Annotated in this window: 65 protein-coding genes, 4 tRNA genes and 1 pseudogene; 35 read left to right on the top strand and 35 right to left on the bottom strand. The window is 55.6% G+C overall.

Annotated features, from left to right (window positions below; genetic code table 11):
• From C9411_RS26085 to C9411_RS20025, 17 genes and pseudogenes are all read right to left on the bottom strand, one after another.
• Positions 1 to 182, bottom strand: a pseudogene (locus tag C9411_RS26085) (RNA polymerase subunit sigma-70); the annotation flags it as partial.
• A gap of 355 nt (positions 183 to 537) precedes the next feature.
• Positions 538 to 1,182 (bottom strand): hypothetical protein, encoded by a 645-nt coding sequence (locus C9411_RS20095; protein WP_107227782.1) that lies wholly within the window; start codon positions 1,180 to 1,182, stop codon positions 538 to 540.
• A gap of 63 nt (positions 1,183 to 1,245) precedes the next feature.
• Positions 1,246 to 1,476: a hypothetical protein gene (locus C9411_RS20090; protein WP_107227781.1), complete on the bottom strand. Its 231-nt coding sequence runs from the start codon at positions 1,474 to 1,476 to the stop codon at positions 1,246 to 1,248.
• Positions 1,477 to 1,594: 118 nt separating this feature from the next.
• Positions 1,595 to 2,011: a hypothetical protein gene (locus tag C9411_RS20085; protein ID WP_107227780.1), complete on the bottom strand. Its 417-nt coding sequence runs from the start codon at positions 2,009 to 2,011 to the stop codon at positions 1,595 to 1,597.
• A complete protein-coding gene (locus tag C9411_RS20080; protein ID WP_107227779.1) occupies positions 2,008 to 2,538 on the bottom strand; it encodes a hypothetical protein in 531 nt (176 codons plus the stop codon). The genes C9411_RS20085 and C9411_RS20080 overlap by 4 nt, the downstream gene beginning before the upstream one ends.
• The gene (locus tag C9411_RS20075) at positions 2,535 to 3,146 is read right to left on the bottom strand and encodes a glycoside hydrolase family 19 protein (protein ID WP_107227778.1); all 612 of its coding nucleotides are present in this window, start codon (positions 3,144 to 3,146) and stop codon (positions 2,535 to 2,537) included. The genes C9411_RS20080 and C9411_RS20075 overlap by 4 nt, the downstream gene beginning before the upstream one ends.
• On the bottom strand, positions 3,143 to 3,475 hold the full coding sequence (locus C9411_RS20070; RefSeq protein ID WP_230116436.1) for a phage holin family protein: 333 nt from the start codon (positions 3,473 to 3,475) through the stop codon (positions 3,143 to 3,145). The genes C9411_RS20075 and C9411_RS20070 overlap by 4 nt, the downstream gene beginning before the upstream one ends.
• On the bottom strand, positions 3,465 to 3,842 hold the full coding sequence (locus C9411_RS20065; protein ID WP_049202652.1) for a putative holin: 378 nt from the start codon (positions 3,840 to 3,842) through the stop codon (positions 3,465 to 3,467). The genes C9411_RS20070 and C9411_RS20065 overlap by 11 nt, the downstream gene beginning before the upstream one ends.
• A gap of 221 nt (positions 3,843 to 4,063) precedes the next feature.
• Positions 4,064 to 4,492, bottom strand: a complete 429-nt coding sequence (locus tag C9411_RS20060; RefSeq protein ID WP_107227777.1) for an antiterminator Q family protein — start codon at positions 4,490 to 4,492, stop codon at positions 4,064 to 4,066.
• A gap of 52 nt (positions 4,493 to 4,544) precedes the next feature.
• Positions 4,545 to 5,540, bottom strand: a complete 996-nt coding sequence (locus C9411_RS20055; protein WP_107227776.1) for a DUF968 domain-containing protein — start codon at positions 5,538 to 5,540, stop codon at positions 4,545 to 4,547.
• Positions 5,525 to 5,908, bottom strand: a complete 384-nt coding sequence (locus tag C9411_RS20050) for a RusA family crossover junction endodeoxyribonuclease (protein ID WP_107227775.1) — start codon at positions 5,906 to 5,908, stop codon at positions 5,525 to 5,527. Before C9411_RS20050 ends, C9411_RS20055 begins: the two co-directional genes overlap by 16 nt.
• Positions 5,905 to 6,450, bottom strand: coding sequence for a phage N-6-adenine-methyltransferase (locus tag C9411_RS20045; RefSeq protein WP_107227774.1), 546 nt, complete (start codon positions 6,448 to 6,450; stop codon positions 5,905 to 5,907). The genes C9411_RS20050 and C9411_RS20045 overlap by 4 nt, the downstream gene beginning before the upstream one ends.
• The gene (locus tag C9411_RS25640; protein WP_158263886.1) at positions 6,447 to 6,674 is read right to left on the bottom strand and encodes a hypothetical protein; all 228 of its coding nucleotides are present in this window, start codon (positions 6,672 to 6,674) and stop codon (positions 6,447 to 6,449) included. Before C9411_RS25640 ends, C9411_RS20045 begins: the two co-directional genes overlap by 4 nt.
• Positions 6,671 to 7,393 carry a replication protein P gene (locus tag C9411_RS20040; protein WP_107227773.1) on the bottom strand — a complete coding sequence of 241 codons (723 nt, stop codon included), beginning with the start codon at positions 7,391 to 7,393 and terminating at the stop codon, positions 6,671 to 6,673. The genes C9411_RS25640 and C9411_RS20040 overlap by 4 nt, the downstream gene beginning before the upstream one ends.
• A complete protein-coding gene (locus C9411_RS26080; protein WP_107227772.1) occupies positions 7,390 to 8,343 on the bottom strand; it encodes a hypothetical protein in 954 nt (317 codons plus the stop codon). The genes C9411_RS20040 and C9411_RS26080 overlap by 4 nt, the downstream gene beginning before the upstream one ends.
• 198 nt (positions 8,344 to 8,541) lie before the next feature.
• On the bottom strand, positions 8,542 to 9,075 hold the full coding sequence (locus C9411_RS20030) for a YmfL family putative regulatory protein (RefSeq protein ID WP_107227771.1): 534 nt from the start codon (positions 9,073 to 9,075) through the stop codon (positions 8,542 to 8,544).
• A gap of 27 nt (positions 9,076 to 9,102) precedes the next feature.
• Complete coding sequence (locus tag C9411_RS20025) at positions 9,103 to 9,300, bottom strand: Cro/CI family transcriptional regulator (protein ID WP_107227770.1); 198 nt, start codon at positions 9,298 to 9,300, stop codon at positions 9,103 to 9,105.
• A 99-nt stretch (positions 9,301 to 9,399) separates the two neighbouring features.
• Here C9411_RS20025 and C9411_RS20020 point away from each other — a divergent pair, with 99 nt between their 5' ends.
• The 18 genes from C9411_RS20020 (at position 9,400) to C9411_RS19940 (ending at position 18,752) form a co-directional block, all read left to right on the top strand.
• Positions 9,400 to 10,050 carry a S24 family peptidase gene (locus C9411_RS20020; RefSeq protein WP_107227788.1) on the top strand — a complete coding sequence of 217 codons (651 nt, stop codon included), beginning with the start codon at positions 9,400 to 9,402 and terminating at the stop codon, positions 10,048 to 10,050.
• An 82-nt stretch (positions 10,051 to 10,132) separates the two neighbouring features.
• Positions 10,133 to 10,468 carry a hypothetical protein gene (locus tag C9411_RS20015; protein ID WP_107227769.1) on the top strand — a complete coding sequence of 112 codons (336 nt, stop codon included), beginning with the start codon at positions 10,133 to 10,135 and terminating at the stop codon, positions 10,466 to 10,468.
• Positions 10,469 to 10,510: 42 nt separating this feature from the next.
• Entirely contained in the window at positions 10,511 to 11,164 is a 654-nt protein-coding gene (locus tag C9411_RS26075; RefSeq protein ID WP_233221932.1) for a DUF1640 domain-containing protein, read from the top strand.
• 1,342 nt (positions 11,165 to 12,506) lie between these two features.
• The gene (locus tag C9411_RS20000; RefSeq protein ID WP_107227767.1) at positions 12,507 to 13,292 is read left to right on the top strand and encodes a hypothetical protein; all 786 of its coding nucleotides are present in this window, start codon (positions 12,507 to 12,509) and stop codon (positions 13,290 to 13,292) included.
• Entirely contained in the window at positions 13,289 to 13,795 is a 507-nt protein-coding gene (locus C9411_RS19995) for a hypothetical protein (protein WP_107227766.1), read from the top strand. Before C9411_RS20000 ends, C9411_RS19995 begins: the two co-directional genes overlap by 4 nt.
• The gene (locus tag C9411_RS19990) at positions 13,792 to 14,298 is read left to right on the top strand and encodes a hypothetical protein (RefSeq protein ID WP_107227765.1); all 507 of its coding nucleotides are present in this window, start codon (positions 13,792 to 13,794) and stop codon (positions 14,296 to 14,298) included. The genes C9411_RS19995 and C9411_RS19990 overlap by 4 nt, the downstream gene beginning before the upstream one ends.
• The gene (locus tag C9411_RS19985) at positions 14,295 to 14,666 is read left to right on the top strand and encodes a DUF5448 family protein (RefSeq protein ID WP_107227764.1); all 372 of its coding nucleotides are present in this window, start codon (positions 14,295 to 14,297) and stop codon (positions 14,664 to 14,666) included. Before C9411_RS19990 ends, C9411_RS19985 begins: the two co-directional genes overlap by 4 nt.
• Positions 14,653 to 14,958, top strand: coding sequence for a hypothetical protein (locus C9411_RS19980; protein ID WP_107227763.1), 306 nt, complete (start codon positions 14,653 to 14,655; stop codon positions 14,956 to 14,958). Before C9411_RS19985 ends, C9411_RS19980 begins: the two co-directional genes overlap by 14 nt.
• 1 nt (position 14,959) lies before the next feature.
• The gene (locus C9411_RS25755; RefSeq protein WP_158263885.1) at positions 14,960 to 15,127 is read left to right on the top strand and encodes a hypothetical protein; all 168 of its coding nucleotides are present in this window, start codon (positions 14,960 to 14,962) and stop codon (positions 15,125 to 15,127) included.
• A complete protein-coding gene (locus C9411_RS19975; RefSeq protein ID WP_107227762.1) occupies positions 15,120 to 15,374 on the top strand; it encodes a hypothetical protein in 255 nt (84 codons plus the stop codon). The genes C9411_RS25755 and C9411_RS19975 overlap by 8 nt, the downstream gene beginning before the upstream one ends.
• Positions 15,371 to 15,661, top strand: a complete 291-nt coding sequence (locus C9411_RS19970; RefSeq protein ID WP_233221931.1) for a hypothetical protein — start codon at positions 15,371 to 15,373, stop codon at positions 15,659 to 15,661. Before C9411_RS19975 ends, C9411_RS19970 begins: the two co-directional genes overlap by 4 nt.
• On the top strand, positions 15,651 to 16,112 hold the full coding sequence (locus C9411_RS25875; RefSeq protein ID WP_199200142.1) for a hypothetical protein: 462 nt from the start codon (positions 15,651 to 15,653) through the stop codon (positions 16,110 to 16,112). Before C9411_RS19970 ends, C9411_RS25875 begins: the two co-directional genes overlap by 11 nt.
• Positions 16,109 to 16,252 (top strand): hypothetical protein, encoded by a 144-nt coding sequence (locus tag C9411_RS25870; protein ID WP_199200141.1) that lies wholly within the window; start codon positions 16,109 to 16,111, stop codon positions 16,250 to 16,252. The genes C9411_RS25875 and C9411_RS25870 overlap by 4 nt, the downstream gene beginning before the upstream one ends.
• Positions 16,253 to 16,507, top strand: coding sequence for a hypothetical protein (locus tag C9411_RS19960; RefSeq protein ID WP_107227761.1), 255 nt, complete (start codon positions 16,253 to 16,255; stop codon positions 16,505 to 16,507).
• A 9-nt stretch (positions 16,508 to 16,516) separates the two neighbouring features.
• The gene (locus tag C9411_RS19955) at positions 16,517 to 17,122 is read left to right on the top strand and encodes a hypothetical protein (protein WP_107227760.1); all 606 of its coding nucleotides are present in this window, start codon (positions 16,517 to 16,519) and stop codon (positions 17,120 to 17,122) included.
• Positions 17,115 to 17,453 (top strand): hypothetical protein, encoded by a 339-nt coding sequence (locus C9411_RS19950; protein WP_107227759.1) that lies wholly within the window; start codon positions 17,115 to 17,117, stop codon positions 17,451 to 17,453. Before C9411_RS19955 ends, C9411_RS19950 begins: the two co-directional genes overlap by 8 nt.
• 55 nt (positions 17,454 to 17,508) lie before the next feature.
• A complete protein-coding gene (locus C9411_RS19945) occupies positions 17,509 to 17,742 on the top strand; it encodes a DUF4224 domain-containing protein (protein WP_107227758.1) in 234 nt (77 codons plus the stop codon).
• The gene (locus C9411_RS19940) at positions 17,742 to 18,752 is read left to right on the top strand and encodes a tyrosine-type recombinase/integrase (protein WP_107227757.1); all 1,011 of its coding nucleotides are present in this window, start codon (positions 17,742 to 17,744) and stop codon (positions 18,750 to 18,752) included. The genes C9411_RS19945 and C9411_RS19940 overlap by 1 nt, the downstream gene beginning before the upstream one ends.
• Before the next feature lie 119 nt (positions 18,753 to 18,871).
• Here C9411_RS19940 and C9411_RS19935 read toward each other — a convergent pair.
• From C9411_RS19935 to uvrY, 6 genes are all read right to left on the bottom strand, one after another.
• Positions 18,872 to 18,957 (bottom strand) — tRNA-Leu (locus C9411_RS19935).
• A 10-nt stretch (positions 18,958 to 18,967) separates the two neighbouring features.
• A tRNA-Cys gene (locus C9411_RS19930) sits at positions 18,968 to 19,041 on the bottom strand.
• 849 nt (positions 19,042 to 19,890) lie between these two features.
• Positions 19,891 to 19,966: transfer RNA gene (locus tag C9411_RS19925), tRNA-Gly, on the bottom strand.
• A 144-nt stretch (positions 19,967 to 20,110) separates the two neighbouring features.
• The gene (gene pgsA, locus C9411_RS19920) at positions 20,111 to 20,659 is read right to left on the bottom strand and encodes a CDP-diacylglycerol--glycerol-3-phosphate 3-phosphatidyltransferase (RefSeq protein ID WP_004927937.1); all 549 of its coding nucleotides are present in this window, start codon (positions 20,657 to 20,659) and stop codon (positions 20,111 to 20,113) included.
• A 58-nt stretch (positions 20,660 to 20,717) separates the two neighbouring features.
• Positions 20,718 to 22,550 (bottom strand): excinuclease ABC subunit UvrC, encoded by a 1,833-nt coding sequence (uvrC, locus tag C9411_RS19915; protein ID WP_063989492.1) that lies wholly within the window; start codon positions 22,548 to 22,550, stop codon positions 20,718 to 20,720.
• Positions 22,543 to 23,199: a UvrY/SirA/GacA family response regulator transcription factor gene (gene uvrY, locus C9411_RS19910; protein WP_004927947.1), complete on the bottom strand. Its 657-nt coding sequence runs from the start codon at positions 23,197 to 23,199 to the stop codon at positions 22,543 to 22,545. Before uvrY ends, uvrC begins: the two co-directional genes overlap by 8 nt.
• 708 nt (positions 23,200 to 23,907) lie before the next feature.
• On the opposite strand from uvrY, the gene C9411_RS19905 reads away from it, so the two are divergent.
• Both C9411_RS19905 and C9411_RS19900 read left to right on the top strand, forming a co-directional pair.
• A complete protein-coding gene (locus C9411_RS19905; protein ID WP_004927950.1) occupies positions 23,908 to 24,132 on the top strand; it encodes a DUF2594 family protein in 225 nt (74 codons plus the stop codon).
• A 121-nt stretch (positions 24,133 to 24,253) separates the two neighbouring features.
• Positions 24,254 to 24,595, top strand: a complete 342-nt coding sequence (locus tag C9411_RS19900; protein ID WP_038875376.1) for a GlpM family protein — start codon at positions 24,254 to 24,256, stop codon at positions 24,593 to 24,595.
• A gap of 18 nt (positions 24,596 to 24,613) precedes the next feature.
• On the opposite strand, the gene C9411_RS19895 is transcribed toward C9411_RS19900, so the two are convergent.
• Both C9411_RS19895 and C9411_RS25635 read right to left on the bottom strand, forming a co-directional pair.
• Positions 24,614 to 25,045, bottom strand: a complete 432-nt coding sequence (locus tag C9411_RS19895) for a hypothetical protein (RefSeq protein WP_063989491.1) — start codon at positions 25,043 to 25,045, stop codon at positions 24,614 to 24,616.
• Between the two features lie 169 nt (positions 25,046 to 25,214).
• Positions 25,215 to 25,529, bottom strand: a complete 315-nt coding sequence (locus tag C9411_RS25635) for a hypothetical protein (RefSeq protein WP_127146676.1) — start codon at positions 25,527 to 25,529, stop codon at positions 25,215 to 25,217.
• 541 nt (positions 25,530 to 26,070) lie between these two features.
• On the opposite strand from C9411_RS25635, the gene C9411_RS19890 reads away from it, so the two are divergent.
• Complete coding sequence (locus C9411_RS19890) at positions 26,071 to 26,430, top strand: hypothetical protein (RefSeq protein WP_063989490.1); 360 nt, start codon at positions 26,071 to 26,073, stop codon at positions 26,428 to 26,430.
• 41 nt (positions 26,431 to 26,471) lie between these two features.
• Here the strand turns inward: C9411_RS19890 and C9411_RS19885 are convergent, their stop codons facing one another.
• Genes C9411_RS19885 through C9411_RS19870 form a run of 4 tightly spaced genes read right to left on the bottom strand, consistent with a single transcriptional unit; the run spans position 26,472 to position 30,061 of the window.
• Positions 26,472 to 27,740, bottom strand: coding sequence for an FAD/NAD(P)-binding oxidoreductase (locus C9411_RS19885; RefSeq protein ID WP_107227756.1), 1,269 nt, complete (start codon positions 27,738 to 27,740; stop codon positions 26,472 to 26,474).
• Positions 27,733 to 27,993, bottom strand: a complete 261-nt coding sequence (locus C9411_RS19880; protein WP_074181190.1) for a (2Fe-2S)-binding protein — start codon at positions 27,991 to 27,993, stop codon at positions 27,733 to 27,735. Before C9411_RS19880 ends, C9411_RS19885 begins: the two co-directional genes overlap by 8 nt.
• Positions 27,990 to 29,114: an FAD-binding oxidoreductase gene (locus C9411_RS19875; RefSeq protein ID WP_107227755.1), complete on the bottom strand. Its 1,125-nt coding sequence runs from the start codon at positions 29,112 to 29,114 to the stop codon at positions 27,990 to 27,992. The genes C9411_RS19880 and C9411_RS19875 overlap by 4 nt, the downstream gene beginning before the upstream one ends.
• Positions 29,114 to 30,061 carry a 4-hydroxyproline epimerase gene (locus tag C9411_RS19870; protein ID WP_107227754.1) on the bottom strand — a complete coding sequence of 316 codons (948 nt, stop codon included), beginning with the start codon at positions 30,059 to 30,061 and terminating at the stop codon, positions 29,114 to 29,116. The genes C9411_RS19875 and C9411_RS19870 overlap by 1 nt, the downstream gene beginning before the upstream one ends.
• A gap of 389 nt (positions 30,062 to 30,450) precedes the next feature.
• Here C9411_RS19870 and C9411_RS19865 point away from each other — a divergent pair, with 389 nt between their 5' ends.
• The 5 genes from C9411_RS19865 to C9411_RS19845 all read left to right on the top strand — a co-directional run bounded on the left by C9411_RS19865 (position 30,451) and on the right by C9411_RS19845 (position 36,749).
• The gene (locus tag C9411_RS19865) at positions 30,451 to 31,305 is read left to right on the top strand and encodes an AraC family transcriptional regulator (protein ID WP_063989486.1); all 855 of its coding nucleotides are present in this window, start codon (positions 30,451 to 30,453) and stop codon (positions 31,303 to 31,305) included.
• 209 nt (positions 31,306 to 31,514) lie between these two features.
• Complete coding sequence (locus C9411_RS19860; RefSeq protein WP_107227753.1) at positions 31,515 to 32,435, top strand: dihydrodipicolinate synthase family protein; 921 nt, start codon at positions 31,515 to 31,517, stop codon at positions 32,433 to 32,435.
• Between the two features lie 54 nt (positions 32,436 to 32,489).
• A complete protein-coding gene (locus C9411_RS19855) occupies positions 32,490 to 34,106 on the top strand; it encodes an aldehyde dehydrogenase (NADP(+)) (protein WP_107227752.1) in 1,617 nt (538 codons plus the stop codon).
• A 44-nt stretch (positions 34,107 to 34,150) separates the two neighbouring features.
• Positions 34,151 to 35,716: an APC family permease gene (locus C9411_RS19850; RefSeq protein ID WP_107227751.1), complete on the top strand. Its 1,566-nt coding sequence runs from the start codon at positions 34,151 to 34,153 to the stop codon at positions 35,714 to 35,716.
• A 19-nt stretch (positions 35,717 to 35,735) separates the two neighbouring features.
• Positions 35,736 to 36,749, top strand: a complete 1,014-nt coding sequence (locus C9411_RS19845) for an Ldh family oxidoreductase (protein WP_107227750.1) — start codon at positions 35,736 to 35,738, stop codon at positions 36,747 to 36,749.
• Positions 36,750 to 36,795: 46 nt separating this feature from the next.
• On the opposite strand, the gene C9411_RS19840 is transcribed toward C9411_RS19845, so the two are convergent.
• From C9411_RS19840 to C9411_RS19830, 3 genes are all read right to left on the bottom strand, one after another.
• The gene (locus tag C9411_RS19840; protein WP_107227749.1) at positions 36,796 to 37,476 is read right to left on the bottom strand and encodes a hypothetical protein; all 681 of its coding nucleotides are present in this window, start codon (positions 37,474 to 37,476) and stop codon (positions 36,796 to 36,798) included.
• Between the two features lie 177 nt (positions 37,477 to 37,653).
• Positions 37,654 to 38,082 carry a universal stress protein gene (locus C9411_RS19835; RefSeq protein WP_063989481.1) on the bottom strand — a complete coding sequence of 143 codons (429 nt, stop codon included), beginning with the start codon at positions 38,080 to 38,082 and terminating at the stop codon, positions 37,654 to 37,656.
• Positions 38,083 to 38,261: 179 nt separating this feature from the next.
• Positions 38,262 to 38,978 carry an autoinducer binding domain-containing protein gene (locus tag C9411_RS19830; RefSeq protein ID WP_107227748.1) on the bottom strand — a complete coding sequence of 239 codons (717 nt, stop codon included), beginning with the start codon at positions 38,976 to 38,978 and terminating at the stop codon, positions 38,262 to 38,264.
• A 339-nt stretch (positions 38,979 to 39,317) separates the two neighbouring features.
• Between C9411_RS19830 and C9411_RS19825 the strand changes: the two genes are divergently transcribed.
• From C9411_RS19825 to C9411_RS19815, 3 genes are all read left to right on the top strand, one after another.
• Positions 39,318 to 40,490, top strand: coding sequence for an MFS transporter (locus C9411_RS19825; RefSeq protein WP_107227747.1), 1,173 nt, complete (start codon positions 39,318 to 39,320; stop codon positions 40,488 to 40,490).
• Positions 40,491 to 40,597: 107 nt separating this feature from the next.
• Positions 40,598 to 41,164 (top strand): GNAT family N-acetyltransferase, encoded by a 567-nt coding sequence (locus C9411_RS19820; RefSeq protein ID WP_063989478.1) that lies wholly within the window; start codon positions 40,598 to 40,600, stop codon positions 41,162 to 41,164.
• The gene (locus C9411_RS19815) at positions 41,148 to 41,708 is read left to right on the top strand and encodes a hypothetical protein (protein WP_063989477.1); all 561 of its coding nucleotides are present in this window, start codon (positions 41,148 to 41,150) and stop codon (positions 41,706 to 41,708) included. Before C9411_RS19820 ends, C9411_RS19815 begins: the two co-directional genes overlap by 17 nt.
• 110 nt (positions 41,709 to 41,818) lie before the next feature.
• On the opposite strand, the gene C9411_RS19810 is transcribed toward C9411_RS19815, so the two are convergent.
• On the bottom strand, positions 41,819 to 42,121 hold the full coding sequence (locus C9411_RS19810) for a putative quinol monooxygenase (protein WP_107227787.1): 303 nt from the start codon (positions 42,119 to 42,121) through the stop codon (positions 41,819 to 41,821).
• A 384-nt stretch (positions 42,122 to 42,505) separates the two neighbouring features.
• Between C9411_RS19810 and C9411_RS19805 the strand changes: the two genes are divergently transcribed.
• Complete coding sequence (locus tag C9411_RS19805) at positions 42,506 to 43,819, top strand: MFS transporter (RefSeq protein WP_107227746.1); 1,314 nt, start codon at positions 42,506 to 42,508, stop codon at positions 43,817 to 43,819.
• Between the two features lie 74 nt (positions 43,820 to 43,893).
• Positions 43,894 to 44,397, top strand: a complete 504-nt coding sequence (locus tag C9411_RS19800; protein ID WP_107227745.1) for a DedA family protein — start codon at positions 43,894 to 43,896, stop codon at positions 44,395 to 44,397.
• Positions 44,398 to 44,617: 220 nt separating this feature from the next.
• Here the strand turns inward: C9411_RS19800 and C9411_RS19795 are convergent.
• Positions 44,618 to 44,693: transfer RNA gene (locus C9411_RS19795), tRNA-Lys, on the bottom strand.
• Positions 44,694 to 45,042: 349 nt separating this feature from the next.
• Between C9411_RS19795 and cycA the strand changes: the two genes are divergently transcribed.
• Positions 45,043 to 46,443 carry a D-serine/D-alanine/glycine transporter gene (gene cycA / locus C9411_RS19790; protein ID WP_107227744.1) on the top strand — a complete coding sequence of 467 codons (1,401 nt, stop codon included), beginning with the start codon at positions 45,043 to 45,045 and terminating at the stop codon, positions 46,441 to 46,443.
• Between the two features lie 51 nt (positions 46,444 to 46,494).
• On the opposite strand, the gene C9411_RS19785 is transcribed toward cycA, so the two are convergent.
• Positions 46,495 to 47,418, bottom strand: a complete 924-nt coding sequence (locus C9411_RS19785) for a DMT family transporter (RefSeq protein ID WP_063989473.1) — start codon at positions 47,416 to 47,418, stop codon at positions 46,495 to 46,497.
• Between the two features lie 67 nt (positions 47,419 to 47,485).
• Between C9411_RS19785 and C9411_RS19780 the strand changes: the two genes are divergently transcribed.
• The 3 genes from C9411_RS19780 to wrbA all read left to right on the top strand — a co-directional run bounded on the left by C9411_RS19780 (position 47,486) and on the right by wrbA (position 49,335).
• Entirely contained in the window at positions 47,486 to 48,061 is a 576-nt protein-coding gene (locus C9411_RS19780; RefSeq protein ID WP_063989472.1) for a helix-turn-helix domain-containing protein, read from the top strand.
• Positions 48,062 to 48,178: 117 nt separating this feature from the next.
• Positions 48,179 to 48,649, top strand: coding sequence for a helix-turn-helix domain-containing protein (locus tag C9411_RS19775; protein WP_107227743.1), 471 nt, complete (start codon positions 48,179 to 48,181; stop codon positions 48,647 to 48,649).
• A gap of 86 nt (positions 48,650 to 48,735) precedes the next feature.
• Positions 48,736 to 49,335 (top strand): NAD(P)H:quinone oxidoreductase, encoded by a 600-nt coding sequence (gene wrbA, locus C9411_RS19770; protein ID WP_063989470.1) that lies wholly within the window; start codon positions 48,736 to 48,738, stop codon positions 49,333 to 49,335.
• The last annotated feature ends 14 nt before the right edge of the window (positions 49,336 to 49,349 follow it).

Genomic DNA, 49,349 nt, shown 5'->3' with positions numbered 1-49,349 from the left:
TGCTTGTTACCTGCCGGTTTTTTCTCTGGTCGGGTAACAGTTTTTCGGAAGCGCTCGATGTTCGCATTCGACGCTTCAACGTCAATGTCGTCTCCGGCCAGAACCAGCCAGCCGCGGGCCTTCCAGGCCGTTACCGTCTTTCGGCTAACGCTGTGAAGTTTGGCAAAATCTGACTGGTTCATCTGTTACCTCAGGTGTTACCTGTTACCCAAATTTCAAAAGTTGATAGCTAGACGCAGAACGCGGCGCGCAATGCCCGTGAGATAAAAAAGTGCCAGGAAGGACCCATTTTTTTCTGGAGCCCCCAGGGAGGTGCGCGGTTCAAATTTTTTTGAACCTCACCACGTAGGTCGCCACGTCGCCGGGAAGAATTAGATCATGACAGTGATAATGTGCCGTGGTCTGCTCTTGGCTTGGTGTCGGAAGGCTTGCTGCGAATGCCTTCGGCGGAGGAGGTGGTGCTGGTCGCACAACTACATCACCCGGCTTATAAGGTGGCGGGGTTGGTGCCCTCATGCCCATGATGGTCCTCCCTTATCATCTTGCTGTTCGCATCACCTCTGCCATAGCCCTGCTCAGCTCAGTCGGCATCAAGGCGTTGGCCATAGCCTGCGCACGGTCGAAATAGCCCAGCGTCGGTTTCACTGGCAGAGCATCACCGAACTGGATCAACAACTTCGGCGCCGGCATCTTCATGCGTGGCTGACGTGTACCGTTCGCAGAGCGTTTGCGCCGTTTTTTGCCCTTCTTCCCTTTCTTGGCTTTACGCCGCTGCCAGACGCCGTTGGTGCCGTCGATTTCACCAATGAACACGTCATCCTTAGCCTTCAGCTGCGCCATCTTATTGCGCGTCAGGTTGCCGTATTTGTTCAGCTTGATGTTCTTGGGGTTCAGCAGCGCTTGGCTATTCAGCTTATGCTGGCCGCCGAATTCGAATGGCTCCAGATAGCTCGCGGCAGTGTCCATCACGAACACCTTGGCCTTCAGGTTACTTTTCCGGGCGCCGAACGATTTAACCGAGTTGACCGTAAACGGCGTGGGGTTCTCCAGATGCCGCTTAAACGCGGTTTTCTCCGCTGCCTCTATCTTTCTGGCGACGCTTGTCAGTGCCTGCGCCGTAGCAAACGGGATTTGCTTACGTACGCTCTGGAGTTGAGCCGACAGCTCTTTTAAACCAGCCATCCTCACTCCCCAAAAAAAACCCGCAAAATAGCGGGCTTAATTTAGAATCACTTGATATAGCTATTACTCTTCATCGTCTTCTTCAAGTGCTGCTTGGATTGCATCAGCTAAGTTAGCAACCTCTTTTGCAACATTGCTTAAGTCATCGTCAGCTCTGGAGTACACAGCTTGATGCGCATTGCCAACGGAATTCTTAGCAATTTCCAAAGCGGCTTGAACAGCCAATAAACGCTTACGATTTTTAGCAACCTTAACGCCGGTGTCGCCATCCAGATCAAAATAGCCGTCTAACATATCAATCTCCATTTGCTAAACCCACAACGTTTGCGGGTAACTATCTGTAAATGGGGTTTGTTCTGATAATAACAAGGGCATTATCGATGGCCCTCGCAAAGACCACCTGTAGTGCTAATTACGACGTGACTTCCTTCACGTTGTCTCGGGCTATAGAGAGCAAAAACTTTACAATTAACGCAGACAGCGCATAGCTCACCGCAGTAAACACCCATCCGGAGTAAGCCAGCAGTAAGGTGATAGCGATAAAAAAAATCCAACTAATACCGCGAAGTATTGGGTTTCTCTTCTTCACTGCTTCTTGAACAATTGTTATCAGTTTTTGTTTCTTTTGCTCGTCCTTTTCGCCAGGTATCACGTAGCTGAAAATAGATATCAATACGCCGACGAGCAAGCCAAGGACAATGATTACCCAATATACGGCGGCGGCCACTCCAACCAACGACGTTATGCCAGCAAGTGAACCGTAAGCCAGAAGCGCCAGAACTACATACGAGGTTGAGGCTATGAGTGCCTTAATCAGAAATTTCTTCACGGAGCTTTCCTTTCTTTTTCAAGCAGGCGTATCGCCAGCAGTTGGTTGTTCGCTTTGTCCAGCGCCGCCAGCAGAGGATCAATCCATAGCACCGCCTGACAGTATGTCAGGGTGCCGGAGGCAGTGGCGCCAGCACCGGTTGCGTCAGCGTCGCCGGTATCGGCTGACATTGCGCGGGAACGTAGACGGTGCGTGTAGTCGAGCAACCCACCAGCAATAGCAGCAGGAACAGCAAGATCGCACGTCGGCTGATTCTTGAGGATCGTCCGGTATTCAATTTCTTTCCCCTGGGTGGCCGCATCGGTGTTGATGCCGTACTGATTCGCCGCGTTGCTGATTTCGTTGACGCGCTGAAAGTGAAGCGCCTGAGTGGCGATCGTCGCCGTCTGTAGGTTGTTATCGCTCTGCAGTTGCTTGACCGTGCCCTCCAGCCCCTCCGACTTTCCCTGGTAATAGCTGGCTATCCAGCAGGCGACCATTACGACCACCAACAGCACACCTGCAATTATCGCGGTCGCTCGGTTCATAGCAGCACCTTACGCGCCATGTCGTACCGTGCCTGGCGATCAGATAATCCGTTGATGCCACCATTGATACGTTGGGTTACCCATTCGATATCGTTAGCATTGCGGCCACAATCGCGTGATTTCCAGAACCAGCCGGCAGAACGCATCGCGTTACCGTCGCTTTCCAGCAATTGAGGATTGCCAACCAGGTCGAGTTTCAGCGCAATACCGCACGCTCGGTAGTTGTCCTGGCCGGTAACCTGAATCAGCCCACGCCCACGATATTTCCATCCATCACCGCGTGATTTATTGCCCAGGCGATCGGCGTATACCAGGTTTGCAATCGCCGCCTGGTTTGCCAGGTGTGCCGTTGTACGTCCAAGCATGTCAGCCTGATAGGGAGTGATGCGTTTCCCAAAGGTTGAAAGCAATCCCTGTGGCGTGTAGTTCAGGCTCTCTACCGTGCGAGTAAAGCCAGCTGATTCATGCCCTACCTGAGCAATAAACATTGCCTGTGCCGCTGGCTTCTCGATTGAGAACTCAGCAAAGGTGGCGATCAGATGCGGATACCAGCGCGCAGCTAACCCGGCGCTAATACCAGCCGCCCGTTGAAATTCGTTTTGTGTCATTGTGGCCTCAAGGGGTGTAGCAGTTTCGCGATGTTCCCCTTAACCCGGTACAGCGCGATGCAGATGATGAGATTCGCCGCGATTACGCCCCAGTGTGTTTCCTGGTACTGCTGAGCAATGAAGCGAAACGGGATCCATGAATAGGCGCAGATAACCAACCATGCCAGCCAGGCTATCCATGCTCGGTGCCGGTAACCTGTTTTTCTGAAGCAAGCAAGGCGGCAGACAATCGCCGAGCAAAGCAACACATTCAGCACCACAAGTGGATCACTGGTCGTTACTGTGTGAATGAGGTTTAACCACATCACAGAGATATCGTTACTTGCCATTCGCGCCTCCCCGGAATCTGGAAAACAGCGATGTCGGATCCTCCATCTTCTCACTGACGAAGGTAAGCAGTTTGACCGCGACGGCAGAGATGATCAGCGCACCTAACGGCTCTAGCGGGGTATCGTTGTAATTCAGCCATGCTGAAAGCTTGGCGCCGGCAACACTCGCACCGAGCACACCAGTTCCAAATGAGACAACGAACGAGAAAGCCTGTCTGATTCGCGGAATGTCTTTGGCCTGGGTGACGTAGAACATCGCACCGATGAACGCGCCAAAGATAACCCCGTAATCAATGCCAACTGCAGGCGCCGCAATCGTGGCCGACACCAGCGCAGTGGTGCCAGTCGCAGTTAATGGATCGGACATCGTTACTCCTCATTGCTGTAATTGTCCTCTCCATACCGAGGGCATAAAAAAACCGCAGTCTATGCCACGGCTAATAGGGTTCAGCCACCAGCCGTAAACGATTTGGCGATACGGGGTGTGCCAGGTGTGTGTCGTATGTTGGCTGGGGCTGAAAACAAGAAAACCCCGCCGAAGCGAGGTTTTGAAAGTTGATAAGCTACGTCACTGCGTAACCACTCTTATCAGACTAAAACACAATTTGCGGACCGCGTTAGCGTTTTATCATAAATATTTTCACGTTCTGTTTCCGGGTCCATCTCCAAACGGATATCCAACATCGACAAGCACCCTTCTATGAAGTTTTCCCCCATCTGCAACCCTATCCTGATCAGCTTCTCGTCCTTTTTAAATGCCCTGGCTATAGCGCGCTTTTGCATGTTGAAGATGTAGTGCAGGACCACCAACTGATATTCATCCGGGCGCCGGCGTTTCAACTGAGCCATGCATCCTTCAATGACCAGTCCGTCATCATCGCAACACGACAGCCGTGATTTCCCTGTCTGTGGCAATAACCCCTTGAAACCTGCAGCTATAGGTGAGTAATCCACCCCGCTGTTATCACCAGATGCCCAACCACCCCAACGCTCTAACACTGCCTGAATATCTCTCATGCTTTTTCTCCAGGCGTCTGGCCCGCATGCCAGCTCGCCTATTACTCCACACTTATGAAATGGCGCCGATCGATAACGAGTGGTCGATGAATCTGAACCACAGTTCGATCTGAGTACCGTGCTCTTCCTCCCACCGTGACATGTCACGATGCAATTCATCGTGATGTTTTCGACATAGTGGAAGAGTAAAAAAATCGTGCGCCTTGGTTCCCATGCCACCCTGTCCGTGGCCAATGATGTGATGGGGGTCGTCCGAGGGTGCTCCGCAGCATGCGCACGGCTGAGACTTGACCCAGCGAGTAAACTTCTCACTGGTCCAGCGCTCACGCTTTGGAATCTTGAATAACGCCTTTGGTGGCGCAGGATCGATAACTAACGTTTTGGCCGCTTTTTTGGCTTTCTCGGCAACGATTTGCTTTGCCGCCGGCGTATGCTCGATATCTGATTCTTTCTTAACCCCTGCAGGTACGCTGTACGGCGCCACACGCAGTGATGCAGCGGCCACCTCTTCAGGGATCAGATCGATAACCTCTTTGACCCAAGCCCACCAGCAAAGCTCAGGCAACGTCAGCTGGTGGGATTCGTCAAACATGAAGTGCGCGCGGGCGCGGTAAACGACAAAATCAGCCACGTTCTGCTCTGCCAGCTTATTCAGCATTGGGCTCGTCTGCTCACGGTATTTGTGCTGGTGGTGCCAACACATCCTGATGCTGTGGTCGCCGTATTCCATCACGCTGATGTTCTTGTCGTGATACCCGTCTGCGCTGGCACACTGGCATTCAAAACCACGGCCTAACCAATCGCGCATAGCGGCGGGGCCACCAGCAGCCCCCAATACTCGCTCATGCGTGAAGAACGAACGGAAACGTGGATCAGTTGCCAATTGCTGTTCTACTGTCGGCAGTGCACCAGATGGCATCTTGCGAAACTCAGGCGGCACTCTGGTCACCATGACCCGATCACTAAACAACGACATCAGATCAGCTCCTGGTTTCAATATCACCTGGCCGAGCTCGCTGATGATGATAGGTTTCAACAGGCAGCGCATGGCATCACCTCGCTGATCTTCAACTCAACCTTTCCACCCTTCGTGACCGGTCCCCACTCCGCCTCGATGCGCTTAATCTGGCTATCATCCAGCCATACGCCTGCCTGCGTCATCGCATCGAACAATGCCTTGAAGTAGTTATCCAGATCACGGCGTGCTCTGTTCGGTGGGCAAAATACAACATGAACCGAGATATTGGCGCTGTTCGGCTTCGGCCGGCGGCGCAGTTGCTCGATTACCTGCGCGATAGCCTCAGCCTGGAAAGCTCTACCTCGTTCACTGACCAAAGTGCGCCCACGTGACGATCCCTTGTTTGGCGAGCGCCAATAGCCGTTGACGCTTGGTGGGAATGGCAACGTCAATTTCATGCAGCCACCTCGCGCAATGTCTCGGCGCCAATACTGATTAGCTCATCGCGGCTTACAGTCGTGAATTGGCAACGTGGTTTGATGAATGGGCGCCAGATCAACAGCATGCTTCCCTTGTTATTGCCGTTCACTTGCTTACCCGTGCCGGCGTTAATGAACGATATGCGGCCATCGGTGATCAACCTGACTTCATCAACCGACTTCAGCGCCAATGCGAACCAGCTTACCGAGGTGTCCGCAGGTATCAGCATGACGATCGGCTGATTCTGCACACGGCATTGTTGCGTGGCTTTTTCAACCCAAGGCTTAATCGCGCTATATGGCGGATTGCACCAGATGGCGCCGTAGCTCTCCCAATCGACTGCCAACGCGTTATCCTGCTCTGTCAGGTAACGAGCGCACAGTGCGTTGTTTTTGTCTGCTGCAGCATCCAGGTAAAACCCAAACTCAACATCAAGCGCGCTGAATATCTCGATCGGTGTTTGCCACCGGTCTTTATGCTCTGGTGGCGTATGGCTGACGCCAAGATAATCTGACTTCATGCAAAACTCCCCTCTGCCTTACGAACCAGATAGCGCACTACGCAATAATCAGTGCTGAACCGCTGGCGTTGCCATTCAATTAACCAGCCCTGACGCTGGGCATACTTTCGAAAATCACCGCGTTCTTGCCATATACGGCGTGCTTCTCTGAGCATCCACCAGCGCCACACGCGATGAGCAATTACCAGCAGGGGCATAACCTCAATTCCAGATACGCACTTCATGATGGTTTCCCCTCTCGCTTCGAGCGGATGCGTGCCAGCAGCTCTTCACCTTTACGCTGAAATTTGCCGTCTTTGTCGATTAGCTCTGACGGCGCCAGAATGTGTTGCTTGTGGGCGATTTGTGGTGCGGGGGTTGGCACTCTTTCGCCCTTGGCCAGCCGTTTAGCCCATCTGTTGAGGTGCTGCTGAATTGATTTGCGGATCTCGCTTTCGGTGTAGTTGTGCTGAAGCATCAGATGACGAACGTCGATCACAATCCAGTACATGACCGGCGCCGACCAATTGAAATCTTCAGGCCGGGCATGCTGACCGCGATTCGCGCTGTAGCGCTTGAACTCCGCTTCAACGTCATCAACAGATGGCAGGCCCGCATTCTCAGCGGCGCCAGCCTTACACCAGCCAATGAACTTTCCACAGCTCGGCCAGAAGTCGCTTTCTTGCTGACGCGCCATGCGCATGCCGGCCTGCAGTTGCTCAACGGAGGTGATCCCATTCTCCGCGAATGCCAGGATCCACTGGCGTTTTGCGGCTGAGACTTCTGCTGGCGTGCTCAGCGCTGTTTGCTTAGCGGCGGGAAAGACTTGCATGAGGTTGACGAACAACAGATCAACCAGTTTTTCAGCGTTTCCATTGACCACTCGCGCCTGCGGTTCTGCGGGCATCATCCGCGCCAGTGCGTTACCATCGCGATTTTGGACAGCACTCATGAATTTATTCATAGGGTGTTCTCCCATGCTTCAGCAGTGTTCCAATGGCCGCCGGCCGGTGATGCAGGGCTAACGCTAAGCTTCAGCGTCAGGTCGTCCCACTTCTCACGCAGCTTCGACGGGCTCAGGATGTTCTTGCACCAGAATGGATCCCGGTTTGCTTTCGCGAACAGTTCGCAGATCTGCTTGTGCGTGCGGCCGTCCTGAGAACACATCAGGCGGATTTCGTTTGCCCAGTCTGCCCAGTTAGGTTCCTTCGGTCGGGCTACCTCCCCATCGCTTTCGGCAGCTTGCTCGTACAGCTTCACAATGCGAGAACGGATCCACTCTGCGCACTTCAGGTCTTCAGCACTTCCCCAGATTTTTTTCTTGGCACTGAAAACGACAGCTTCTGGGTGCCGGGATAAAAACACCTCATCAGAGGGAGCGTCTGGTTGCGCAGCGACCTGACTAGAGGGTTTTATATTTGATGTACTCTCTGTAGTAATCTCTGTATGAACATTGGTGCAATTTGACCCGATGGGAGCGGCTCTCTTTGAACCTTTGCAACGTTTCACGCTGACCTTATGCATTGGTTCAATTTGAACTGATGGAATGGTGCAATTTGAGCCAATGGAGCTATCGAATAAACCGTCACTGCTCAAAGCTGGATGTTGATAGTTAATCGCGTAGAAATTGGTCATATCCCGCTTGTCCTCGCTGAGCTGCTCGACGTAAATACACCCCTGTCGTTCCAGATCGGAGAATGTCCGCTTAACGGTAGATAGAGACCAGAATGGGAATTGTTTGGCCCATTCTTCCATCGTGTTGTAAACCCAGCGCCTACCGTTGTATTCAACGCCTGATGCCGTGTCAGCAAGCCAATAATGTATTTGCTGTAGCGCAATAGCTTGATTCAAACCAATGCGCGCAGCTAACTCTGGCAGAACAACCAGAGGGCGCGAAGGTAAGATCAAACTCATGGGCGCTCCCATGGCGCCGGCAGTGCCAAATACTTGAAACGATCCACAACTTCCTGCAACGCTCTGTGGGTGACAGGCATCCAGCCGCCAGGTATTCTCATCACATAACGCAACGGCAGGGGCGGTTTGGCACAGCTTGAAGCCACACACCGAAATTGCCCACGCAGCCGACTATCTGCTAATCTGTTCATGCGTTAATTACTCCACACGTTTAATTGATGCACTCGACGCCCGGGACCGCATATCCTGGGCGTCACCCTCTCCAAACATCATCACTGTCACCGCGTAAATCTCAGCCACCAGCGATTGGATCCGGTAACCCTTCGCTTTCAGTTTTTTGCTCTCGTCTCTGTCCAATACCCCATCAGCCGTAAATTCGTTATGTGCCTTGGCAAACAGTCCCAGCGCCGACATCAGTTCGTTGAACTTCACCAGCAACTCTTCGTTATCCACCTGTTCAATCTCCGGTAGCTTTACGAAAACACCACCAGCACGTTTACACATCGCCTCGGTGATATCGCTGCGGCCTGAGATTGCTTCCATTTCAGCTGCCATCCCCAGCGGAACGACTTGACCAGACACCTGGCGAACGCGGTTGCGCAATGCGTTTTCGGTACCAGAAACCGGGTCCAGCTGCTGAGCCATCGCGCTGTATTTACCTGGGAACAACGTGATCAGCTTGTGTATCGCTTCGCTAATGTCGTCCTGGGTCAGAAAGTCTTTGTTGTCCACAAGGTTTCTCCGCTTCTGTGGTTTTGGTTAAGCCGCTGGCGAGGTAGACTTTTTGTAAAGAGAGAGATCAACTTTCAGTTCACCACCAGTAATAACCTGGATCTCGAATGCTCGACCTTTGGGAATAATCTCCCCCCAACCCGATACGGAGGCATGCGACAGCCCTAATGCCTTGGCTGTTTTGCCCACCCCATCGAAGTACGAAATAACATCATCTTTTTTCATGGCTCACTCTTTGGTAAGGGAATGGAACACTTGGATAGTAGGATATCTTACATTAAAGAGTCAAGGAATCCTACATTGCTAAATGGTAGGATTGCCTACATGGAAATGAATGACCGAATTCGATCAAGACGCAAAGAGTTAAAGCTAACTCAGGACACCTTAGCCAAGCGCATAGGGGTCAATCGTGTCACCGTCACTGGCTGGGAGTCAGGCGACTATAAACCTGGTGGTGAGAACCTCCAGGCTCTAGCCGCTGCCCTAAGCTGCAATCCAAACTGGCTTCTTGAAGGTGGCGATATTGACGAAAACATCACATATGTAGGCAAGGTTCGACCAGGGCTTGTCCCTGTTGTTGGTGATGCCGTTTTAGGGGTTGATGGCATGATCGACATGGTCGAGTACCGTGGTGGATGGCTGAAGATTTATAGCGATGATCCGAATGCATACGGGCTTCGCGTTCGGGGCGATAGCATGTGGCCACGCATTCAGTCTGGTGAGTTCGTTCTCATCGAACCAGGTACCTCAGTACATCCTGGCGATGAAGTGTTTGTACGCACCAAAGATGGGCACAACATGATCAAGGTGCTCAACTACACTCGTGAAGGGGAGTACCAGTTCACAAGTATCAACCAGGATCACAGGCCAGTTACTATGAACTATGATAGTATTCAAAAAGTTGAATACGTTGCAGGCATACTCAAAGCCTCGAGGTATGTAGACAGTGATGGAGTTAACGACACTTCACTATAATCTATACTCCACTTAACTTTACGTTAGTTTTTTATTTAATTTCATGAAGTTATAATCAAAACATCTTAGCAAGGAGAAAAGGATGTCAGTTAAATTAAGTAAAATTAAGAAAATAGAAAATTATGCCGAATACAGAGCCGACTTCGTTGGTTTTGCACCTGTAGCTACAACCAATGAGACAACAGTTGATGTGCACTTCATTAGCACTAGGGCGGTCCCAGCAATCATTAATGAAGGTAATGAATCAGACAGCCACAATGAAGACGAGCATATCGTGAAGGAAAAAACGTTACAAATTGGCTCAACAAACGAACTAGTTCACTCTTGTACAGTAACAATGCCGCTAGTACAGTTGAAAGGCCTAAGAGAAGCTATTGACTCTCTCCTCCTACAGCTAGAACAACAAAAACAAAAATAATCTTACATCATGGATAAATCACACAGCATGTCATGTGGAACCATGAACATTTCTTATGAGATGCCTGGAGAGTCCACACCCTACACTATAAAAGTTGACGGTTTACCACATAATAGCTTTATGACATTTGTGAAAACTGGCACAAATGCTGTAAAACAGTATAATTCAAAACAACCCAATAGTATTGTCATCACTGAGCAAACTGAGCGTGAGATACTGCCTAGGACTTCGGAAGGTAATCTAAACATACGATTAGATTCACCAAGTGAGGATCCAGAAGCTATGGATAGTAAACCAAGCGTGGAAAATGACATGTCTGATTTGAGCAGAAACGAGATTCAAGCGCTGCTTAAGGCCAACAAAGCTGAAGTGGATGCTGTTGCATCCAGTATGCAAGCTGACATGGCCAAATGGCGTGAGCTTATGTCCTCCGACTTAAAGGAGATCAAAAGCCTTGTTTCGTCACAACATGCAAGTATTAACAGTAGGCTTGATCTTCAATCAGTGCGTATCGAAACTGCTTTAGAGTCTCATTCCAAGAAAATTGATGCGGCTCTGTCCATACAAGAAGCAAAACTCGAAGGTAAGCTTAGTGATGTAAAACTTGAAATTATCAAATGGGCGCTTGGCTTACCTGCATTAGCGTTTGCGCTTTATAAAATTTACGGGGTAATGTCTGGAAATCCAACCCCATAGCTATACTCAAAAACCGACTGTACAGTCGGTTTTTTTATGCCCTCTCCCTGCCTCCCCCCCTACTGCGTTCCCCTTGATTCCACCAGCCCAACATTCACCCAAATCTAAATGTCAGATTCCCTACAATTTGATATTGACTTAAAATGTCAGATATCCTACATTTGATTCATCAGCAGCGAACAGGCAGGACGCCCACGAAGTAGCCGCCCGAGGCACACGAAGATCGGGATGATTCGCTGAACCAGGCTTACAGCAGAGGGTCGTTCGATGAGTAAGCGAGGATGGCGGTCTTTGGTTTATTGCGTTGTTGGTTGTGCTGTTTTCTGGCTGTTCTGTTTTGTGGTTGTCGCCGGGTAACCGGCGCACATCGGAATGCTCACTCAGCCGATTCCCTAAATTCTGGGAGCGGTGAAGGATCTTGAACCATGAGTGAGCAGCCCAATGTGAAGCGTCTTTTCTCCCCTGCTGCTATCAGCTTCGGCTATGACGGCTTCAGAGGGAACATGAGAGCCGGGAGCCTGACCCAGCAACGTGAACAGGCCGACAACTGGAGGAATGGATTATGTAACAGATAAGCGGCTAATGGTCTAGAAGGCCAGCCACGCGACGGCGGTGTTACAGGTCGGGTTCCCACGGCGACGCAGTGAGGGAAAGGCAGCGTAAAGCATCACTCAGTTCCGGTTGGCGCCCGGTTAACGCATCAGTCAGCCTAAAAATGAAGAGTGCCATTCGGGGTTATGCGGCGGCATCCGAAATGACGAATCCGCCGAGTGGGTACGTCAGCGGTTAGCTTGCTATCCCCACCATGTTGGCTGGAAGGTCAGCACCACAATCAAAGAGCGCGGGTAGAGAAAAACATCAAACACCATGGCAACGGTTGGCTGAATCCCGGAGAAGGTTGTCAGAAACGGTGAGTACCGCTCTTTTTGATTGTGGTTCAAGGCTGGAAACTTCGGGGCGTTGTTTACCAGCCACCACACCAAATGCGCCGGGCCGGCGGCACTGCAGCGAAAGCGAGCGCAGATATCCGGCAAAAATGCGATTGCTGTGTGTAGTCTTTGGCGGCCACGCCGAACTTCAACCAACAAGGGGTGAAGATAATATTCATAGGCTGGCCGCTACTTTTTCACATATCTGGTGGCGTACTGTGTCGGTTCCTCATTTATATCTACACAGTATAAATACCCGTATCGGTGCGCCACCTGATGTGTGAGTAATTAACCGGGAGCCAGCGCTATGCGGGCGTCTGGGCTCCCTTCTTAAAAACCGATTTTCTATCTGCGGAAGATTGCCAGTTTCTGGCAGGGATTCGCTTTGCCGAAAATCAGTGTGGGGTAATTAAATGGCCAAGAACTCTACCGAAGCCTACGGGGCCAGCGGAAAAACCAACGTACTCAATTTTGAGCCCGAACGGCTGCATCTGGTAACCGACACAGCACACCCGCTCTACGATGAGCGCATTCACTTGCCGCTGGATGAGTCGATGATCTTGAACATCATGGATCAGGGCGTCCTGGAGCCAATCATAGTTTGGAAAGACCCTGAAACCGGCCTGTCCTGCGTGGTAGATGGCCGCCAGCGTGTTCGACACACCGTAGAAGCTAACAAGCGATTGGCAGCTGCAGGTAAGGATCTGCTGTTCGTTCCTGCCGTAACAAAACGCGGCTCTGCTATTCGCATGGCCCAAGCAATGATCAGTGCCAACGAAATTCGGCGTGCCGATACCCCGCTTGGGCGTGCCAAGAAGATGGCCGATGCGTTGGAACGCGGCCACGATGAAGAAGATTTGTCACTGATGTTTGGCGTTGGTGTGCAGACGATCCGCGCCACACTCGCCCTACTCGATGCCACTCAGGCCGTTAAAGATGCGGTCGAATCAGGCACCGTCACTGTCAGCCAGGCGCGCCAGCTGGCGAACCTCACACCCGACGAACAGCGCGAAAAAGTGAAAGAGGTTGAAGCGGCAACCGCCGGCACCAAAGGCCACGAAAAGGCACGCCGGCAGCGCCAGGTGATCGGCGATGCCAAACCCCGCCTGAAGTCACGAAAAGAAATAACGAAAGCCCTGGAAGGTGCGAGCGGTGATTACGCTCACGCGCTCCGCTGGGTGCTGGGAGAAGACGAATGACAACCATCAAGCGGTTTACCCCTGACTATAAAATGCACGCAGTTCGTTTTGAGGCTTTCGCCCGTGAAGCGGAGCACGGCGAGCTTGTTCGGTTTGATGCCCACCAGCAAGTAGTGAGCGCCGTAGAGGCTGAGCGCGATGCGCAGCAGAAACGAGCCGATGCGCTGGCTGTGCGTAACGAACGACTCACCGCATTTCTGACTGAGGGTTTCAATATCGCAGGTAAAGGCGGTTCGTGGTGTGGCGGCGATATTCAGGAGCTAGGTGAAAAACTTGGGCTGTTTGCCCGAGAGACTTACCAGCCGGCTCTGCACGGATACCACTGCGGGCATGAGCCAGGTGAAGATAGCGTTTATGTAATCACCAATTCAGCCACTGACGCAGCACTTGCAGCTATCCGTGATGAGGCTACCGCGCGAGCCCTCAAGCATCTGTGTGACTGCCAGCTTATCAGCGCTACTGTCGCGGAACTTAAAGCTGACGAGCTGCGGGAGGCCAAATGAGCTTCTATAAAATCAGTACACCGGAAGCACTCGCGGCTTGGGATGCAATGCACCAGGCAGATGCAGAACTTCGCAGGCAAGGCGTAGCGTTCGCTGAATTGTTCGGTGCTCGCCCAGTCTTTAAAAATGACGTTACCAGCACGTCCTTCCACGGCATTCGTTTTCACGGCACTACGTATGTTTCCGAGTCTCTATGGACTCAACCCACCAACAACAACGGTTACTGCAGTTGGCCTAAAGCTAAAGCTCCGCGTGGCATGTCAGCGTCGCACAAAGCACTAATGGCGCTTTGGAACAGCGGCCGCCCTAAGAAATCAGTTGATGTATCGGCTTTCTACCCTGCTATCGGGCTTGATTGGGGGATCCTGTTTATGACTGGTTTCGCCATGTTCCGCCACGACGATACGATCTACATCGAGACAGGCGCAAAGCCAAAGGCTGATGCTGGCGCGGTAGAAATACTCGGTAGCGAGTACAACGCGGCAAAGCAGGAGGCCAAATGAAAGAGCGCGACATCGAAAAGCTTAACGACCACCAGCTGGTAGACCTGAAAAACGATATCGAAAGAGAGCAGAAGCGTCGGGCAGATGGCCCAAAGGTGACCACATATTACGTCGTTACCTGCATCACTGAAGCTGAGCACTTTGCCGATATGGATTGCGCAATGCGCTGTTTACAGCTCAGAACGAAAGAGCTTCAGGAATGGATGGCTGAAGACCAGGAAAACCGTGATTACGTAAACAAATGCACCGGCATTGTTAGCGTGAAATTGCAGGTTAAAGAAATGAACCTCGAACATTTCAACATGCGCGCGGCAGAAAACTACTTCGATGACATCTGCTATCCGGAGGTGCGTGATGCCAGCAAATGAACTGAAGCCGTGCCCGTTCTGCGCGGCAGGTGAAACATGCATCGTGCCTAACCAGAACTGGACTGGCATGCGCTACGCAATTCACTCGTATACGTTGCGCCACATCTGCGCCGATCGAACTGTAATCACTATGACTCGCAACACTGAGGCGCTGCTTATTGCCGCATGGAACCGCAGGCCGAGAGAGGATCGCATTCAGCGACGAATGGAGCGCATCGATTCAATGTTAACCGAATCTGTCGAAGCTCTCAAAGCAGCCGAGGCAGAAATACAACTTTTGAAGGATAAATAAAATGTCAAATCAAAAAGATGCAGCTGTTTCCGTAATGCAAGAATTCTTCCCAAATGGCGGCCGTGATTTCGATGAGGTCTGCGCTCTGTTTGACGCGATTGTTGCTGGAAAGGTGCCAGGCATTGTGTTCACTCCCGGTGACAGCGCTAGGGAGGTGGAGCATGGCTAAGTGTAAGAGCAACCCAACGGACGACGAAATTCTGGCAGCGATGACGATATGGGGTAGCAGCAACAGCATGACCTATTTCATTGCCAACATATTGCGCAGCGAGGGGTTCAGGGAGTTGAAAACAGCATTTGTGCTGCGCCGACTGAAGAAACTAGAGGCGCTAGGACAGGTTAAAAGAGTCAAATCCGTCTACGCAACGCAACTTTGCTGGACTAAAGCTGCCGAGGCCCAGGAGAAAGCACAATGAGCATCGTCGATGATTCACACCTGACTGATGAGTTAATTAACAAGGCATTTGAAGGGACTAACTTCGGGCGCACGGACTTCCGAACAATTCTTGCTGAAACAGTCATGAAACGCGCTGCTGGCTATCACTCAGGCTGGACAGCAACAACAATTTGCACTCGCTTGGGGTTGCTTGGTGGGCAGGAAAGGCCAACAAAGCTTGGCCTGACATTCTCATTCCATCACTACTACAAGCCAAGTGTGCGCCAAGTGTTAATGCCAAAACAGGAGCTGGCAGATGGACAATAAGCTGAGCGAACTTAGCAAGCCGGTGGCGCAGATTTACTACGATGAGCATGATTCGTCAGTAATGCGTATCGGTTGGTTTCGTAGCGATGAGCCAAAAAACCCGGAGCCTCTCTACTCGCAAGAGTACGTCTCCGCCCTGCTGGCAGAGCTGAAAGCGAAGGATAAGCGCATCGCCGAACTGGAATCCGGGCACCAAGAGGCAGCCAAACAAATAGCCTCATGGCGACGGATTGCCAAGCAGAATATCGAAGAAAGAGAAAAAGACCTGGCAGCGCTTGATGCCGAGCGCCAGAAAATTATCGGAATGGAAGCCAAGCTGGCTACGCCGGTGCGGTTGCCTGATATCAGATTCATCAACGTTGGCGAAACGGCTGTGGCTGTTATGCACGCTACAAGCGTAAAAGAGCAGATTCAGCGCGCTGGCTTCACCGTAGAGGGGGATGAACAGTGACGCTAAAACTTACTGATTATCAGGCCCGCCTGCTCTATTCACACCTGTGCGCATTGACTGACGCTGGGGCCGAGACGCTCACCGAGAAAGAGCTGGCCGCGCTTGAGGAACTCATCAGCAAATTACGTGAGGGACAGTAAATGGCAAAGCTGAACAAGAAAGAGCGCGCCTGGCTTGACGAGCTGCAAGAGGTTCTGAACCGCTGCCCGTCGAAAAACCTCGGCTTCTATACCGTCGGCGATCCTATGTTACACGTCTATGACCGTAGGAAAGAGCGGCAGCTTGATGACTATATGGACCGACACGGGCTTGATTTCTGCAAGTGCGCCAGGGCGTTGGATGCTGGTTTCTGCGACCTGTATTTCCCGGCCGCAATTCACTCTACAGCAGGTTAAGGGGGATGCATGACACTAACGACTGAGCAGCTGAACGATTTCGCAGGTGTGTTTCGCAAGGATGCAGCGCGTTGGGTTGAAAGTGGAGAGCCAGAAATAGCGCTTGAGTTACACGCCCTTGCTGATGAACTCGATGCACTGGCGGCTAACCGAGAGGCGCAGCCGGTGGAATGGGGAGCGCCAAAAACGGTCGGGCAAATGATAGGGCAACTTAAGACGCTCGATCCTGCGATGGAAACCACTGCTTTACTGCGTATGCCGCCAGATATTCTGGACGGTAACGCAGTAAGACAAGTTCCAATTAGCATTTCGTTCGAAAAGCTTAATGGACAATGGCTTGCACCTTACAAGGGTGAAGGCCGTAAAGTCCTGGCATTTTGGGCGAAGGCAGATCATCGAGAAGAGACGGAAAGAGGTGAATTGTTCACCGCCCCGCCAGCACCAGCAACGCCGGATGGGTTCAAGCTTGTGCCAACAGTACCAACTCCAGAAATGATCGCCGCTGCCATGAACTGCGACGACGTAACCTTCAACGCCGACGAAACTTTCTGCGTTAACTTCGGCAACATCTACGCAGCAATGCTGGCAGCAGCGCCGGAGGGTGGTAATGGCTAAGACAGCAGCAGAACGTAAAGCGGCCCAGCGAGCGCGCCAGCGTAAAGGCGGGATCGTTATTCGTGAGTTGCAACTGGAGCCAGAAGAAGAACAGATGGCGCAGGATCTTTTAACAGGCCTGCGCCCTGGCCGCGAGCCTTACGACTTCAACGAAGTTGTGGGCCTGCTTATCCGGCGATGTCATGCTGAATATCAGCAGAAACTGAGCCACCAGCAGCAGCGATCTTGTAAAAAATGCGGCGATAAACTGCCGGTAAAAGAATGTCCGTGCGTAGGCGATGCATCGTGCTGGCTTACCCTGGGATGGCACGAAACAAAATTAACAGTGTGACATGTCACGATTGAGTTAATGCCCGTATGCGGCGGGCTACCCGTGTGGAGGATTTATGCAGGATAACAAAGAGAACGACATCATTTCTGATACTGATATTGAACGGATAACCGGTTACAAAAGTGCATCAAAGCAGTGTGAAGCACTCAGAACTGCCGGCATCTTCTTTATCACTCGCAGAGATGGGCGCCCCAGCACTACATGGGGCCACTTTAATTACCCAGTATCGCTGAGAAATCAACCTCCGGCCGAGGCTGGCATTCAACCTAATTTTGGGGCTTTAGATTAATGGGAAGAAAACGCAGTAACCCTGCTGACAATTGGATGCCCCCTCGCACATGCCGGGGGAGATCCGCATATGAGTTTAAGCCGAAACTAGGCGGCACAATTCGTTTATGTGGCTTCGAATCAACGCCGGCACAGGTATGGGCAGCGTATGAGGAACTGATCAACGATCAGCAGAAGAAAAATGATTTTTCATTTCTTGTTCAACAATTCTTCCAATCAGCCGACTTCATGGAGTTGGCTTTGGAAACGCAGAAAGACTACCGAAAATACTCTCTGAAGGTCTTAGCTGTGTTCGGGGCGCTTGCCCCTGATGCAATCAAGCCTGAGCACATCAGGAAATACATGGACAAGCGAGGATTGAAGAGTCGCACTCAAGCAAATAGAGAGAAGGCCTTTACTTCCAGAGTGTTCAGATGGGGATATGAGCGGGGGCTTGTGAAGGGGAACCCATGCAAGGGCGTTAAGCAATTTAAGGAAAAGACGCGAACCAGATATGTCACGGACACAGAATATAACGCCATTTTCTCTGTGGCGCCGGCGGTAGTTCAGATTGCTATGGAAATCGCCTTTCTTTGTTGCTCTAGACAGGCTGACATTTTGACCATGAGGAAGAGCCAACTGGGTGAAGAAGGGATCCTAATTCAGCAAAGCAAGACTGGCGTTGCTCAGATTAAGGCATGGGGAAAGCGCCTGGAGGCAGCTATCTCTGCTGCCAAAGCATTGCCATTAAAACCGGGCATGAGCAGCATCTATGTAATCCACCAACCATCAGGGGCAAAATACACCCGCGATGGATTTAACAGCCGATGGATGAAAGCAAAGCAGGAGGCTAAAGAGCGATTCCCTGAACTGGAGTTCGATTTTACCTTCCATGACCTGAAGGCTAAAGGTGTTTCAGATCTTGAAGGAAACCTGTATGACCGCCAGGCGATAACCGGCCATAAGAATGTGGAACAGACCGCGAAGTATGTGAGGAAGATTGCCGTAGTGCCTACCGTTGGAGAGCAGTAGAAGGCCTGAAAGTATTATGAAGTGATATTATGAAGCGTGGGGCGGAAACAAAAAAACCGCCTCTCGGCGGTCTACGACATTACTACTTATTGCTTTGATTATTCGGTATTTTTATTCCCTGGTACCCGGGGCGGGACTTGAACCCGCACAGCCATAAGCCGAGGGATTTTAAATCCCTTGTGTCTACCGATTTCACCACCCGGGCTCGGGAAAGTTGGAGGCGCGTTCCGGAGTCGAACCGGACTGGACGGATTTGCAATCCGCTACATAACCGCTTTGTTAACGCGCCTTTATTCTGTTTGCCTTTTCAGGCCAAAGCCGGTGATTCACCCACTTCGTTTTGTTCTTTTGATCCGCGATGTTGAAATCGCTTATCTTAATCATCTGATTCTTAAGTAATTTATTTCGTTACCGCCGAATCGATGGACTGCATTATGGACTAAACCCCCCACCTTGGCAACCCCCCGAAATAGCAAAAAGTTCTCTAACGCTTTCAACTGCTTATTTTGTGGGCGCACTGTTCACAATGCCAACGGAAAGGCAAGCGGAATGTTGATTTTATATGCATCGGCTCAGGGATTCACGGGCGAATCGGATCTTTTTTCTTGGCAGGAATCACTTACCCGCGCCCTCTGCGGGTTTCATTTGCTTATGATGATGGGGTACCGTGCAAAACATCATTATGGGTGACATCGCGCAATCTCCGCGCCGCTAGCTGACCACGCACGTATAACAGCAGAAACCACCGTAATCGGCGAATGCCAGGAAGAGCGATTTCGACGATAGCTCCCACCAAACATACCGGCAGAAAACCGAGCACCGTTCCGAAAGTGGGATATCACTCCCCCCAACCCAACGTCGCCGCCCTGAATAGCCAACGGAACTGCAGAGGTAGAGACTGATGTCAGGCCGTACACCGCACGGGAGCACCGGCACAATATCCAATCAAATGTGCCTGATTACACCATGCAACGGATGCATCCTGCGGTATGAAAACGACAGGATATACAGAGGCAATAATCGATGTATCACGTTGAAGAAAGGTTTCGCCGGACGGCAAAGGATTAGAAAACGAAAAAGGGGCCGAAGCCCCTTTTCGTTTACCTGCCGAATCACGGGGATCCAACAGGCCAATGTTTGGAGCGGGAAACGAGGCTCGAACTCGCGACCTCAACCTTGGCAAGGTTGCGCTCTACCAACTGAGCTATTCCCGCATTACCAGAACTGACTGATTTATTTGCTATCTTTTGGCAATTCATCGTTGTCGTCTGATGCGATGCATTCTACTTACCTGACGTGATGAGTCAATAAAATTGTTGGCTCATCACGATCGTTTGCCGATTTTTGCAGCGTATCGATCACGGTTCCAGCAGATCGTTGCGTGCCGCGTTCAAATATTGGAACATCGACCAGAAAGTCAGCACCGCTGCGATATACAGCAAGCCAATCGCCACATACTCTACGGAGCGATCCGGGCGCCACAGCAAGCCCACCAGCGACATCATCTGCGCCATGGTTTTCACTTTGCCGATCCAGGACACCGCCACGCTGCTGCGTTTGCCAATTTCCGCCATCCACTCGCGCAGCGACGAAATGATGATTTCACGGGCGATCATGGTGGCCGCCGGCAGCGTGATCCACCAGCTGTGGTAGTGCTCCGCCACCAACACCAGCGCCACCGCCACCATCACTTTGTCCGCAACCGGATCCAAAAACGCCCCGAAGCGCGTCGTTTGTTTCCAGCGGCGTGCCAGGAAACCGTCAAACCAGTCGGTGACGGCGGCGAACACAAAGATAACGGCGCAAACCATCGGAGCCCAGTTGAACGGCAGATAAAACGCCAGCACAAAGAATGGGATCAGAACTACGCGAAACAGGGTAAGCCAAGTCGGTATATTCAATTGCATAATGCTACGGTAACTATCTGGCTAGAGTGGAAATTAAGAGTATGTTGCTACATTGCCCTCAGTGTTTCAATGCATTGTAGATCTTTTCTGCCAATGCTTGTGAAATACCCGGCACTTTTGCAATTTCCTCCACGCTGGCGTTCAACAAAGGTTGCAGTCCGCCCATATACTTCAACAGCACCTGGCGCCGTTTCGGCCCTACGCCTTCAATCAACTCCAATGCGCTGGTATTTCTGACTTTCGCCCTTCTCTGCCGGTGGCCGGTAATCGCATGATTGTGTGAATCGTCACGGATGTGTTGGATCACATGCAGCGCCGGCGAATCCGGCGGCAACGAAATCCCCTCGCCTTCCGGCACGAAGAACAACGTTTCTAACCCGGCCTTGCGATCGGCGCCTTTGGCGATGCCAATCAGCAGCGGCTTATTCTTGTCCCAGGTAACGTTCAACGATTTGAATACGTCGATCGCCATGCCGAGCTGCCCTTTACCGCCGTCGATGAAAATGACATCCGGGATCTTTTTCTCTTCCAGCGCCTTGCCGTAACGGCGCTTCAGCACCTGCGTCATCGCCGCGTAGTCATCGCCTGGAGTGATGCCGCTGATATTGTAGCGCCGATACTCCGCGCGCACCGGGCCGTTACCGTCGAACACCACGCACGAAGCCACGGTCTGCTCGCCCATGGTATGGCTGATATCGAAGCACTCCATACGGTTGATTTCCGTCAGGTTCAGCACTTTGGCCAATTCCGCCAGCCGCTGATGAATAGTCGACTGTTGCGAAAGCTTGGTGGTCAACGCCGTTGCCGCGTTGGTGCGCGCCAGCTTCAGATAACGGGCGCGGTCGCCACGCGGTTTGCTTTGAATTTGGATCTTGCGCCCCGCCAACCCGGAGAGCGATTCTGCGAGCAGGTCTTTTTCCGGCAGGCTAAAATCCAGCAGGATCTCGCCGGGCAATGTGCGCGCCTGGCTGCCCTGCAGATAGAACTGGCCGACAAAGGTCTGCACCACTTCGCCCATATCCGTGCCGCCCGGTACTTTAGGGAAATAGCTGCGGCTGCCCAGCACCTTGCCCTGACGGATGAACAGCACGTGCAGGCACGCCATACCGGCATCGAACGCTACGCCGATCACGTCCAGATCGTCGCTGTCGCCCGACACAAACTGCCGCTCGGTGACGCGACGCACGGCCTGAATTTGATCGCGAATGCGCGCCGCCTCTTCGAAATTGAGCAGTTTGCTGGCTTCTTCCATACGCGCAATCAGCTGGTGCAATACCTGCTGATCTTTACCAGAAAGGAACAGCCGCACGTAGTCCACCTGCTGCTGGTACTCTTCTTCGCTCACCAGGCCGGCAACACAAGGCCCCAGACAGCGGCCGATCTGATACTGCAGGCACGGACGAGAACGGTTGCGATATACGCTGTTTTCGCACTGACGAATCGGGAACAGCTTCTGCAGCAGCGCCAGCGTTTCGCGTACGGCATAAGAGTTGGGAAAAGGCCCGAAATATTCGCCCTTGGCGTGTTTGGCGCCGCGATGTACCGCCAAACGGGGATGGGTATCCGCACTGAGAAAAATCAGTGGGTAAGATTTATCGTCTCGCAAAAGAACATTATACCGCGGTTGGTACAATTTAATGTAGTTATGTTCCAACAGCAGCGCTTCTGTTTCGGTGTGGGTAACCGTTACGTCTATTTGCGCGATATTTTTAACCAGTGTCTCGGTTTTACGGCTGCTGACCTGCTGCCTAAAATAGCTGGCGAGACGCTTTTTCAGGTCTTTGGCTTTACCGACGTAGATCACCGTGCCCGTGGCGTCGTACATGCGGTAGACGCCGGGCTGGCTGGTGACGGTACTCAGGAAGGCTTTGGCATCAAAACGGTCATTCACTGCTTAACAATGTCTCCGCATTGAACAATCCATGTCGGATGGCCAGGTGAGTCAATTCGACGTCGCCGCTGATATTCAGTTTGCTGAACATGCGGTAACGGTAGCTGTTCACCGTTTTCGGGCTGAGACTCAGTTGCTCCGAGATCTCATTCACTTTTTTGCCTTTGGTGATCATCAACATGATCTGTAACTCGCGTTCAGACAGGCAGCTGAACGGCGTTTCGGCCTGCGGTTCCAGCTGACTCAGGGCCATCTGCTGGGCGATATCAGACGCGATATAACGCTGCCCCGCATGCACGGAACGCAAGGCATTAATCACTTCCTGCGGCGCGGCGCCCTTGCTCAGGTAACCGGCGGCACCCGCCTGCATCACCTTCGCGGGCAAAGGATTTTCAGTATGGATGGTCAACATGATGACTTTGACGTCGGGTGCATAACGCACAATCTTGCGCGTGGCTTCCAGCCCGCCAATGCCCGGCATATTCATGTCCATCAGCACGATATCGACAGCGTTGCCACGGCACCATTTTACGGCGTCTTCACCGCACTGAGCCTCACCGACAACTTTTATACCTTTGATATCTTCAAGAATGCGTCGTATCCCTGCGCGCACCAGTTCGTGGTCATCAACAAGAAGAACGCTAATCAAGGAAAAATCTCCAAAAAAAGGGAGTAACGCAATCGGCCTCTGTTTTCGCCAGAGATATTACTTGTTTTTCAGACAAGAATGAACACAGATTAATACATACTTCCGAATAACTTTGCGGAGCAGAGCTGATTTTTCAATTTTAGCCGTCTATGCCGCCGATAAATCGTCACGACGGAAAAGATCGGACGCCGAAAATAATTCCGCGGCGCTGTACCAGACACAGGATAGCGCGATAATCATGCTACGAGAGAGAAATCTGTGTAAGCAATCACGACATGAATAATATTAACACGACCGTTGGCTGTTTGTAATCATTTGATATTTAAAGGCGTAACAAAATCCGCTGCCAACCTGTGTCTGGCAACCCGCGGTCGAAACTATTATTCCCGGCAAACGCCGGTAAAATCGGTGCCCCCCACCCCAAATAATTATAATAACCCCCATTGTTCAACAATAACGTGCCGGACAAATACTTGTTAACCACCTCGAAATAACTTGCCGCGAGTAGATGATTCAGACAAGCAATGAGCGAACGTTGCCCACCCGCGTGACCTGAGCAAGCCCGGTGCAGATGACAGGCGCATGCTATGCTATACTCCGCGCCCAGTTAAATTCGCCGCCGCGCGCGGGGCAACCTTTTAGTAGCCCGCGTGCGGTGCGCCAAAGCAGCTTGTATCAGGCTACGGCCTCAAAAAATCAGGAGAGAAAATGAGCAACGTTGATTTCACTACGTCTGCAAACCCGGAAATCTTGGCGACCGAGGTTGCCTGCCTCAAAGCTACGCTGACGCTGATCTTGAAATCGATCGGCCAGGCCGACGCCGGGAAAGTTATCATCAACATGGAACGTTTCATCGCTCAGATTGAAGATCCCACCCAGGCGGAAATCTTCAAGAACAGCATTCAGCAAATCAAGCACGCTTACCGTCAGTAAGCGTTGCATCCCAGACCCGCACTTATTGTGGGTCTGCTTTTCACCGCGCTACACCACACCCCATTGATCTTGCACGTGCTTTCGGGCAGTGTGTTGACTTTCCCCCACACCCGAGACCGTTATGGGCATCCTTGTCAAAGCGCTGATCGGCGCGCTGGTCGTGGTTCTGATCGGCCTGTTGGCCAAAACGCGCAACTATTATATCGCCGGTTTAGTCCCGCTCTTTCCCACTTTCGCCCTGATTGCGCATTACATTGTCGGCAACGAGCGTTCCATCGCGGCGCTGAAAACTACGCTGATTTTCGGCATGTGGGCGGTGTTGCCCTACCTGGTGTATTTGATCTCGCTTTATTTCCTGATCAACAGTTTGCGGCTGTCGTTGGCTCTGGGGGCGGCGGTATTGTGCTGGATTGCGGCAGCGTGGCTACTCATTACGCTGTGGGGATGGTGGCAAGGGCGTTAACGCCCTTGCCAGGGCAGATTAAGGTCGCCCCGCCTGCAAAACGAAACCACGCTGCCGATCACCGGCGATACGCAGATAGCGGCTTTCACCGGCGCGCAGCGTCATCGGTATACTGCCGCCGGTCTCACGCCAAATACACAGGTTATTCTCGATCATATCTTGCCCGATACTGACCGTAATATTGCCTGGCGGTACGCGAAATTCTGCTTTCTCTTTCGACGCCAGTGAAGCGGCGAACTCCCCATTCACATAGACGCCGGTGCGGCAACTGCCCGCCAGCATTCCGCTATCGCGCACCACCACCACCGTGGCGTAAGGCGTATCCGGGATATTCTGATAAAGCATCAGACGGCTTGGGGGCGGCAATTCAGCCTGTTGCGGCGGTACGGCTTGAGTCGCACACCCCGTCAACAGTGCAGAGGCAAATAATAGCGCGGCGTAATGCTTCATCCTTAGCTCCTGAAGAAAATAATGCTTATCGTAACAAGAGATAGCTGTCTCCAGTAGCATTCATACCGCAGAGATGAAAAAATCGGATAACTTCCCACTCCCCCACAAACCTGCAGAAATAAGAAGATTCTGCATTAAAGCCCTTGAAATAAAGGCGATTCTTGCAGATTTAAAACTTGACCATGCCACGTTGGATATCTGCCGCAAAAGCACCACTGACGTAACTGAAACCATCCTGCGTGACGTAAACCCGGGTATGACCGGTCTCTGATAACACCGCCACCATATATCCCAGGCTGATCATTTCATGTGACGGAACGTTCATCGGGGTTAGAAATCCGCGCCCACGGCACCACTGATAAAAGCGAGTTCGCCCATATCCCAACACGGCACCCACATCGGAGAGGTGCTTAAAAGTATCATAATCCTCTGATGGTGAAGGTAAACCGTCATGACTTTCAGGCGTTTTCTTTATCCCAGACAAAATAAACTCCTTTTTGACTCTGCCGCATACGGTTATCCTTTCTCTAAAATGAATTTAAAAAATCCAAATTTAAAATGCAAATGAATTCCCTGTAACAAAAAATACTTTCACGGAAAAATCTCAAAATAAAACCCCAATAAAAAAACAGAAATAAAAAAATAGGGTATTAATACCGAGTATTAAATCCTTGGCATGGGTAAATATCCTAAATAAAAATAATAGTCAGACCAGATAAGAATATACTTAGCTTGCGTATTATTTACCTCATCAAAACGATGCAATTGCGATCGGATCATTGCGGCATAAAGAGAACGAATAAAACCAGCGCCACATCGCCCCCTTTCCTCGTGAGGCCGCAGATCCCTACAGACTTCCCTCAATGTGCCACATCCTCTCTCAGCGCGGTACTTCCTCAATCATACCTAAACAATAACTATTATCATTTCCAATTGTTCCGCCAGTTTATTACACTTTCCTACCTCGCCAGTTAGGAAAATTCCTAGGCTGCGAGCCTCAGGATAGAGAAAGAGTTAGGGACACTATGAAGAATTGCCGTTGTTTGATTGTTTTGCCGTTATTGATGTTGACCGCCTGCACTCAATGGGAAAGGCCCGGCGCGGTTGAGAGTACCCGGGATGCCGAATATGCCGAATGCCGTAGCCGCGGATACGATCGTTTTCCGCCGGACGTAGTGCGGGACGTGGAGTTCAGCTACGAAAACAAATACATGCCTTGCGAGAAGAATAAGAAAGATTGTCCATCGGGATACCGCTACGACAAGGAGCCGTCGATTAAAACAGTGCAGACCGATCGCAATCAGTCCGCCCGGGACGCCATCATCGAAGCCTGTATGTACGGCAAAGGCTGGCGAGAGAAAACCTACTATTGGCCGCAATGGTGATGTGGCGGCATTTGCCTGGGGGCGAAATGCCGCTAACCCATTCAACCGTCGTCATCACATCGGTTCAGCCCCAGTGCAACCAGCGTTTCTGTCCTGACCGGCGTTAAAGGCACACGCGGCGACGGTAAAGGCCAGCCCAAAAGCTGCCTCGCCGCCGTCGCGCAGATTTTTCCCTGGCATGCTCCCATACCACATCGGCTGCTCAGTTTAGCCGAGTTCCAATCCGGCTGATGGCGTACCTGTTCCAACGTAACGTCTTCGCAGCGGCACAGTAACGTTTGCGGTTTGGCCAGCGAATTCAAGCGCTCATCGAGAGCAAAGGTTCTTGCCGTCGCCGTGGCGAAACGCCGCCACCGCCGCCGCTGCACCACCATGCGCTCTGCCTTTTCCCGCTGCCCGGTGGCAGCATAACCGGCAATGGCGCCTTCGGTGAGCGCCAATTCACTGCCGCCAATGCCGGTACACTCCCCGGCGGCATAAATTTGCGCCTGGCTGGTTTGCTGAAAATGATCCACCGCTACGGCGTCGTGTTCTATCCGGCACCCCAGCAGCATCGCCAACTCAATGTTCGCCACCAGACCAAAACCGCAGGCTAACCGGTCACAGGCGATCGTTCTTTGCCGCCCGCCGTTATTGACATGCACCGAGGTTAAACGTTCTTGCCCCAACGCCGCCAGCACCCGGTTACCGGCACGATAACGATGCGGCATCAGAGAAAACGCCTGACGCAGCTTGGCTGGCCAGCGCCACAGGCCGCCGGCAAACGCCGCCAACCGCCAAAGCGGCGCCTGCTCAGCCACCAGCACCACCTCACCGCCGGCCTGTTTCACGCTGTCCGCCACCGCCAACAGCAGCGGACCACTGCCGGCTATCACCACTCGCTCGCCGCGGATCGCCAACCCCTGCTTGATTTGCGCCTGTAGACCACCGGCGCCGGTCACCCCCGGCAGCGTCCAGCCGGGAAACGGCAACAACAGTTCACGCGCGCCATTGCATAAAATCAGCTTCTGATAGCGAATCACGCCGCAGCCTTCGGCGTCTTCATAGGCCAATCGGTTAGCGCCACACTGCGCCACCAGCTTGCAGCCGGACTGCAGCGCAATATTTTCCCTCGTCGCCACCGCCTGCCGATAGCGGTTCGCCGTTTCAGGCAACGCCACCTGCGGTCCATCGCGCCAGATTTGCCCACCGGGATGCGGATTATCATCAATCATTCGCACCTGGCCACCACTTTCCGCCGCGGCCAGCGCCGCCGCCTGGCCGGCCGGACCGGCACCGACGATCAGCACCTCACAATTGAAGTTACTCATCATCGCTCCTCTCAATGCGCATGCCGGCTTGGCACAGCGTTTGGCACGCCAGGCGACGCAGACCGTTAATGGTCACCCGGCACTCCTGACAAACGCCCATGCCGCAAAAGGGGGCGCGCGGTTGGTGTGAAACAGATAACCGACAACGATCGTCACCACACAGGCTGAGTGCCGCAGCAACGCTGAGCCCAACCGGCACCCGCCGGTGCTCTCCATCGATACTCAACGAGAGCGTATTTTGTCTTTCATTCATACAGGCAGCTCCTTGGCGGCTAACGCCCGCGCCGCCAAATACGGGGAAGCGTCAATTTCCGGCGTTTGCCGGCCGATCTGCGCAGTAATCAGCGCGGCGCTGCCGAGGGCAGTCGTGACGCCCAATCCCTCGTGCCCCAGCGCCAGCCACAGCCAGGAATGCTGCGGATGCGCGCCTAACAGCGGCAGCCCGTCAGCAGAGGCGGCGCGCAGCCCGGTCCAGCAGCGAATGATGTTCATCTGCGCTAATGCGGGCAAGAAATGCTGCGCACGCGTGAGCATTGCCGCCAACAGCGGCATGTCCAACGCCGAATCGACGGCGTCGAACTGGCGGGAAGAACCGATCAGCCATTGCCCGGTGGGCCGCGCCTGTACATTGAATGCCACCGACGTGCCGTCGCTGGCATGCGCGCTGGCGCCATATCCCAGCTCCACCAACTGATGACGCACCCGAGGCGGGTAGCGATCGGTAATCGCCAGATGGCCCTTCTTGGCGTGAAGCAAAGTCTGCGGCAATAGGCTATTGGCCCTAAGGCCGCAGGCCAGGACTACCCGCGGCGCAGCCAGGTGCCTGCCGTCCACCAGCCGCACTGCCCCTTCATCCAGCACTGCCGCCTCGCCATGCACCACGTCGATCGCCGCACCACCGTCGGCCAACAGCCAGCGAGCCGCGAGCGGCGCATACAGAATGCCGTCGCCCGGCACCCGCAACCCACCGGCCAGGCCGTGCCGCAGCATCGGCTCCATCGCGGCGATCTGCTCCGCCGTCAGCAGCTCCGCAGCCACGCCCTGCTCCGCCAGCCGCGTCCGCTTTTGCTCGGCGATGGCCATTTCATCCGCTTTATCCGCCAGCCATAGCGTTCCGCAGCCGCGCCAGGCACACGCTTGCGGCATGCGCCCCGTCACTTCACGCCATAACCGCAGCGAATAAGCGCTCAACGCCAGCTCGGCCGGATTGTCGTCCATGCACACCAGATGCCCCATGCCAGCGGCGGTGGCGCCGGCGCGGCGATCGTCCACTACCGAAACACGATACCCTTCCCGCGCCAGCCGCCAGGCACAGGCAGCGCCGATGATGCCGGCGCCGATCACGATGACATCGGCTCCCCGCTCGGCGCCCATCAGCGTATTCCCCAAACAAAGGGATCGCGTTCGTCGAGCAGCAGTTGGCTATCGGCGCACACATAGGCCTGCCCGCGAATAAAGGGGGTAATGCGATCGCCATTCCGGCGATAGTAGGCCTGAAATTCGCTGCCGATCATGCTGGCCTGCCGCCACTGCGTGTCCGGCGGCAGCTTGTCGTCCGCCGCCAGGCACGCCAGTTTGGCGCTGGTGCCGGTGCCGCACGGAGAACGGTCATAGGCTTTGCCGGGGCACAGCACGAAGCTGCGGCTGTCGGCCTGCGGATCGTCACCGAACAGTTCGATATGGTCTATCACCCCGCCGTCTTCACCGCGGATGCCCGCCTGATCCAACGCCTGCCGCACCGCCCAGGAGAACGCGGTCAATGCCTCCAGATTTTGTTTATCGATGGGCAACGGCGACTCACCGATCAGGAAGAACCAGTTACCGCCCCAGGCGATGTCACCCGTCACCGGCCCGTAACCCGCAACCTCAAGCCGCACCTGGCGGCGGTAACGATAAGCCGCCACGTTCTCTACCGTGACGCTGCCGTCGTCATGCAGCGTGGCGTTTACCGGGCCGACCGGGGTCTCGATCAGATGGCGACCGGCGTGGATGCGCCCCAGGTGCGCCAGCGAAGCAATCAGCCCGATAGTGCCGTGCCCGCACATGCCCAGATAGCCGCTGTTGTTAAAGAAGATCACCCCAGCGGTGGCCTGTGGCGAACAGGGGCGACACAGCAACGCCCCCACCAGCACGTCATTGCCGCGCGGTTCGAGCATCACCGCGCAGCGCCAATCGTCATAATGTTGCGCGAAACACGCCCGCCGTTCCGCCATGCTGCCCTCGCCGAGATCGGGAAAACCTTCCACGATCAGACGGGTCGGCTCTCCGCCGGTATGAGAATCGATCGCCCGCAAAGCGGTGATATGCGCAGAAAGTGCCATCGGCGTCTCCTGAGTTAATGAGCTGTTACCAATGGCATTAGCCTGAACGAATGTGAGCATAACGGCTTGATGCGTTTCGGCGCGGCGAATGAAGAAATCAGCACAGTGACAAAAGTCAGGCCTGACGCGTCGCGGGTATGTGCTTAGCGAATGCCATAACAATGACTTATTTATCATATTGTTATTTTCATGCTAAACCTTTGTGTAGCGAGAAACGCCGCAGTTTTCAAGCAACTGCCAAACTCCGCCCGGCAAAAGTATGCGGCAATCCGCATATTTGGCAGCCGGCCGGAAATAGCGCTTGCTTCGTTACATAAAAGTTAATATTGATGCGAAAGCGCCAACCTGGCCCGCCTGTTTTTCCGGCTAACGACCGAAAAGGGACTGTTATGCGATCCACTTCAGACTATCAGCCTCCGGTTTCTCTCTCGCCGCCTTCGCTTGTGGGACTGCCGGAGCAAGAGGACGTTTTTGCCGTCGAACATCTGTCGCGCCTGTGCGACGGACTGGCGCAGCAGCGCCCGAATAACCTGCACGATCTGCTGAATACGCTGGCGCTGATCGCGCCGCTGCTGAACGCGATTCCCAACGTGGTGTTCTTTATCAAAGACGCCCAGGCTCGCTACCTGCTGGCCAACCTGACGCTGGCCAGGCGCTGCGGTTTCAAAACCGTCACGCCGCTGCTGGGCAAGACCTCCGCCGACGTTTTTCCCGCTCAGCTTGGATCCGGCTACACCGAGCAGGATCTGCGGGTATTGCGCCACGGCGTGCTGATCCAGGATCAGCTGGAGATGCACCTGTACAATGGCCGAGAAACCGGCTGGTGCCTGACGCAAAAGCTGGCGCTGTATGACGCGCAGGGAAAAATCATCGGTATGGCGGGTATTTCTCACGATCTGCAGGAGGCCAGGGCCAATCACCCGGCCTACCAACGGCTGGCGGCGATCGACGTGCACATCCGCCGCCACTATGCCCGACCGATCGCGCTTGAAGAGCTGACGGCGCTGACCGGGTTGTCGGTGGCGCAGATCGAACGCTACTGCAAACGTATCTTCCACCTCACCCCACGGCAGATGATCCATAAAGTGCGGCTGGAAAAAGCCACGGAACTGCTGGCCGGCGATCTGCCGATCACCGACATCGCGCTGCTGTGCGGCTACACCGATCACAGCGCATTCAGCCGTCAATTCAAAGCGATGACCGGCTCTACGCCGCGCGATTTCCGCCTGACGCTTTCCGCTTAATGCGCTGATTTATCTGGTTAAGCCCCCTCTTTTCACGGTGCACCAGCGCCCGGTTTTTTCACGTCCGCTTTTCGGCGCCATTGTGCCAATTTCGTCGCGGCAATCGGTGAAAAGCGTCAAGCCTCCCCACGCAATACCGGTCAATCTGTCGGTGAGCCTTACCAAAGATTCACTTTTCATTAACACTTTCGGACGACAGGACAAACACGATGAGCCATAAAGCCATAAGCTGGAGCGGCGTATTCCCGGCGGTGACGACCCAGTTCCGCAACGATTTCTCTTTGGACCTCGACGCCACCCATACGGTGATCAAAAACCTGGTACGCGACGGCGTCTCCGGCCTGGTGGTGTGCGGCACCGTCGGTGAAAACACCTCGATGACGGTGCAAGAGAAGCTGGCGGTGATCGAAGTGGCGAGAGACGCCGCCGACGGTAAAGTGCCGGTGATCGCCGGCATCGCCGAGTTCACCACCGCCTTCGCGCAGAACATGGCGCGTGAAGCGCAAAAGGCCGGCGTCGACGGGATTATGGTGATGCCGGCGCTGGTCTACTCCGCCAAACCGCACGAAACCGCCGCGCATTTCCGCAGCGTCGCCGGCGCGACCGATCTGCCGATCATGGTCTACAACAACCCTCCCATTTACAAAAATGACGTCACGCCAGACATTCTGACCTCGCTGGTCGACTGCGAGAACATCGTGTGTTTCAAAGACTCGTCGGGCGACACCCGCCGCTTTATCGACCTGCGCAACGAAGTCGGCGATCGCTTCGTGCTGTTCGCCGGGTTGGACGATGTGGTGCTGGAAAGCATCGCCGTCGGCGCGCAAGGCTGGATCTCCGGCATGTCGAATGCTTTCCCGCGCGAAGGAGAAACGCTATTCCGGCTGGCGAAGGAAAAACGCTATGAGGAAGCGTTGGCGCTGTACAGCTGGTTTATGCCACTGCTGCACCTCGATGCCCGCCCCGATCTGGTGCAGTGCATCAAACTCTGCGAACAGCGGGTCGGCCGCGGCAGCGCCGTCACTCGTCCGCCGCGCCTGGCGCTGCAGGGCGAGACGCTCACCGAGATCAATGCCGTGATCGATAAAGCGCTGGCCACTCGCCCTGCGCTGCCGAACGTCGGCCTGTAACGCCTTCACCGCCCGGCCATGCCGGGCGTCATGCTTTCTCTACCGGGGGAACCAATGCCCAACGATCGCTACGCCGCCATCAGCGGCCAACAATTTATCGGCGGCCAACGCCGCGCCGAAGGGGAAGCGGCGCTGCTCAGCCTGCGCGCCGACGACGGTCAGCCGACCGGCTACCGCTTCCACCAGGCCACGGCGGCAGAAACCGCCGCCGCCGCAGAAGCTGCCGCCGCGGCCTTTGCACCTTATTCGCAGCTCAGCGCGGAACAACGCGCGAAATTTCTCGACACCATTGCCGAGGAGTTAGACGCGTTGGATGAGGATTTCTTCGCCTTAGCCATGCAGGAAACCGCCTTGCCGCCGGCGCGGTTGAGCGGCGAACGCGCCAGAACCAGCGGCCAGATGCGGCTGTTCGCTACGCTACTGCGGCATGGCGACGTCGAGGGCGTGCGCATCGACTGCGCGCTGCCGCAACGCTCCCCCCAGCCGCGCCCCGATCTACGTCAATACCGCACGGCGCTCGGCCCGGTGGCGGTATTCGGTGCCAGCAACTTCCCGCTGGCGTTCTCCACCGCGGGTGGCGATACCGCCGCCGCGCTCGCCGCCGGCTGCCCGGTCGTGTTCAAGGCGCACAGCGGCCATATGATCACCGCCGAGCTGACCGCTCAGGCGATCGAGCGCGCCCGGAAACGCACGGGGATGCCTGCCGGCGTCTTCAACATGATCTTCGGCAACCGCGTGGGAGCCGACCTGGTACAACATCCGGCGATTCAGGCCGTGGGATTCACCGGCTCGCTGCAAGGCGGTCGAGCGCTCTTCGATCTGGCGATGCAACGCCCTCAACCTATCCCGGTCTTCGCCGAAATGTCGAGCATCAACCCGGTAGTGATCCTGCCACAGGCGCTGGCGCGGCGCGGGCAGCACATCGCGCAGGAACTGGTCTCTTCCTTTACGCTCGGTTGCGGTCAGTTCTGCACCAAGCCCGGCGTGATCGTCGCGCTGCGCGGCGGCGCCTTCGATCGGCTGGCCGAAGCGATGAGCGCCTTGGTCAACGCCGCCGAGCCGCAGCCGATGCTGAATACCGGTACGCTGGAGCATTACCGTCACGGGCTGGCAGCCCTCGATGCGCACCCGGGTATGCGCCGTCTGGCGGGCCGCAGTGAAACGCCCCCTCATCGGGCGACGGCACAGCTGTATCAAGCGGAGGAGGCACTGCTGCTGCAGGCCGATCCGCTGCTGCAACAGGAGGTCTTCGGCCCGGCCAGCATCCTCGTCGCTGTAGATAGCGAAGTGCAGCTGCATGCGGCGCTGGCGGCATTGCAAGGTCAGTTAACCGCTACGCTGCTGGCGGATGACGGCGATCTCGATACGGCTGCCGAGCTGACGACACTGTTGGCACGCAAAGCCGGTCGGGTGCTGTTCAACGGCTATCCGACCGGGGTAGAAGTGTGCGACGCCATGGTGCACGGCGGCCCCTACCCGGCGACCAGCGACGCACGCGGCACCTCGGTCGGCACGTTGGCCATCGAACGTTTCCTGCGGCCGGTCTGTTTGCAAAACACCCCTGCGGCGCTGTTGCCGCCACCGCTGCAGGACGCCAACCCGCTCAACCTGCTGCGGCTGGTGAACGGCGTTTTCACCCGAGATCCCCTGATTTCACCTGCCCAAAATTAGCCCGGCCGCATCTGCCTGCCACTCAATAACAAAAGGGTAATACCATGACAACCCAAGGCAAATTCAAGAAGCAGCTTACGCTCACCGATCTGACGTTCATCGGTCTGGGCGCCATCTTCGGCTCCGGTTGGCTGTTCGCCGCCAGCCATGTCTCCTCCATCGCCGGCCCGGCCGGCATCTATTCCTGGCTGATCGGCGGCCTGGCGGTGCTGCTGCTCGGCATCGTCTACTGCGAGCTGGGCGCCGCCCTGCCGCGCGCCGGCGGCATCATTCGCTATCCGGTGTTCTCGCACGGCGAACTGATGGGTTATCTGCTGGGGTTTATCACGCTGATCGCCTTCTCCAGCCTGATTGCCATCGAAGTCGTCGCTGCCCGGCAATACGCCGCCGCCTGGTTCCCATTCCTCAGCCAGCCGGGTTCCGGCGACCCTACGCCGATCGGCTGGCTGGTGCAGCTGGCGCTGCTGTGCTTTTTCTTCGCGCTCAACTATTACAGCGTCAAAACCTTCGCTAAATCCAATAACCTGATCAGCGTGCTGAAGTTTCTGGTGCCGCTGCTGGTGATCGTGGTGTTGTTCAGCTTTTTCAAACCGGAAAACCTGCACAGCCAGGGCTTTGCCCCCTTCGGTTCAGCCGGGGTTGAGGCCGCCATTTCCGCCGGTGGCATCATCTTCGCCTACCTCGGCCTGACGCCGATCATTTCGGTCGCCAGCGAGGTGCAAAGGCCGCAGCACACCATTCCCATCGCGCTGATCCTGTCGGTGGTGCTGTCCACCATCATCTATGTGCTGCTGCAGATAGCGTTTCTCGGCAGTATCCCCAGTGAGCTGCTGAGCGGCGGCTGGGCCGGTATCAGCCAACAGTTCTCCCTGCCGTTTCGCGATATCGCCATCACGCTGGGCATGGGGTGGCTGGCATTTCTGGTGGTCAGCGACGCGATCGTTTCGCCGAGCGGCACCGGCAACATCTATATGAACGCCACGCCTCGCGTGATCTACGGTTGGGCGCGCGCCGGCACCTTCTTCAAACTGTTCACCCGGGTGGATGGCGAGTCCGGCATTCCCCGCCCGGCGCTGTGGCTGACCTTCGCTCTCTCGGTATTCTGGACGCTGCCGTTCCCGTCGTGGGAAAAGCTGATCGGCGTGGTGTCCGCCGCGCTGGTGCTGAGCTACGCCATCGCCCCGGTCACCGCCGCCGGGCTGCGGCGCAATGCGCCCGATATGCCGCGTCCGTTCCGGGTGCGCGCTTTCTGCGTACTCGGCCCGCTGTCGTTTATCATTTCGGCGCTGATCGTATTCTGGTCCGGCTGGGATACCGTTTCCTGGCTGCTCGGCTTGCAGATCCTAATGTTCTTCATCTACATCCTGTTCAAGAATCAGGTGCCGACCCACGCCGTTAGCCTTCGGCAGCAAATTTGGTCCTCGCTGTGGCTGATCGTCTTCTATGCGCTGGTGATCGCACTCTCTTACCTCAGCAGCTTCGGCGGCATCGGCGCCATTGCCCACCCGTGGGACACCCTCACCATGGCGGTGATTGCGCTGGCGGTTTACTACTGGGGCGCCTATACCTGTTTACCCCAGGCCAATTTTATCGGCGATGAAGAAGAATGAACCCAGGGAGGACATCGAAATGACATCCATGCACGTTCTGTCGCTGGAACAGGCTTATCAACTGGCGTTGAGCACGCTGCGCAGCAACGGTTTCAATCAGGTGCATGCCGAGGCGGTAGCTCAAAATGTCACCCAGGGCGAACGCGACGGCTGCGCTTCGCACGGGCTGTATCGACTATTGGGCTGTGTGCGATCGCTGCGGGCAGGCAAGGTTTCTGCCGATGCGATGCCCAGGTTGCTCGACCAGGCGCCAGCCATCTTGCGTGCCGACGCCGGCGGCGCGTTTTCCCTGCTGGCCTACCGCACCGCTCTGCCGGCCTTTATCGAGAAGGTGCGAACCAACGGTATCGCCGCGCTGGCGATCAACCGCTGCGTGCACTTCTCCGCGTTGTGGGCCGATATCGAACCGCTAACCGAGCAGGGGTTGGTGGCCTTGGCCTGCACGCCCAGCCATGCGTGGGTGACGCCGGCCGGCGGTTCGCGCCCGCTGTTCGGCACCAACCCCATCGCCTTCGGCTGGCCGCGCTCGGATCGGCCGCCGTTTTTGTTCGACATGGCCACCAGTGCGGCGGCGCGCGGCGAAATCGAATTACACCGCCGTGCAGGCACCCCGCTGCCTGAAGGCTGGGGCATTGATAAGGCAGGCAATCCGTCCACCGATGCAGCCAGCGTGTTGGAGGGCGCGATGCTGGCCTTCGGCGGACATAAGGGCTCGGCGCTGGCGGCGATGGTTGAGTTGTTGGCCGGGCCGCTGATCGGCGATATGACCAGCAAGGAATCGCTGGCCTACGACGACGGCACCGGTTCGTCGCCTTACGGCGGTGAGCTGATCATCGCGTTGGATCCTGAGCGTTTTCTCGGTGCGGATAAGGCCAAATATTTCGCCAGCGCAGAGGCGATGTTTGCCGATATGCTGGCGCAAGGCGCACGCATCCCCGGCGAACGCCGTTATCGGCAGCGGCGCCAGAGCGAACAAGACGGCGTGAAAATTCCCAGGACGTTGTACGACGAAATAGTGGCACTGTGCGATTAGCACCGGATTGATTCTCCCGCGCCGGCAATCCGGCGCGGGGAGAGGCTTATCCTGCCTGAGCCAGATCGCTGTGCAGGCGCTTGCGCCACACCGGTTTGGTGTCCCAGCGAGCGAAGTGTTTCGCCTCTTTACCCGGCTGCACCTGGTGCCACATATCTTCTTGCCACCGGATCGGTTCCTTTCCTCGCAACGTTGGGCGGGTCTGTTTAATCGTCCGTTGCAAGACGTCCGCTTCCTCAGCGGTAATGGGCGGCGCCTGTCTGGCGGCGTCCAGCGCACGGCTTCCCAGCGGCGCCATCACCCGATACAACACGTTGACCTGCTGCAGCGTCGCCTGCTGATTAGTGCTCATCCCCTTACCCGACCAACCGTCGAAGTTTTCACCGGGATCGTCCCCCTGCGCGCGATACTCATTACCTGGCCCCTCGACGATATTCCATCCTTGCCAGGTCACCAGAGTGTGTAATCCATCGCGATCCTGCAGGTTTTTATTCTTGATCTGTTTGAGCACTTCGGCGCGGTTTGGCACACCGATAAGGTTCATAAACTCGTCCAGCGCGTCCCAATGCTGCCCCGCCACCAAACCATTCCAGACATTCCGCAAACAGTTCCAGGGAATGGTGTGATGCCAGGTCAGCGTGATAAGCGGTTTGGTTGACGCATGTTGCCAACGGCTCGGTTCACTGCCCCGATCGCCCCTGATAATCCCATCAACTTCTAATGGCATAGCTGCCCCTCTTCTGGCTGAGATGAAGAATATGCGCAAGGCCAGTGGCCCGGTTGGCATAAAAACGTCAGCTAAAATCGTAGCAGCTCAGGCTGAGATGGCAATAAAACGCAAGGCACGCTCTGCAGCCGACAGGCAACCACAGAACGCGCCCGAAAACGGCGGGCTTAAGACGGATTATCTGACCACCATCACCGAAATATTGGCATGGCGAACGATAGCGGCGGCGTTAGACCCCAGCAGATAGGTTTTCACGCTCGGGCGACGCGAACCGATGATGATCAGATCGGCGTCGATCTCTTCCGCCAGTTCTAACACCTGATCGCGCGCGGAACCGAAGCTGACGGTGTAATTGAGGCGATCCAACGGCAGATCGATTTCCGACATGACTTTCTTCAGTTTATCCACCGCCTTCACTTCCGCCTGATTCTCAAACTCCTTGAGACCGAACGAATAGGCAGTAACAAACGCCGAGGCATCCGGCAGCGCATGGAAGAAGTGCACTTTAGCGCCGGACATCTTCGCCAAATATTCCACATGCTTCAGCGCATGCTCGGTTAACAGATCTTCTTCAATATCGATCGGCACTAAAATAGTCTTGTACATATCACATCCTTTCTATGTAAACCGGGTGCCTACAGAGTACTGCCGCGCGCGGGCGCGGTGAATCGCTTTATCACGCTTTTGTGATCGGGGGTAAATACTGATAAGGATAACTCTTAATTTAACAAAATATAAACATCACACCGAAAACGGATAGGCGCTTAATTATTTATTACTCGAGATTAAATCAGCTGTAAATAAACCGCTTTGGCAGTGGCGGCGGTCTTATTGGCGACAGAAAGTTTTTTAATCGAGTTGCCGATGTGGAAATTGATCGTACGCTCGCTCACCCCCATCAATAGCGCGATCTCTTCCGCCGTTTTCCCTTCGCTGCACCAACGTAAAATGTCTTTTTCGCGCAGCGTCAGCACGTCTTTTATCGCGTCGTCATTCACCGATATCAAGGCTTCACGCAGCGTTTTATGGGCGGCTTGCGCCAGCCAAAGGAAAAAGGTTTCATTTGCCGCGCGCGCTTGTGGTGTTTGCTCCGGTAGCGCTTTGCCAGCAAACGTCAGGATCCCCAGCCGGCCATAGCAATCCTTGACCGATTGCGACCAACCGGCGCACAGGCCAAACTGCGCCATATGCCGCCAAAGCGTCGGCCGCTCGTGATAAAAGCTTTCGTCCCACTGGAACTGCAGTGTGGAGTGGTGAGCGCGCTCAATAACCGGATCCTGCAAGTATACCCGCTGCCGCCGATAATCCTCGAGATAGCTCGCTGAAAAATTCCCTTCGATCAGCATCTTGGGGCGGCTGGCCGGATAACAGGAAAACACGATGTAGGAGAAATAATCAAACCCCAATGCCTCGGCGCAGGGCTCCAGCTGCGTCAAAAAGCATTCGCGATCGGCCAGGCTGCCTATCACATCTGCCATGAGCCGTTGAGTGCGGGTATCCATAACGCAGGTTCTCCAGATAGCGATGCCGATTTATCGATAGGTCAGACTCACTATAGAATATCGTCGCCCGGCGCCAGTAGCCGTTTCATATAATAAAAAACACCAACGCTATAACGAAAAAAGCTATTCCCATTAAAATAAGCCTTTTATTGCGTCGAAGAGGAAAACTACGCGAATAGCATAATCTCTTCAGGTCGTAAACCTGTCATTCCTGTCATGGACAGCGCCATCTGTCCGCCATTACTTTTTCTGTGATGCTGAGTTTGATGAATAACTGCCGCCAAGCCGAAAATAATGGCGGCGTGCCACGATAGAAAACGAACATATCAGGAATACAGAATGAGATTAACGGACTATAACGGCCATCTGTTCACGCTCTGTCTGATGGCGACCGGCACATTCGCCATCGGCACCGACGCCTTTATCGTCGCCGGCGTGCTCAGCGACATTTCCGATACCTTTGCCGTCAGCCCCGCGCAAGCGGGGCAGTTGATATCGGTATTCGCGTTGGCTTATCTGTTGTTCGCACCGCTGACTGCCTGGCTGCTCGGCAACGTCAACCGCAAGCATATCCTGCAGTTGGCGCTGGTGCTGTTCATCGTCGGCAACCTGGCCTGTGTCTGGGCCAACAGCTACCTGCAGATCGCGTTCGGCAGAGTGCTGGCCGCATTGGGAGCGGCCTGTTACACGCCGCAGGCCGCCGCAGCAGCGGTGGGGCTGGTGGCGGAAAAACGCCGCGGCCTGGCCATTTCCATCGTCTATGGCGGCATGACGTTGGCTATTGCGCTCGGTATTCCATTCGGTACCTTTCTCGCCAAACTGATCGGCTGGCGTGAAATCTTCCTGTTTATCGCCCTGTTGGGGGCGATTGCGCTGCTGGGCCTTTCGCTGGCGCTGCGCGCCATTGCGCCACCAGGCAAGCATTCTCTGAAAGAGCAGCTCGCCCCGCTGCGGCAAAAGGCGGTGCTGACTACGCTACTGATTACCTTTTTTGCCGTTTGCTCGGAACACATCGTCTATAGCTACGTCAGCGTGTTGCTGAAAAACACCCAGTTCGGCCCGCAGGCGATCCTGCCCCCCGCGCTGCTGGTGTTCGGCATTGGCGCGGTGATCGGTAATTTTGCCTCCGGCGCGTTAACCGATGCCCTTGGCAGCAAGTTCGTGCTGCTGCTTTCCGTGGCGATCCAGACGCTGTCCCTGTTTCTGCTGGCCTTTTATGTCACATCCCCTTGGTGGGTGCTGGCCATCTTTATGGTCTGGGGTATCACCGGCTGGATGTATCTGGTGCCGATCCAGCACCACCTGTTGTCGCTGTCGAAACGCTTTGGCGCGCTGACCGTGTCGCTCAACAGCTCGGTGCTGTACGCCGGCATCGCGGCGGGCGGCATGCTGGGCGGCCTGACGCTCTACGCGCTGCCGGCCTATTACCTGCCGCTGTTTTCACTGCCGTTCGGCGCCATCGCCCTGCTGCTGACGCTGATCTTTTTTCAGGGAAACACCCCCGACGAGTGAACGATGACCGACTTTCCTCACCTTTTTCCACAGCTCATTTTACGCAGCCCGCCTCTCGGCGCTGGGCTACACTGCCGGTAGCCCTAATGCGCTGATAAGGAAAAATAATGCGCCTTTTGCCTCTGCAGACCCCCAGGCTGATCCTGCGCCCGTTCACGGCTGACGATCTGCCCCACTTTACCGCCTACCGTCGCCACCCAGACGTAGCGCGCTACCAAAGCTGGAGCGACTACAGCGCCGCCGATGCGCAGGCCTTTTTCGAACGGCAACGGCGGCTCGCATTCAACCGCGACGACAGCTGGTTTCAACTGGCGGTCGAGCACCGGGAGGACAGTGCGTTGCTCGGCGATGTCGCGGTGCATTTCTTCGATGCGGGGCGCCAGGCTGAACTGGGCGTGACCTTCGCGCCCAGCCATCAGCGGCAAGGGCTGGCACGCGAGGCGCTAAACGCCGTCATCGCTCTGCTGTTCGGGCCGCTGGCGAAGCACCGCATTACCGCGGTGGTGGACGCGCGTAATCTTCGCGCCGCCGCGCTGTTCGGCAAGCTGGGCTTTCGTCGTGAGGCCTGCTGGCGGCAAAACGTATTTTTCAAAGGCGCATGGGGCGACGAATTCGGTTTCGCCCTGCTGCAAAGCGAATGGCGGGAGAATGAAAAACATGGCGCTGTTGAATAAATACCTTGGGCAATACCAGTTCTCGGAGCAGCATGCGATTGCCATCGCCGCGCCGCAGGCTCGGATCCTGGCGGCCGTGGCCGCTTACGATCCCAAACACGATCGTTTCTTCCGCAGCATGATAGCGCTGCGCGAATTGCCCGCGCGGCTGATGCCACGCGATAAGCCCAGCCAGCCGCCGTTTGGCCTGCATAACTTTTGCCTGCTTGAGCAGGATGACAGCGCGTTGGTCTATGGCCTGATCGGCCGCTTTTGGCAGGCTGAATACGGCCTGGAGCAGGTCGCTGACGGGGCGGGCTTTCTGGCCTTCGCTCAGCCCGGCGTCGCCAAACTGGCGCTGGGTTATATCGTGAATCCTCTCGAGGGCGGGCGCTGTCGTCTGGTGACGGAAACGCGTATCTTCTGCCCCGACGACGCCAGCCGGCGGCGGTTTACCCCGTATTGGTATGCTATTCGCCTGGTGAGCGGGTTGATACGGCGCCGTATGTTGCGCGCCATTAAAATCGCCAGCGAAAAGCAGGCAGTGAATCATTCATCAAGCTGATTTATTTAAGAGCATTCTTAGAGAATGAAAATCATTACCAGCCTATTTTTTAATCACAAGAAGACAGTAGTGAGAAGCCATTGACCCCGCCCCCTGCGGGGATTTTTTCGTCATTTATCACCTGTTTCAGGAAATGAGTGCATAAACAGGAAGGTACAAGGCTTGCGCTGATAGTGATTGATCTGCGGCACCAGCCGGGTGAAATGCTCGGTCTGACAATGCGCATCCAGGGCGGCGCGATCCGGCCAGCTTTCGATAAAAATAAAATGCCCGGGGTCCTGCTGGTCGATGCACAGCTCATAACGGATGCACAGCGGCTCTTGACGGGTTTTCTCCACCAGCTCGCGATACCATGGCATAACGGTTTCAATGTGTTCCGGGTGAATAAAATCTTCAGCGATGACCTTCAGCATGTTGCGCTCCTGCATTCTGTTTTGCCGTGCCTCACCTTATCGTCCTCCCTCTCGAGATGAAAGCGACCTACTCCAGGTCTATCACTGGGTTGCCAATTCGGTGATAGCGCACACAGATCTCGATCAAAGCGCTTGAACGCGCCATAGCCCTGCGTGAACGTTTGGTTAACAAAAAAGCAACACACCATTCACCATGGTGATGTTTGCATCAGCCTGCCGACCCGATACGCGGCGTTTTTTTCGCCTTTAAAGGCCTGACCATTAGTCCTTTAGACCTTTAAAACTCACGAAAAAAATCCGCTGTAACCGTCGTGTTGAGGGCAACGGCGCCAGGACGGTCCTTATGACCGACGTTTGTCATTCTCAGAAGAGAGGTTACCGCCAGTGAATCACGCCACTTATGCCGCTCCAGCGCTCAACGCCGCCATCCGCAAAACCTGGCACAGGCTGGTGCCCTTGATGTTCGCCATGTACTTCATCGCGTTTATCGACAGGGTTAACGTCGGCTTTGCCAAGGACGCGATGGCCATCGATATCGCGCTGTCGCAATCCGCCTTTGCATTGGGTGCCGGGATATTTTTTGCCGCCTATGCGCTGTTCGGCATCCCGGCCAACCTGCTAATGAACCGCTGGGGCGCCAAACGCTGGCTCAGCGCCACCACTGCGTTATGGGGGGCGCTGTCGGCCTGCACCGGGCTGGTGACCAACGAACAGCAATTTATCGCCCTGCGGTTTCTACTGGGGATCGCCGAAGCCGGCTTTTATCCCGGCATCCTGCTGCTGGCGTCGATCTATTTTCCCAATAAGGTGCGCGCCTCGGTCATTGGCATTTTCGTGCTCGGCGTGCCGGCGGCCCTGACGCTCGGCTCACCGCTGTCGGGGGCATTGCTGGAGATGCACGGCGTGTTGGGTAAACCCGGCTGGTTCTGGATGTTCGTGCTGGAAGGGCTGCCGGCCGTCGCCCTCGGCATCTTCGCCTTTTTCTATCTCGACGATAACCCACGGCAGGCTCGCTTTTTGACTGAGGAAGAACGCACGGCGCTGGTCGCACAGTTGGCCGCCGAACAGCAGCAAACCGAAACCAGCAGCGTCAAAGCGGCGATGAGAAGCGGCAAAGTTTGGCATCTGGCGTTGATCTACGGCACCCTGCAGATCGGCGTGTACGGCCTGATGTTTTTCCTGCCGTCGCAGGTCGCCTCGCTGATGGGCACCCATCTCGGCTTCAAGGCCTCGCTGGTGGCCGCCATTCCCTGGGCGTTCTCCGCGCTGGGCGTCTATTTCCTGCCGCGCTACGCCGACAGAAACACCGCCAGAAGATTACCGATCGCCGTCGGGTGCATGGTCGCGGCGGCGCTGGGGTTGGTGGTTTCTTCCTATGCCGGCCCTCTGCTCGCTATCGTCGCCCTGAGCTGCTGCGCAGTCAGTTTTCTGGCGGTACAGCCGATTTTCTGGACGTTTCCCGCGCAGCTGCTCACCGGCCCGGCGCTGGCGGCTGGCATCGGCTTTTGCACCACGCTCGGCGCGGCGTTCAGCTTTTTAGCCCCGCTGATCCGCACCGAGGCGGAACAGCGTTTTCACAGCCCGCATGCCGGGCCGCTGGTGCTGGCCGCCTTTGCACTGCTGTGCGCCGCGCTGTTGTGGGCGCTCAAAAACCGGCGCGCCGACGTGCGCAAGCAAGACGCAGAGATTGCCGGATAGCGGCGCGTTATTTAGCCATTATTGAACCTGTGGATGGGACACTGGCACTCAGCCCTCTCGCCCACAGGTGTTAAATGAATGAATTGACACACATTATCGCCAAATACAGCCCGAATCCAGAGATGTTGCTGCTGCTGATTTTCCTGTTTGCGCTGGGTAAATCCGTGATCTTCGTTTCCTCCGTCCTGCCGCCCGCCTCGGTCACGCTGCTGATGGGCATCGTTGCGGGCAAGCACGCGCTGCCTGTCGGCGCCGTTTGGGCGGCCATCACCCTCGGGGCCGCGCTGGGATCGATCTTGTCGTTCCACTGCGGCGCGCTGCTATGCCGCCGCGATCTTGGCAGCCGGCTACCGGCGCGTTTTCATGCGCCTCTGCGCAAAGCCCAGCGCGCCCTGCAAAAAAGAGGGCTGCCGTTGCTGTTCGCCTCGCGTTTTCTGGCGGTAATGCGCTATACCGTACCGCTGATGGCCGGCATGCTGAAGCTGCCGCTGGGGCGCGTCTATGCCACCGCCGCGCTCTCGGCCGCCGCCTGGGCGCTGCTCTTGATGTCGGCTGCGCATGTATTCCCCGCATCTTGACCTGAAAGATTCTTGGGCAAATGACCGCTCCATGCGCCGACGTTGCGCCAGCGCACAGCCTCTCTTGCCGTATAAACTGCGGTGCAACACCGCAGTTTGCGCCAGATCACCTTTCTGAACATCAGTCGAAAAATGCGAATTTTTTTGCAAAAAGCGCGCTTAAAACGGCGCAATGAGGAAACAAGCAGAGAAAAGCCTGGGCGTAACACGCTGATTTGGTTGGTGGGTCGTACAGGGTTCGAACCTGTGGCCCATGGATTAAGAGTCAACGGCTCTACCGACTGAGCTAACGACCCAACGAGGTAAATTGCCCTCTTCGCCGCCATCGCTGTCAAACGCTTACACTCATTACTTTTTCTCATGCGAATTTTGCAACCCTTTGTTTAATCAACGAGATAAGCCGCATAAGGTCTGTTCATCCCATCTTTTGAAGAGTAATCTTCCGCTCCCTGAACGTCCGATTTGCCTCCTCCGTGTAAAGATTGTTCGACTTTTATCCCGCGTATAAATGTTGTAAACATGTTGCACAAAGGTGGCCTTATTGCACTACCTTACTAAAGCCGGACCAACCGGATAAATGTATAAAAAAGAGCCACTTCAGAGCTCACGACTTCACTAATGACAGGTAAAACAGGACATCATCAGATGGTAGATCACTCTAAAATAGCGACTGACGCGACGCCCGCTTCAGAAGATCATCTACGGCGAAACCTCACTAACCGACATATTCAACTGATCGCCATCGGCGGCGCCATCGGCACCGGCCTGTTTATGGGCTCCGGTAAAACCATCAGCCTGGCCGGCCCTTCGATCATCTTCGTGTACATGATCATCGGCTTTATGCTGTTCTTCGTGATGCGCGCCATGGGCGAGCTGCTGCTGTCCAACCTGGAATACAAATCGTTCAGCGATTTCGCTGCGGATCTGCTCGGCCCGTGGGCCGGGTTCTTCACCGGCTGGACCTACTGGTTCTGCTGGGTGGTCACCGGCATCGCCGACGTCGTGGCGATCACCGCCTACGCCCAGTTCTGGTTCCCCGGGCTGTCGCAATGGATCGCTTCGCTGCTGTGCGTGCTGTTGCTGCTTGGCCTTAACCTGGCGACCGTGAAGATGTTCGGCGAAATGGAGTTCTGGTTTGCGATGATCAAAATCGTCGCCATCGTCGGGCTGATCGTCGCCGGGCTGGTGATGATCGCCATGCAGTTCCAGTCGCCGACCGGCACCGTGGCCTCATTCACCCATCTGTGGAATGACGGCGGCATGTTCCCGAAAGGCATCAGCGGCTTCTTCGCCGGCTTCCAGATTGCGGTATTCGCCTTCGTCGGCATTGAGCTGGTGGGCACCACCGCCGCAGAAACCAAGGATCCGGAGAAATCGCTGCCGCGCGCCATCAACTCGATTCCGATCCGCATCATCATGTTCTACGTGTTCGCCCTGATCGTCATCATGTCGGTGACGCCGTGGAATTCCGTGGTGGCGGACAAGAGCCCGTTCGTTGAATTGTTCGTGCTGATCGGCCTGCCGGCTGCGGCCAGCGTGATCAACTTCGTGGTGCTGACCTCCGCCGCCTCTTCCGCCAACAGCGGCGTGTTCTCCACCAGCCGCATGCTGTTCGGGCTGGCGCAGGAAGGCGACGCGCCGAAATCGTTCGCCAACCTGTCCAAGCGCGCGGTGCCGGCCAACGGCCTCACCTTCTCCTGCATCTGCCTGCTGGGCGGCGTGGTGCTGATTTATCTGATCCCGAACGTGATGACGGTCTTCACCCTGGTGACCACCGTATCGGCGATTCTGTTCATGTTCGTCTGGACCATCATCCTGTGTTCGTACCTGGTCTACCGTAAACAGCGCCCGGCGCTGCACCAGAAATCGATCTACAAGATGCCTGCCGGCAAGCTGATGTGCTGGGTGTGCATGGCGTTCTTCGTGTTCGTGCTGGTGCTGCTTTCGCTGCGCGAAGACACCCGCCAGGCGCTGATCGTCACCCCGCTGTGGTTCATCGTGCTCGGCCTGTCTTACGTGTTCCTGCGCAAGAAGAAAACCGCGTGATGCAAAAAGGGGCGGATATCTCCGCCCCTTACTTCTTTTTGTGCCTCTGCGCTAATCCGCTTCCGTCGCCACCGCCGCTTTATCCTTGCGCCGCACGCGCAGTTCGCTGACCACCACCCCAATCACGATCAACGCGCCCCCCAATAACGCCACGCCCGGCAAACGCTCCCCGGCCAACCGCCCGACGATGCCCGCCCAGACCGGTTCGCCGGCGTAAATCACCGTGGCCCGCGTCGGCGAAACGCTGCGCTGCGCCCAGTTCATGGTCAGCTGAATCAAGGCGCTGGCCAGCCCCAGCCCAATGGCGCTGTACAGCAGGTAATCCGAATACGGCGGCGGCGACTCGCCGGTCGGTGCCATCATCAAAAATGAAGCCAGCGAGGCGGTCGCCAGCTGCACGATGGTCACCCGGCGGATATTCACCTTGCCGGCGAAAGCGCCGATCAAAATGATCTCTGCCGCCATGCCCAGGGTGCCGGCCAGCGTCAGAATTTCGCCGAGGCTCAGCGTCATGTCGGTGCTGCTCGGCGCCGCCAGCAGCATCAGGCCGGTAAAGGCCAGCAGAATGCCGATCCACGACATAATGCCGGGGAACCGCCCCAGCACCAACCATTGCAACAGTGGCACGATCGGCACGTACATGGCGGTGATAAACGCCGATTGGCTGCTGGTGATGGTCTGCAGGCCGACGGTTTGCATGCTGTAGCCGAACATGATCGCCAGCCCAATCAGCCCGCCCGCCTTCAGTTCATACAGGGTCAGGCCGCGCAACACGCGCAGCGAAAACAGGGTCAGCGCCAGCGTGGCGGTGGCGAAACGCAGGCCGACGAAAAAGAACGGCCCGCTGACCTGCATCGCATGATGCACCGCCAAAAAGGTGCCGCCCCAGATCATGGTGATGAAAATCAACACCGCCTCCGGCAGCCTGATTTGCGGAACCACGGTGGAAATAAAGGATTTTTTTGCTGCTGACACCGGCTTGCCCTTCCTGCTGAGTGCAATATAATGCACAGATCCTGCCAGTATGAGATAAAGTCCGGCGATGAGCAATACGGCGCATAACGCAAAAACCGATCCCCCCAAGGTGCTGCAGTACCTGAGCAGCAACCTGCGCGGATACCGCCAACGGGCGGGCCTGAGCCAGATGGCGCTGGCCGAGCTTTCCGGCGTCAGCCGCCGCATGCTGGCGGGCATCGAGGCCGGCGATCGCAACGTCAGCCTGGCGGTGCTCGATAAGATCGCCGCCGCCCTGACGATTTCCTTCACCGATCTGATCCAGGCGCCGGAAGCGCGCGGCAGCCATCTGGTGGGGGAACTGGCCTGGCAAGGCGCGAAGCCGGGCAGCCAGGCGCTGTTCGCCGCCAGCGTACCGGCGCGGCAGCGGGCCGAGCTGTGGGAATGGACGCTGATGCCGGGCGAGCGCTATGACTCTGCGCCGGACGCCGAAGGCTGGAGCGAAATGATCTACGTGATTGCCGGTACCCTGACGCTGGAGCTGGAACAAGATACGCTGACGCTCACCGCCGGCGCCGCGCAAACCTTCAACAGCGATCAACGCTACGCTTACGCCAACCACGGCGACCAGCCCCTGCGCTTTATCCGCAACGTCGCCTTCTGACTGCCCGCCGGCCCGCGCCGGCGGCGGATGTCGTCTCGCTGTCGTGCCGCTGTCGTGGCGCCGCCACCCCGCTCGCCCTACACTGAATGAAAGTGACAGCGAACTCAGGAGTGCACCATGCAAAAGTACCGCATCAGGCCATTACGTCTGGAAAAAGGCTGGTCGCAGGAGCAGCTGGCGACGATCGCCGGCCTCAGCACCCGCACCGTCCAGCGGATTAAAAACGGTGAACAGGCCAGCCTGGAAACCTTGACCGCGATCGCTGCCGCGCTGGGCGTGCAGGTCAGCGATCTCAATGCGCAGCCGCAACAGGTAATGGAGGAGGAGACGCCTGACGAACAGCGTATTCGTCGCCAGGTCGCGGCAGAAGGCAAACTGCTGAGCATGGCGGTGCGTTTCGCCGTGATTGGCGTGATGTTGTTCGCCATCAATGGGTTTACCCACCCGCAATATCTCTGGTCGCTGTGGGCGATCGGCGGCATGAGCCTCGCGCTGGTCATGCGGGCGGTGCGCACCCTGCTGCTGCGCAATGTCTTCAGCCGCTGGCAGGAACAGCGGCTGGCGCACAAGCTGCGGCGCTTGCCCTGAATCCGCCATTCGACAAAACCAAATTCGTCATTCGCTTCTATGCTTATCAAGGGTTTTTGTTAATCATCTGAGCGGGAGTACGGAACATGACGAAAGTGTTGGTGCTTTATTACTCAATGTACGGCCATATCGAACACCTGGCGCAGGCGGTGGCCGAAGGCGCGAATCGGGTTAACGGCGTGGACGTGACGATTAAACGCGTGCCGGAAACCATGACGCCGGAGGCCTTTGCCAAAGCCGGGGGCAAACAACATCAGCAGGCGCCGATCGCCAGCCCGCAGGAGCTGGCGGACTATGACGGCATTATATTCGGCACGCCGACCCGCTTCGGCAATATGGCCGGGCAGATGCGCACCTTCCTCGATCAGACCGGCGGCCTGTGGGCTTCCGGCGCGTTGTACGGCAAGGTAGGCAGCGTCTTCTCCTCTACCGGCACCGGCGGCGGCCAGGAACACACCATCAGTTCCACCTGGACCACGCTGGCGCACCACGGTTTCATCATCGTGCCGATCGGCTATGCCACGCCAGAGCTGTTTGACGTTTCGCAGGTACGCGGCGGCACCCCGTATGGCGCCACCACCATCGCCGGCGCCGACGGTTCGCGGCAACCGAGCAACGAAGAGTTGACCATTGCCCGCTATCAGGGCGAGCACGTGGCAAAAATCACCGCCAAGCTGAAAAGTTAAGCACCCTCCTGCGC

Origin of the sequence: Serratia sp. Nf2 (assembly GCF_003028435.1) — a bacterium.
GTDB lineage: Bacteria > Pseudomonadota > Gammaproteobacteria > Enterobacterales > Enterobacteriaceae > Serratia > Serratia marcescens_L.
This window is presented reverse-complemented; position numbering and strand designations above follow the sequence as displayed.

Coding starts and splice junctions, on each gene's coding strand:
- C9411_RS20095 (WP_107227782.1), bottom strand. CDS start 1,182: ATGGCTGGTTTAAAAGAGCTGTCGGCTCAACTCCAGAGCGTACGTAAG.
- C9411_RS20090 (WP_107227781.1), bottom strand. CDS start 1,476: ATGTTAGACGGCTATTTTGATCTGGATGGCGACACCGGCGTTAAGGTT.
- C9411_RS20080 (WP_107227779.1), bottom strand. CDS start 2,538: ATGAACCGAGCGACCGCGATAATTGCAGGTGTGCTGTTGGTGGTCGTA.
- C9411_RS20075 (WP_107227778.1), bottom strand. CDS start 3,146: ATGACACAAAACGAATTTCAACGGGCGGCTGGTATTAGCGCCGGGTTA.
- C9411_RS20070 (WP_230116436.1), bottom strand. CDS start 3,475: ATGGCAAGTAACGATATCTCTGTGATGTGGTTAAACCTCATTCACACA.
- C9411_RS20065 (WP_049202652.1), bottom strand. CDS start 3,842: ATGTCCGATCCATTAACTGCGACTGGCACCACTGCGCTGGTGTCGGCC.
- C9411_RS20060 (WP_107227777.1), bottom strand. CDS start 4,492: ATGAGAGATATTCAGGCAGTGTTAGAGCGTTGGGGTGGTTGGGCATCT.
- C9411_RS20055 (WP_107227776.1), bottom strand. CDS start 5,540: ATGCGCTGCCTGTTGAAACCTATCATCATCAGCGAGCTCGGCCAGGTG.
- C9411_RS20050 (WP_107227775.1), bottom strand. CDS start 5,908: ATGAAATTGACGTTGCCATTCCCACCAAGCGTCAACGGCTATTGGCGC.
- C9411_RS20045 (WP_107227774.1), bottom strand. CDS start 6,450: ATGAAGTCAGATTATCTTGGCGTCAGCCATACGCCACCAGAGCATAAA.
- C9411_RS25640 (WP_158263886.1), bottom strand. CDS start 6,674: ATGAAGTGCGTATCTGGAATTGAGGTTATGCCCCTGCTGGTAATTGCT.
- C9411_RS20040 (WP_107227773.1), bottom strand. CDS start 7,393: ATGAATAAATTCATGAGTGCTGTCCAAAATCGCGATGGTAACGCACTG.
- C9411_RS26080 (WP_107227772.1), bottom strand. CDS start 8,343: ATGAGTTTGATCTTACCTTCGCGCCCTCTGGTTGTTCTGCCAGAGTTA.
- C9411_RS20025 (WP_107227770.1), bottom strand. CDS start 9,300: ATGAAAAAAGATGATGTTATTTCGTACTTCGATGGGGTGGGCAAAACA.
- C9411_RS20020 (WP_107227788.1), top strand. CDS start 9,400: ATGGAAATGAATGACCGAATTCGATCAAGACGCAAAGAGTTAAAGCTA.
- C9411_RS20015 (WP_107227769.1), top strand. CDS start 10,133: ATGTCAGTTAAATTAAGTAAAATTAAGAAAATAGAAAATTATGCCGAA.
- C9411_RS26075 (WP_233221932.1), top strand. CDS start 10,511: ATGAACATTTCTTATGAGATGCCTGGAGAGTCCACACCCTACACTATA.
- C9411_RS20000 (WP_107227767.1), top strand. CDS start 12,507: ATGGCCAAGAACTCTACCGAAGCCTACGGGGCCAGCGGAAAAACCAAC.
- C9411_RS19995 (WP_107227766.1), top strand. CDS start 13,289: ATGACAACCATCAAGCGGTTTACCCCTGACTATAAAATGCACGCAGTT.
- C9411_RS19990 (WP_107227765.1), top strand. CDS start 13,792: ATGAGCTTCTATAAAATCAGTACACCGGAAGCACTCGCGGCTTGGGAT.
- C9411_RS19985 (WP_107227764.1), top strand. CDS start 14,295: ATGAAAGAGCGCGACATCGAAAAGCTTAACGACCACCAGCTGGTAGAC.
- C9411_RS19980 (WP_107227763.1), top strand. CDS start 14,653: ATGCCAGCAAATGAACTGAAGCCGTGCCCGTTCTGCGCGGCAGGTGAA.
- C9411_RS25755 (WP_158263885.1), top strand. CDS start 14,960: ATGTCAAATCAAAAAGATGCAGCTGTTTCCGTAATGCAAGAATTCTTC.
- C9411_RS19975 (WP_107227762.1), top strand. CDS start 15,120: ATGGCTAAGTGTAAGAGCAACCCAACGGACGACGAAATTCTGGCAGCG.
- C9411_RS19970 (WP_233221931.1), top strand. CDS start 15,371: ATGAGCATCGTCGATGATTCACACCTGACTGATGAGTTAATTAACAAG.
- C9411_RS25875 (WP_199200142.1), top strand. CDS start 15,651: ATGGACAATAAGCTGAGCGAACTTAGCAAGCCGGTGGCGCAGATTTAC.
- C9411_RS19960 (WP_107227761.1), top strand. CDS start 16,253: ATGGCAAAGCTGAACAAGAAAGAGCGCGCCTGGCTTGACGAGCTGCAA.
- C9411_RS19955 (WP_107227760.1), top strand. CDS start 16,517: ATGACACTAACGACTGAGCAGCTGAACGATTTCGCAGGTGTGTTTCGC.
- C9411_RS19950 (WP_107227759.1), top strand. CDS start 17,115: ATGGCTAAGACAGCAGCAGAACGTAAAGCGGCCCAGCGAGCGCGCCAG.
- C9411_RS19945 (WP_107227758.1), top strand. CDS start 17,509: ATGCAGGATAACAAAGAGAACGACATCATTTCTGATACTGATATTGAA.
- C9411_RS19940 (WP_107227757.1), top strand. CDS start 17,742: ATGGGAAGAAAACGCAGTAACCCTGCTGACAATTGGATGCCCCCTCGC.
- pgsA (WP_004927937.1), bottom strand. CDS start 20,659: ATGCAATTGAATATACCGACTTGGCTTACCCTGTTTCGCGTAGTTCTG.
- C9411_RS19905 (WP_004927950.1), top strand. CDS start 23,908: ATGAGCAACGTTGATTTCACTACGTCTGCAAACCCGGAAATCTTGGCG.
- C9411_RS19900 (WP_038875376.1), top strand. CDS start 24,254: ATGGGCATCCTTGTCAAAGCGCTGATCGGCGCGCTGGTCGTGGTTCTG.
- C9411_RS19895 (WP_063989491.1), bottom strand. CDS start 25,045: ATGAAGCATTACGCCGCGCTATTATTTGCCTCTGCACTGTTGACGGGG.
- C9411_RS19890 (WP_063989490.1), top strand. CDS start 26,071: ATGAAGAATTGCCGTTGTTTGATTGTTTTGCCGTTATTGATGTTGACC.
- C9411_RS19885 (WP_107227756.1), bottom strand. CDS start 27,740: ATGAGTAACTTCAATTGTGAGGTGCTGATCGTCGGTGCCGGTCCGGCC.
- C9411_RS19880 (WP_074181190.1), bottom strand. CDS start 27,993: ATGAATGAAAGACAAAATACGCTCTCGTTGAGTATCGATGGAGAGCAC.
- C9411_RS19875 (WP_107227755.1), bottom strand. CDS start 29,114: ATGGGCGCCGAGCGGGGAGCCGATGTCATCGTGATCGGCGCCGGCATC.
- C9411_RS19870 (WP_107227754.1), bottom strand. CDS start 30,061: ATGGCACTTTCTGCGCATATCACCGCTTTGCGGGCGATCGATTCTCAT.
- C9411_RS19865 (WP_063989486.1), top strand. CDS start 30,451: ATGCGATCCACTTCAGACTATCAGCCTCCGGTTTCTCTCTCGCCGCCT.
- C9411_RS19860 (WP_107227753.1), top strand. CDS start 31,515: ATGAGCCATAAAGCCATAAGCTGGAGCGGCGTATTCCCGGCGGTGACG.
- C9411_RS19855 (WP_107227752.1), top strand. CDS start 32,490: ATGCCCAACGATCGCTACGCCGCCATCAGCGGCCAACAATTTATCGGC.
- C9411_RS19850 (WP_107227751.1), top strand. CDS start 34,151: ATGACAACCCAAGGCAAATTCAAGAAGCAGCTTACGCTCACCGATCTG.
- C9411_RS19845 (WP_107227750.1), top strand. CDS start 35,736: ATGACATCCATGCACGTTCTGTCGCTGGAACAGGCTTATCAACTGGCG.
- C9411_RS19840 (WP_107227749.1), bottom strand. CDS start 37,476: ATGCCATTAGAAGTTGATGGGATTATCAGGGGCGATCGGGGCAGTGAA.
- C9411_RS19835 (WP_063989481.1), bottom strand. CDS start 38,082: ATGTACAAGACTATTTTAGTGCCGATCGATATTGAAGAAGATCTGTTA.
- C9411_RS19830 (WP_107227748.1), bottom strand. CDS start 38,978: ATGGATACCCGCACTCAACGGCTCATGGCAGATGTGATAGGCAGCCTG.
- C9411_RS19825 (WP_107227747.1), top strand. CDS start 39,318: ATGAGATTAACGGACTATAACGGCCATCTGTTCACGCTCTGTCTGATG.
- C9411_RS19820 (WP_063989478.1), top strand. CDS start 40,598: ATGCGCCTTTTGCCTCTGCAGACCCCCAGGCTGATCCTGCGCCCGTTC.
- C9411_RS19815 (WP_063989477.1), top strand. CDS start 41,148: ATGGCGCTGTTGAATAAATACCTTGGGCAATACCAGTTCTCGGAGCAG.
- C9411_RS19810 (WP_107227787.1), bottom strand. CDS start 42,121: ATGCTGAAGGTCATCGCTGAAGATTTTATTCACCCGGAACACATTGAA.
- C9411_RS19800 (WP_107227745.1), top strand. CDS start 43,894: ATGAATGAATTGACACACATTATCGCCAAATACAGCCCGAATCCAGAG.
- cycA (WP_107227744.1), top strand. CDS start 45,043: ATGGTAGATCACTCTAAAATAGCGACTGACGCGACGCCCGCTTCAGAA.
- C9411_RS19780 (WP_063989472.1), top strand. CDS start 47,486: ATGAGCAATACGGCGCATAACGCAAAAACCGATCCCCCCAAGGTGCTG.
- C9411_RS19775 (WP_107227743.1), top strand. CDS start 48,179: ATGCAAAAGTACCGCATCAGGCCATTACGTCTGGAAAAAGGCTGGTCG.
- wrbA (WP_063989470.1), top strand. CDS start 48,736: ATGACGAAAGTGTTGGTGCTTTATTACTCAATGTACGGCCATATCGAA.